54 protein-coding genes and 2 tRNA genes are annotated in these 57,671 nt (G+C 44.0%); 28 read left to right on the forward strand and 28 right to left on the reverse strand.

All coding sequences use genetic code 11. The features are described 5' to 3' along the window. Positions 1–46: 46 nt before the first annotated feature. The 4 genes from AB4558_RS16200 to AB4558_RS16215 form a co-directional block, all read right to left on the reverse strand. Positions 47–122 (reverse strand) — tRNA-Gly (locus AB4558_RS16200). A 46-nt stretch (positions 123–168) separates the two neighbouring features. Continuing rightward, positions 169–242 (reverse strand) — tRNA-Cys (locus AB4558_RS16205). Positions 243–441: 199 nt separating this feature from the next. Next, entirely contained in the window at positions 442–1,887 is a 1,446-nt protein-coding gene (viaA, locus tag AB4558_RS16210; RefSeq protein ID WP_017064542.1) for an ATPase RavA stimulator ViaA, read from the reverse strand. Positions 1,888–1,898: 11 nt separating this feature from the next. Continuing rightward, positions 1,899–3,554, reverse strand: coding sequence for an ATPase RavA domain-containing protein (locus AB4558_RS16215; protein WP_017067123.1), 1,656 nt, complete (start codon positions 3,552–3,554; stop codon positions 1,899–1,901). A gap of 288 nt (positions 3,555–3,842) precedes the next feature. On the opposite strand from AB4558_RS16215, the gene AB4558_RS16220 reads away from it, so the two are divergent. The 5 genes from AB4558_RS16220 (at position 3,843) to AB4558_RS16240 (ending at position 8,216) form a co-directional block, all read left to right on the forward strand. Next, a complete protein-coding gene (locus AB4558_RS16220) occupies positions 3,843–4,358 on the forward strand; it encodes an NUDIX hydrolase (protein ID WP_017062564.1) in 516 nt (171 codons plus the stop codon). A gap of 39 nt (positions 4,359–4,397) precedes the next feature. Then, the gene (gene ltaE, locus AB4558_RS16225) at positions 4,398–5,402 is read left to right on the forward strand and encodes a low-specificity L-threonine aldolase (RefSeq protein ID WP_372072927.1); all 1,005 of its coding nucleotides are present in this window, start codon (positions 4,398–4,400) and stop codon (positions 5,400–5,402) included. An 88-nt stretch (positions 5,403–5,490) separates the two neighbouring features. Beyond that, complete coding sequence (locus AB4558_RS16230) at positions 5,491–5,805, forward strand: cytochrome c (RefSeq protein ID WP_017069125.1); 315 nt, start codon at positions 5,491–5,493, stop codon at positions 5,803–5,805. Between the two features lie 167 nt (positions 5,806–5,972). Continuing rightward, positions 5,973–6,908 carry a ribosome biogenesis GTPase YlqF gene (gene ylqF, locus AB4558_RS16235; RefSeq protein ID WP_029405588.1) on the forward strand — a complete coding sequence of 312 codons (936 nt, stop codon included), beginning with the start codon at positions 5,973–5,975 and terminating at the stop codon, positions 6,906–6,908. A gap of 282 nt (positions 6,909–7,190) precedes the next feature. Beyond that, positions 7,191–8,216: a GGDEF domain-containing protein gene (locus AB4558_RS16240; RefSeq protein WP_017070587.1), complete on the forward strand. Its 1,026-nt coding sequence runs from the start codon at positions 7,191–7,193 to the stop codon at positions 8,214–8,216. Between the two features lie 168 nt (positions 8,217–8,384). Here AB4558_RS16240 and AB4558_RS16245 read toward each other — a convergent pair whose 3' ends face one another. Next, complete coding sequence (locus tag AB4558_RS16245) at positions 8,385–8,930, reverse strand: N-acetyltransferase (protein WP_017062600.1); 546 nt, start codon at positions 8,928–8,930, stop codon at positions 8,385–8,387. A 166-nt stretch (positions 8,931–9,096) separates the two neighbouring features. Between AB4558_RS16245 and AB4558_RS16250 the strand changes: the two genes are divergently transcribed. Continuing rightward, entirely contained in the window at positions 9,097–10,239 is a 1,143-nt protein-coding gene (locus tag AB4558_RS16250; RefSeq protein ID WP_017062601.1) for a fatty acid desaturase, read from the forward strand. A 238-nt stretch (positions 10,240–10,477) separates the two neighbouring features. Continuing rightward, a complete protein-coding gene (locus AB4558_RS16255) occupies positions 10,478–10,768 on the forward strand; it encodes a putative quinol monooxygenase (protein WP_017062602.1) in 291 nt (96 codons plus the stop codon). 231 nt (positions 10,769–10,999) lie between these two features. Here the strand turns inward: AB4558_RS16255 and manA are convergent, their stop codons facing one another. The 4 genes from manA to mngA all read right to left on the reverse strand — a co-directional run bounded on the left by manA (position 11,000) and on the right by mngA (position 18,213). Then, complete coding sequence (manA, locus tag AB4558_RS16260) at positions 11,000–12,187, reverse strand: mannose-6-phosphate isomerase, class I (RefSeq protein WP_372158930.1); 1,188 nt, start codon at positions 12,185–12,187, stop codon at positions 11,000–11,002. A gap of 2 nt (positions 12,188–12,189) precedes the next feature. Beyond that, positions 12,190–13,356 carry a glycerate kinase gene (locus AB4558_RS16265; RefSeq protein WP_102320779.1) on the reverse strand — a complete coding sequence of 389 codons (1,167 nt, stop codon included), beginning with the start codon at positions 13,354–13,356 and terminating at the stop codon, positions 12,190–12,192. 45 nt (positions 13,357–13,401) lie between these two features. Next, positions 13,402–16,041, reverse strand: coding sequence for a mannosylglycerate hydrolase (mngB, locus tag AB4558_RS16270; RefSeq protein WP_372074911.1), 2,640 nt, complete (start codon positions 16,039–16,041; stop codon positions 13,402–13,404). A gap of 237 nt (positions 16,042–16,278) precedes the next feature. Beyond that, positions 16,279–18,213: a PTS 2-O-a-mannosyl-D-glycerate transporter subunit IIABC gene (mngA, locus tag AB4558_RS16275; protein WP_017064499.1), complete on the reverse strand. Its 1,935-nt coding sequence runs from the start codon at positions 18,211–18,213 to the stop codon at positions 16,279–16,281. A gap of 317 nt (positions 18,214–18,530) precedes the next feature. Between mngA and AB4558_RS16280 the strand changes: the two genes are divergently transcribed. The 4 genes from AB4558_RS16280 (at position 18,531) to dcuC (ending at position 21,700) form a co-directional block, all read left to right on the forward strand. Then, positions 18,531–19,247, forward strand: coding sequence for a GntR family transcriptional regulator (locus AB4558_RS16280; RefSeq protein ID WP_372158931.1), 717 nt, complete (start codon positions 18,531–18,533; stop codon positions 19,245–19,247). Positions 19,248–19,479: 232 nt separating this feature from the next. Beyond that, positions 19,480–19,680 (forward strand): hypothetical protein, encoded by a 201-nt coding sequence (locus AB4558_RS16285; protein WP_080582262.1) that lies wholly within the window; start codon positions 19,480–19,482, stop codon positions 19,678–19,680. 23 nt (positions 19,681–19,703) lie between these two features. Next, positions 19,704–19,955, forward strand: coding sequence for a hypothetical protein (locus AB4558_RS16290; RefSeq protein WP_133151380.1), 252 nt, complete (start codon positions 19,704–19,706; stop codon positions 19,953–19,955). A gap of 377 nt (positions 19,956–20,332) precedes the next feature. Further along, positions 20,333–21,700, forward strand: a complete 1,368-nt coding sequence (dcuC, locus tag AB4558_RS16295; protein WP_017062608.1) for an anaerobic C4-dicarboxylate transporter DcuC — start codon at positions 20,333–20,335, stop codon at positions 21,698–21,700. Positions 21,701–21,902: 202 nt separating this feature from the next. On the opposite strand, the gene AB4558_RS16300 is transcribed toward dcuC, so the two are convergent. Both AB4558_RS16300 and narQ read right to left on the reverse strand, forming a co-directional pair. Next, on the reverse strand, positions 21,903–22,535 hold the full coding sequence (locus tag AB4558_RS16300) for a response regulator (RefSeq protein WP_017062609.1): 633 nt from the start codon (positions 22,533–22,535) through the stop codon (positions 21,903–21,905). Beyond that, entirely contained in the window at positions 22,522–24,252 is a 1,731-nt protein-coding gene (gene narQ / locus AB4558_RS16305; RefSeq protein WP_372074910.1) for a nitrate/nitrite two-component system sensor histidine kinase NarQ, read from the reverse strand. The genes AB4558_RS16300 and narQ overlap by 14 nt, the downstream gene beginning before the upstream one ends. A gap of 253 nt (positions 24,253–24,505) precedes the next feature. Here narQ and napF point away from each other — a divergent pair, with 253 nt between their 5' ends. The 6 genes from napF to AB4558_RS16335 all read left to right on the forward strand — a co-directional run bounded on the left by napF (position 24,506) and on the right by AB4558_RS16335 (position 29,122). Next, positions 24,506–24,985: a ferredoxin-type protein NapF gene (gene napF / locus AB4558_RS16310; protein WP_017062611.1), complete on the forward strand. Its 480-nt coding sequence runs from the start codon at positions 24,506–24,508 to the stop codon at positions 24,983–24,985. 23 nt (positions 24,986–25,008) lie between these two features. Continuing rightward, positions 25,009–25,314: a chaperone NapD gene (locus AB4558_RS16315; RefSeq protein WP_017062612.1), complete on the forward strand. Its 306-nt coding sequence runs from the start codon at positions 25,009–25,011 to the stop codon at positions 25,312–25,314. Next, positions 25,311–27,800, forward strand: coding sequence for a periplasmic nitrate reductase subunit alpha (napA, locus tag AB4558_RS16320; RefSeq protein ID WP_372074909.1), 2,490 nt, complete (start codon positions 25,311–25,313; stop codon positions 27,798–27,800). Before AB4558_RS16315 ends, napA begins: the two co-directional genes overlap by 4 nt. Positions 27,801–27,909: 109 nt before the next feature. Then, positions 27,910–28,365, forward strand: a complete 456-nt coding sequence (locus AB4558_RS16325; RefSeq protein WP_008219291.1) for a nitrate reductase cytochrome c-type subunit — start codon at positions 27,910–27,912, stop codon at positions 28,363–28,365. A 29-nt stretch (positions 28,366–28,394) separates the two neighbouring features. Beyond that, positions 28,395–28,973: a NapC/NirT family cytochrome c gene (locus tag AB4558_RS16330; protein ID WP_017069144.1), complete on the forward strand. Its 579-nt coding sequence runs from the start codon at positions 28,395–28,397 to the stop codon at positions 28,971–28,973. Positions 28,974–28,984: 11 nt separating this feature from the next. Further along, positions 28,985–29,122 (forward strand): TIGR02808 family protein, encoded by a 138-nt coding sequence (locus AB4558_RS16335; RefSeq protein ID WP_010430103.1) that lies wholly within the window; start codon positions 28,985–28,987, stop codon positions 29,120–29,122. Positions 29,123–29,249: 127 nt separating this feature from the next. Here AB4558_RS16335 and phaC read toward each other — a convergent pair whose 3' ends face one another. From phaC to AB4558_RS16360, 5 genes are all read right to left on the reverse strand, one after another. After that, positions 29,250–31,076 carry a class I poly(R)-hydroxyalkanoic acid synthase gene (phaC, locus tag AB4558_RS16340; protein ID WP_017072236.1) on the reverse strand — a complete coding sequence of 609 codons (1,827 nt, stop codon included), beginning with the start codon at positions 31,074–31,076 and terminating at the stop codon, positions 29,250–29,252. 75 nt (positions 31,077–31,151) lie between these two features. Further along, positions 31,152–31,499 carry a phasin family protein gene (locus AB4558_RS16345; RefSeq protein WP_017062616.1) on the reverse strand — a complete coding sequence of 116 codons (348 nt, stop codon included), beginning with the start codon at positions 31,497–31,499 and terminating at the stop codon, positions 31,152–31,154. 130 nt (positions 31,500–31,629) lie between these two features. Beyond that, entirely contained in the window at positions 31,630–32,841 is a 1,212-nt protein-coding gene (locus AB4558_RS16350; RefSeq protein WP_372074801.1) for an acetyl-CoA C-acetyltransferase, read from the reverse strand. Positions 32,842–32,867: 26 nt separating this feature from the next. Then, positions 32,868–33,608, reverse strand: coding sequence for an SDR family oxidoreductase (locus tag AB4558_RS16355; RefSeq protein ID WP_017062618.1), 741 nt, complete (start codon positions 33,606–33,608; stop codon positions 32,868–32,870). A 529-nt stretch (positions 33,609–34,137) separates the two neighbouring features. Then, entirely contained in the window at positions 34,138–34,821 is a 684-nt protein-coding gene (locus tag AB4558_RS16360; RefSeq protein WP_136979884.1) for an SH3 domain-containing protein, read from the reverse strand. Positions 34,822–34,917: 96 nt separating this feature from the next. Here AB4558_RS16360 and AB4558_RS16365 point away from each other — a divergent pair, with 96 nt between their 5' ends. Then, positions 34,918–35,493, forward strand: a complete 576-nt coding sequence (locus tag AB4558_RS16365) for a hypothetical protein (RefSeq protein ID WP_136979883.1) — start codon at positions 34,918–34,920, stop codon at positions 35,491–35,493. Between the two features lie 269 nt (positions 35,494–35,762). Continuing rightward, on the forward strand, positions 35,763–36,005 hold the full coding sequence (locus tag AB4558_RS16370) for a hypothetical protein (protein WP_017062621.1): 243 nt from the start codon (positions 35,763–35,765) through the stop codon (positions 36,003–36,005). A gap of 169 nt (positions 36,006–36,174) precedes the next feature. Here the strand turns inward: AB4558_RS16370 and AB4558_RS16375 are convergent, their stop codons facing one another. Beyond that, a complete protein-coding gene (locus AB4558_RS16375; RefSeq protein WP_372158932.1) occupies positions 36,175–36,633 on the reverse strand; it encodes an Lrp/AsnC family transcriptional regulator in 459 nt (152 codons plus the stop codon). A gap of 149 nt (positions 36,634–36,782) precedes the next feature. Between AB4558_RS16375 and AB4558_RS16380 the strand changes: the two genes are divergently transcribed. Then, entirely contained in the window at positions 36,783–37,712 is a 930-nt protein-coding gene (locus tag AB4558_RS16380) for a DMT family transporter (protein ID WP_017064490.1), read from the forward strand. 158 nt (positions 37,713–37,870) lie between these two features. After that, positions 37,871–38,335, forward strand: a complete 465-nt coding sequence (locus AB4558_RS16385; protein ID WP_017064489.1) for a hypothetical protein — start codon at positions 37,871–37,873, stop codon at positions 38,333–38,335. A 49-nt stretch (positions 38,336–38,384) separates the two neighbouring features. Here the strand turns inward: AB4558_RS16385 and AB4558_RS16390 are convergent, their stop codons facing one another. The 6 genes from AB4558_RS16390 to AB4558_RS16415 all read right to left on the reverse strand — a co-directional run bounded on the left by AB4558_RS16390 (position 38,385) and on the right by AB4558_RS16415 (position 42,758). Further along, positions 38,385–39,758: a sensor histidine kinase gene (locus AB4558_RS16390; protein WP_372074796.1), complete on the reverse strand. Its 1,374-nt coding sequence runs from the start codon at positions 39,756–39,758 to the stop codon at positions 38,385–38,387. Between the two features lie 66 nt (positions 39,759–39,824). Continuing rightward, positions 39,825–40,556, reverse strand: coding sequence for a response regulator transcription factor (locus tag AB4558_RS16395; protein WP_017067448.1), 732 nt, complete (start codon positions 40,554–40,556; stop codon positions 39,825–39,827). A gap of 81 nt (positions 40,557–40,637) precedes the next feature. Beyond that, entirely contained in the window at positions 40,638–41,318 is a 681-nt protein-coding gene (locus AB4558_RS16400; RefSeq protein ID WP_102394553.1) for a spondin domain-containing protein, read from the reverse strand. 9 nt (positions 41,319–41,327) lie between these two features. Further along, a complete protein-coding gene (locus AB4558_RS16405) occupies positions 41,328–42,017 on the reverse strand; it encodes a spondin domain-containing protein (RefSeq protein WP_372074794.1) in 690 nt (229 codons plus the stop codon). Further along, complete coding sequence (locus tag AB4558_RS16410) at positions 42,010–42,150, reverse strand: hypothetical protein (RefSeq protein WP_017067451.1); 141 nt, start codon at positions 42,148–42,150, stop codon at positions 42,010–42,012. Before AB4558_RS16410 ends, AB4558_RS16405 begins: the two co-directional genes overlap by 8 nt. A gap of 266 nt (positions 42,151–42,416) precedes the next feature. Next, positions 42,417–42,758, reverse strand: coding sequence for a YggL family protein (locus tag AB4558_RS16415; RefSeq protein WP_017062629.1), 342 nt, complete (start codon positions 42,756–42,758; stop codon positions 42,417–42,419). 254 nt (positions 42,759–43,012) lie between these two features. On the opposite strand from AB4558_RS16415, the gene AB4558_RS16420 reads away from it, so the two are divergent. Beyond that, a complete protein-coding gene (locus tag AB4558_RS16420; RefSeq protein WP_372074792.1) occupies positions 43,013–45,040 on the forward strand; it encodes a PhoX family phosphatase in 2,028 nt (675 codons plus the stop codon). A 256-nt stretch (positions 45,041–45,296) separates the two neighbouring features. Here the strand turns inward: AB4558_RS16420 and AB4558_RS16425 are convergent, their stop codons facing one another. The 3 genes from AB4558_RS16425 to AB4558_RS16435 form a co-directional block, all read right to left on the reverse strand. Further along, positions 45,297–45,917: a LysE family translocator gene (locus tag AB4558_RS16425; RefSeq protein WP_017064486.1), complete on the reverse strand. Its 621-nt coding sequence runs from the start codon at positions 45,915–45,917 to the stop codon at positions 45,297–45,299. 164 nt (positions 45,918–46,081) lie between these two features. Then, complete coding sequence (locus AB4558_RS16430; RefSeq protein WP_017062632.1) at positions 46,082–47,368, reverse strand: DEAD/DEAH box helicase; 1,287 nt, start codon at positions 47,366–47,368, stop codon at positions 46,082–46,084. Between the two features lie 182 nt (positions 47,369–47,550). Further along, positions 47,551–48,534: a GTP-binding protein gene (locus AB4558_RS16435; protein ID WP_017069160.1), complete on the reverse strand. Its 984-nt coding sequence runs from the start codon at positions 48,532–48,534 to the stop codon at positions 47,551–47,553. Positions 48,535–49,076: 542 nt separating this feature from the next. Here AB4558_RS16435 and clcA point away from each other — a divergent pair. Continuing rightward, a complete protein-coding gene (gene clcA, locus AB4558_RS16440) occupies positions 49,077–50,483 on the forward strand; it encodes a H(+)/Cl(-) exchange transporter ClcA (protein WP_372074790.1) in 1,407 nt (468 codons plus the stop codon). A 239-nt stretch (positions 50,484–50,722) separates the two neighbouring features. Further along, positions 50,723–51,670 (forward strand): TDT family transporter, encoded by a 948-nt coding sequence (locus AB4558_RS16445; protein WP_050634251.1) that lies wholly within the window; start codon positions 50,723–50,725, stop codon positions 51,668–51,670. 159 nt (positions 51,671–51,829) lie between these two features. Here AB4558_RS16445 and hmpA read toward each other — a convergent pair whose 3' ends face one another. Next, the gene (hmpA, locus tag AB4558_RS16450) at positions 51,830–53,026 is read right to left on the reverse strand and encodes an NO-inducible flavohemoprotein (protein WP_372074788.1); all 1,197 of its coding nucleotides are present in this window, start codon (positions 53,024–53,026) and stop codon (positions 51,830–51,832) included. A gap of 368 nt (positions 53,027–53,394) precedes the next feature. Here hmpA and norR point away from each other — a divergent pair, with 368 nt between their 5' ends. Together norR and AB4558_RS16460 are read left to right on the forward strand one after the other, a co-directional pair. After that, positions 53,395–54,987 carry a nitric oxide reductase transcriptional regulator NorR gene (gene norR / locus AB4558_RS16455; protein WP_017062637.1) on the forward strand — a complete coding sequence of 531 codons (1,593 nt, stop codon included), beginning with the start codon at positions 53,395–53,397 and terminating at the stop codon, positions 54,985–54,987. Between the two features lie 89 nt (positions 54,988–55,076). Continuing rightward, the gene (locus tag AB4558_RS16460) at positions 55,077–55,436 is read left to right on the forward strand and encodes a glutaredoxin (protein ID WP_017062638.1); all 360 of its coding nucleotides are present in this window, start codon (positions 55,077–55,079) and stop codon (positions 55,434–55,436) included. 109 nt (positions 55,437–55,545) lie between these two features. Here AB4558_RS16460 and AB4558_RS16465 read toward each other — a convergent pair whose 3' ends face one another. Further along, on the reverse strand, positions 55,546–56,181 hold the full coding sequence (locus tag AB4558_RS16465; RefSeq protein WP_104216162.1) for an OmpA family protein: 636 nt from the start codon (positions 56,179–56,181) through the stop codon (positions 55,546–55,548). 258 nt (positions 56,182–56,439) lie between these two features. Between AB4558_RS16465 and AB4558_RS16470 the strand changes: the two genes are divergently transcribed. Continuing rightward, on the forward strand, positions 56,440–57,066 hold the full coding sequence (locus AB4558_RS16470) for a thioredoxin domain-containing protein (RefSeq protein WP_017062641.1): 627 nt from the start codon (positions 56,440–56,442) through the stop codon (positions 57,064–57,066). A 76-nt stretch (positions 57,067–57,142) separates the two neighbouring features. Next, entirely contained in the window at positions 57,143–57,616 is a 474-nt protein-coding gene (locus AB4558_RS16475; RefSeq protein WP_017062642.1) for an FKBP-type peptidyl-prolyl cis-trans isomerase, read from the forward strand. Positions 57,617–57,671 lie beyond the last annotated feature (55 nt).

A 57,671-nucleotide genomic window follows, 5' to 3' on the forward strand; every position in this document is an offset into this window, starting at 1 on the left:
AGTAAAACACCATCTTAATGTCGAAATGAATCAACATTACAAAATTTGGAGCGATACATCGGGTTCGAACCGATGACCTCAACCTTGGCAAGGTTGCGCTCTACCAACTGAGCTAGTATCGCATTTTCATTCTTAATATCTCTTAACTTATCAAGCTAAGAAAAAGAATGGAGGCGCCTCCCGGAGTCGAACCGAGGTCCACGGATTTGCAATCCGCTGCATAGCCACTCTGCCAAGGCGCCTTTTTAATTCAACACTTTAGGGACTTAAGTAAGCCGCACCGCTGTGTTCGGGTGCCTACTTTACGGATTGAGGGGAGATAGTCAAACAAAAAAGTGAATTTAAATTCCGTTTGCTGACATTTAAATCAAATTGCTGCATGTTCGATCTCTTTAATCAAAAAACACACAGCAAAATCGAGTTAAACAAGATGTTCTAGCGCTACCACTTCTTCATAAAACGACCGACAAGACTCGGATGATACGCCCAGCAGTGGTCAAACATAGTCATAAGTTGAGGGTTGCCATACTTAGAAAGACTAACCGCATGGAAACGGTTTTTGTGTTCTTTCAACTTTTCAACCTGAGCAATCATTTCGTCTGATTGTTTCGGCGCAATAAAGTCAGAAAGTACGATTAAATCGGCATTCTTGTATTTATCACCCGTCATCAAGTCAATCGACTTCATAAGAACAGGTTCCAAATCCGTACCACCGTGGAATGAGTAACTTAGGAAGTCGCTCGCTTCACGAAGGCCATCTTGCCTTGTTAACTCATAGGTAATCTGCTCAGAAGAAAAAAGAATCACATAACAGTCTCTCTCTTCTGCAAGAGCAATTTGCATTAAGGCATAAGCCATTGCTTTAGCAGACTGCTCAGGGAAACCACTCATAGAACCCGAAGCGTCCACACAGACGATAAACGGGCCCTTTTCAATATCGATGTTCTTGCTATCTGGTTTTTGCGCCTTCACTTTGCGTAACGTGCGTGATTTACCTTGCGAGCGATAGCTCAGTAAACGCTTGTCGGCCAAGTGCTTGTAAAAGATAACCTCAAGTTCAGGATAAGCTAAGAACATGGTTTCGTTTGGCAGCATCTTGTTAAGGTCATCACTTTCATGAATCCCGACAATATCATCGACCGCTTCATCGCTTTTCTCTTCAACCACCTGCAATTCTTCTACAGGGGCTTTGTGTAGCGAAGGATCATCTTCCTCACCAGCCATACGGCCTAGCTTTTCAGCGATCTCTTGCAAGCCCTTGTGCTTATTCAAGAACTCAGCATGACGTTTCATGATGGTAAGGTCTGTTTTGCTTAATTTGGCAGAAGCCATGTCCCACAAGCGCCCTACACTGCCTTCATCACCCGACTCAGTCACTTTATCCATGTTTTTCATGGTTTCCATGCGCTGATAAAGATCGGCTAAGACTTTTTCTTTGCTTGTTTCAAGTTCAGTTACTTGAGCTTGTTTAATCGCATCAGAAAGTGATTGGTACCATTGGTCGCAAAAGTAGTGTGGAAACATCGCGTTATAAACACCCTTGTTGTTCTCCATAAGGCGTCGAGCTTGTAGATAAAACGCTGAGTGCCACTCCAGCTTTTTGATAACGCTGTCAATCTCATCAAAGAACTGAGGTTCATCCCAGTAAATCACTTCTTGGTAAAGGGCGATTTCCTCTTGGAATCGATCAGTTTCACACACCTTAGTAACGCGTTTTTTAACTTTACCGCGCCATTTAACTAAGTGGTTTTTCACTGATGTTTTCACACCTTTGTTCTCTGCAGCCATCATGACTTGAGAACGAGCGATGAGATCATTCATCGCGGTATCAATGATTCCGGAATCAGCTACCATCAAAGCGAGGTTTAAGCCGTCTGCTCCTAACATATGCTCTCCTCTTACTCGAAGTACTGGCTCATAAACTTAATACGCTGAGCGATCTTGGCACTCTTCACTTTCGTGGTTTCAAGATCTTGCGTTACCGATTGCAAACTTGCTTCCATCGCTTTTGGTAAATCAGGGTCAATATAGTTATGAGGTAATGCATCATGGAATTCAGTACGAACGCGTTTTAACTTGAATTCAGCTTCAGTTAACTGTTCTAAGGCTTTCTCAGCGCCACTCAACCACTTGTTGTACAGTTCTTGGTCTAAACCGTCAGTAGTAACCACACTCACCAATACAGAGCGATTGGCGATGTCTTTAATCACTAATTGGTTTGATGCATCCAAGTCGAGTTTTAAACGGCATAGGTTTTTATTTTCGTTTACGTAACCGTAAATATCACCGTGACCTTCTTTAAGAACACGATCAAAATCGTCTTTGGCTACGTATACCCAACGGCTATCGCCTTTCTCAGATTCAGAAACCGACATGTTGCTTTGCAGCATAACCAGTTTCACTAGATTGTAAGCACTGCCCACGCTGTACATTTTCGCGTTCTTGATGTCATTCTGGTAAACATCTTTACGCAACAAGCCACTGGTTGACTCCATAGAAAGTGACACCGACAACGTTGATTCAACATCGTCTTGAATCTCTTCTAACTCTTCACGAGACATTTCAATTTGAGCTTTCGACTCTTGTTGATCAAACGCTCGGTTCAATGCAAAGTCTTTCACCACGCTACGAACCACATCACGTGATTCTGGGCTATGCCACAAACAATCTTGCAGAAGCATAATATCCAGCGGGTTCACGCTATCGCGACCACTGAAGAACGCACTCGCTTTCAATAGTTTAACGGCCTTCTTCCAGCGTCTGTCTGATACATACAATTCTGACTCTGAAGCAGAGCCTTGCTTCTTAACCGTCTCTTCAAGCATGGTTTTTAGTTCAAACAACTTATCAAACGAATTGTCTGTCAGTTCCAGCTTATCGAGCTCTTTCTGCCATTGATGGTATTCAATGTCCGTAATCGCCAAACCTTTTGGAATTACCGCTTCTTGAGAAGTACCCGTCGTCAGCATCGATTTGAAGTTTTGTTTGTTTTGAATACGGTTCACGAACACGCGTACCAACATACGGTCATAAAGTGCTTCCAAGCCGCTGTCTTCATCTGGAAGTTCGTTGGATGCCGATACTAGTAGACGCATCGGTACACGTTCAATATCACTGCCGTTTTTGAAAGTCTTTTCGTTAACGACAGTAAGTAGCGTGTTTAGGATTGCAGGGCCGGCTTTCCAGATCTCATCGAGGAAGACGACTTGTGCAGTTGGTAGGTAGCCTTCGGTTAGTCTTACGTAACGACCGTTGTCTTTTAATTCTTGGATACTTAGTGGGCCGAACACTTCCTCGGGAGTAGAGAAACGAGTCATCAAATATTCGAAATAGCTGCTGTTATCAAAAGCCTGAATGAGACGTTTCGCGATAAGGCTTTTTGCGATGCCCGGAGGGCCTAATAGAAACACGCTTTCACCAGCCAAAGCAGCCAGTAAACAAAGCTTAATGGTGTCTTCTCTTTCGTAGACACCATCAGACAGAGCATGCGCTAATTTATTGATTCTTTCAGAGAGTAGCGCCTTGTCAGCATGTGAAGAAATAGAAGGGTTCATGCGTTACTCCGAAAATCTTTGAATAGTTGAGAGTGTAGAATTGTTTTTATACATTTGTTAGCACTTTGTTACAAGTGCATTTTATTATTGAGTTGCATTTATATCAGATGGTTACGTCGGTAATTTTGGCGCAATCATAGATTCCAATTATGAGAGTGACATCACGAACGGCGTGAAACTAAATCTAATACGAAACCTAATTTTTCTTTTATTTTCGACACCATAGACGTTATGGTGGTGCACGTCTTCCGTTATACGAAAAATTGGCAAGGAATGTGGCCAGACTGCATGAGTAAAGTTATCCATAAATGGAAAAGTATTTCTCTCATAGAGGAGAACGTGACGCTCCCTACGAACGTCGTGGTAAAACATACAACAATCAATCACCCTGGCGCGGCAGTTATTCTTCCTATCACTTCGTCTGGAAAAATCATCCTCATTAACCAGTTCCGCCCTTCTCTAAAGAAATGGCTTTTGGAACTACCCGCAGGCACGATGGAAATAGATGAGACACCTCTTCAATGTGCCCAACGCGAACTGGAAGAAGAAACAGGTTACAGTGCAACTTCTTTTCAAAGCTTGGGGCAAGTCACCCCTTTGGCTGGCTTCTGTGATGAGATACAACATCTGTTTGTCGCAAAAGACTTAAGCCTCACTACCCGCTTTGAATGCGATGACGATGAAGTAATAGAAGTGATCGAACTGAGTTTAGAAGAACTGCACGATAAAATACGACACGATCAAATCACTGATACCAAAACTATCGCTTGTTTAAGTAAAGCCCAACTATGTGGCCATCTATAGCCAATTATATGGCTACCTAAAGTACTCTAGGAGAGAAACATGGACTTTCGTTCTGATACCGTAACTAAACCTTCGCAAGCTATGCGTGACGCAATGGCAAACGCAGAAGTGGGCGATGATGTTTATGGCGATGACCCAACCGTCAACGAACTAGAACAGTGGGCAGCAAATGAGACAGGCTTTGAAGCGGCAATGTTTACCTCTTCAGGTACACAAGCCAACCTTCTTGGCTTAATGGCGCATTGTGAGCGTGGTGATGAATATCTGTGTGGCCAGCAGGCGCACAACTACAAATACGAAGCTGGCGGCGCTGCGGTCCTTGGTTCTATCCAACCTCAACCAATCGAGAATAACCCAGACGGTACTTTAGACTTTAAAAAGCTTGCCGCTGCGATTAAGCCCGACGACAGCCACTTTGCTCGTACCAAGCTTCTTAGTTTAGAAAACACGATCAATGGTAAAGTCCTGCCAATGTCTTATCTAGCGGAAGCACGTGAGTTCGTAAACCAACACGGACTTCAAATGCACCTAGATGGCGCGCGCGTCTATAACGCAGCAGTCGCATTAGATGTACACATCAAAGAGATCGCGCAACACTTCGATTCTATGACGATTTGCTTATCGAAAGGTTTAGGCGCTCCTATCGGTTCATTACTTCTTGGCAACAAAGAATACATCGCAAAAGCACGTCGACTACGTAAAATGGTCGGTGGCGGTATGCGCCAAGCAGGTATTCTTGCCGCAGCGGGAAAAATGGCTTTAACAGAGAACGTTACTCAACTTAAAGCTGACCACGACAATGCAAAAAATCTAGCGATTGGTTTAAGCAAACTAGAAGGTTTTTCTGTTAACCCTGATTTCATTCAAACTAACATTGTATTTGCTAAGTTAGATGAGTCTGTGGATATCAACCGAATCGCACGCGAACTGGGCGAACAAGGCATTACGATGTCACCAGGGAATCCTGTTCGATTTGTTACTCATAGAGATATCAGTTCAGAACACATCGCTACTTTCCTAACTAAGTTGGAAAATGCGCTTTAAGCCATACTAAATGTTCACCCAGAACAAATAAGACTTGAGCTTCCCCTTAGGGGAAGCTTTATAATCATGTTTTTACCGGAGTAAAAACGTGCATTACCCAACCTTCGCTCTAATATTGCTAGCTCTTTCCTCTAACCTTCATGCCTCTGATTTTGGCGACGCTGAACTAGGTAAAGTTAAATCACCAAGCTGCGTTTTTTGTCATAACCCTACCAGTCAATCGACTAATAACTCCTATCCTAAGCTTTCTGGCCAAGATCCAACCTATCTCTTTAATACAATGAAAGCGTATCAAACCGGAGATAGGCAGGGCGATTACGCGGATATGATGCGAGCGCAACTAAGTAAGCTTAACGATCAAGATTTGAAAGACATAGCGGCTTTTTACGCTTTACAAGATTAGCGGCTCCCACCTTCAATAGGTCAATCATCAGCTAAATAAACATCACCAAGTCGCCTATACTTCAAGCAAACTCACTGAGCTCATTGAAGGTCGGGATAGATATACCTTTACACGTATCATCCAACCCTTACAATGTGCAGCAAATATATTTATCAAGGTTTATCTCTATGTCTATTCAATGGTTTCCGGGTCACATGCATAAAGCCCGCAAAGAAATCGAAGAAGTTATCCCACAAGTTGATGTGATCATCGAAGTACTGGACGCTCGTATCCCGTTCAGTAGTGAAAACCCAATGATCTCTTCACTGCGCGGCGATAAGCCTTGTGTAAAAGTGCTGAACAAGCGTGACCTTGCAGATCCTGAACTGACTCAACGTTGGATTGAGCACTTCGAGAAGGAGCAAGGCGTTAAAGCGATTGCGATTACGACTAGCGTAAAAGAAGAAGTTAACCACGTTATGGAGCTGGTACGTAAACTGGCACCGCACCGTGAACAGATGGGCAAGAATATTCGTACAATGATCATGGGCATCCCGAACGTGGGTAAATCGACCATTATCAACTGCTTGGCTGGACGTACGATCGCGGTTACTGGTAACCAACCTGCGGTAACTCGTCGTCAACAACGTATCAACCTGCAGAATGGCGTGATCCTTTCAGACACTCCAGGAATCCTTTGGCCTAAAGTAGAAAACCCACACAGTGGCTTCCGCTTGGCTGCAACAGGTGCTGTAAAAGATACAGCAATGGAATACGATGAAGTGGCATTCTACACAGTAGAATACCTAGCAAAGCAGTACCCTAACCTTTTGCAAGAGCGTTACCAAATTGAAGAGCTGCCAGAGTCTGACATCGAATTGATGGAAGCAATTGGTCGTAAGCGTGGTGCACTTCGTGCCGGTGGTCATATCGACATTCACAAATGTTCAGAAATCCTGCTTCACGAATTGCGTAATGGCACTTTAGGTAAGGTAACGCTTGAGTTGCCAGAAATGATCACACAAGAGCTGATCGAAGTTGAAGAAGCGGCTGCGCTGAAAGCGGAACAACAGATTAAGAAAAAAGAAGAGCGTCGTAAGCGTTACCTGAAGAACAAGCGTTAATCGCGATTAGTTTTTATAATCTGCTTTAATTTCTGTTTACCACTCTTACACCAGCCTCTAGATATTCACGCTCTATCGATAATAGAGCGTGAATATTGCCCGCTACCGTTTGTTGATCTAGCTAACATACTGACAAATCTATAGAAATGGTCGTTTACAATCCCAAAGACTGTGACATACTACGCAAATTATTGTGTATCAATCTCGGCTAATTTCTCAATGCGCTCTTATTCTGGGTTCAAGAATCAAAGATTTAAAACCTATTTCGATAATGAAATTTATTTGCCGTACATAAATTTCATCTACATCCCTATCTCAATATTCTGTGCTTTTATCGTCACCGACTACATCCACTTTGGTAGCGAGTGCATTACGCCTATCATTTTCCGAGTCATACTTTTTTTATTGATGATGGCCGCCGCCAGATACTGTATTACAAACAAACCCAACGTTTTGGAACTCGTAGAAAGTGCCTTCCTTGTAATTAGCTCACTTTTCTTGGTCTATGTCGGTCGACTAGCCATCGAGCTGAACAACTTCGATTACCAAGGTGGCATCATTTTAGTGATGATCTACATTGGTACGTTTTCAAGATTGTCAGCCAGATACAGTATATCTACGCTGTCGTTTATCTTTTTGGCTTATCTCATCGGCCTTGCGCCACTGCTTTATGAAGCGGAGCCAGAGCATGAAATAGAAACAATTTCCGTTTATATCTCGGCTTACATCCTAATCTCAGCGGCCTGTGTTAGACGTGACCTGGAAGTACACAAACGTTTCGCTCAATCCGAGCAACTCCGCAAACAAGCGATTCAGCTTCGCAAGCAATCTAATATGTTCGAGGCCCTTTCCTATCAAGACGCACTAACGGGCTGCTACAACCGCCTTTATCTTCATCAGGTGATAGAACCGAGCATAGACCGTCAGCGATCCATTACATCGCTCATGATAGATATTGATCATTTCAAATCGATTAACGACACCTACGGCCATCAAATGGGTGACATGGTGATTAAAGAACTGGCCGATGAGATTCAAAAACGACTACCGACTAGCAGTAACTGCTTTCGATACGGCGGTGAAGAGTTTTTGGTGCTGGTCCAAGGAGAAACCGAGGCTTCAATTGAATCGCTGGTTAATGCCCTTTTAGAATCCCCTACTCGCCTTAGATTAGAAGTAACAATTTCAATCGGTGTGAAACATGCCCCTCAAGCCCTTGGTTCTGTCGAGCAGCTTATCGACGACGCTGACCAAGCACTCTACATTTCGAAAAAAGGCGGTAGGAATAAGATCACATGGTGTGATTAATCGCCCAATATTTCACGCATCTTTGCGAATCATTAAAACGACCACTAATTCAATCAAAAAAGCCCCGAGCAACTTAATACTCGGGGCTTTTGTCTTTGTTCTTCTGCTTTAAAATAGCTTCGTTAAGAACCTGCTACTCAGCAAAAAACAGTATTCAACAAGAATCGACTAAGAATACACAACGCTCGCTGTTTTCTGTTCAAGTTCAACGGGAGAGCTCCAAGAAATCACTTTTTCATTCACTTGGCTGCCACATGGTGCGTTCCAAACTTGCTCTAGTTCTTCTTTGCCACCAATCGCCTGATAAAAAGCAATCGCTTGGTGGTTCTCAGACATCACCTCTAGGTAAAGCCCTGAGTCCGAATAGTATTGCTGCAACCACTTCGACAATTCAGACAACAGACGCTTGCCTACACCTCGTCCACGATAATTATTATCTACATGTAACGCATCGATGAACGTACCACGCTCAAAGTTGTGATTACCGAACGCGCAGACAAAACCAACCAGTAAACCGCCTTCCTCAAGCAATAAAACATGTTGGTTGAAAGGAGGATTAATCAAACGAGTCTGCCAAATAACAGATCTGTCCTCCAAAACATCATGTTCTAGGTAATCATCAGCAAGAATGCCACGGTAATATAGCTTCCAGCTATCCGCGTGTAATTGGGCAATCCGCTCATAATCTTTATATTCAGCTACCTTAATTTCCATTTATTAGCCCTTAGTACTTCCATTTATGACTTGCTACTACATTTCACACTACCTTTATACAATATTTAAGCAAAACATACTAATACACGTTTACACTTTCAATATTGACTTACACGTGTACGCTGATATTCTAGCGCACAGATGTAAGCCCAATGGAAATTTGCTAATGAATAGTGCCGACAAACAATCTACAAAAAAGCCGCCATTAATCTGGCTCAATATTTTTGTGTTCTCTTTTAGTATGCTGCTTGCTGTTGTAGCGGCTCCCGTTTATGGCTACTTTTTTGGCTATGGCATGGAGCACTGGATATGGCTAGCAATCTGCTTTACGTTCTGTAACCTTTCAATCACGACAGGTTATCACCGCTTATGGTCACATAAAGCGTTTGAAGCGCATTCAAGCCTAAGATTCCTGTTTGCATTAGGTGGTGCATTTGCCCTGCAGAACAGCGCGCTACACTGGTCTTCTGATCACCGTGTTCACCACAAGCATGTCGATAACAACGACAAAGACCCATACTCTGCAAAACGTGGATTTTGGTACTCACACATTGGCTGGATGATTCGTAATTACAGCACCTCAATGTACGAAAACTACGAAAACTGCCGTGACCTTAAAAAAGATAAGATTGTTATGTGGCAGCACAAGCACTATGTTCTGTTAGCATTACTAATGAATTTCGGTGTTCCTATCGCTTTAGGCGTGATTTACGGTGACGTGATTGGCATGTTGTTAATCGTAGGTGCAGTTCGTTTGGTACTTAACCACCACACAACATTCTTTATTAACTCTCTTGCTCACATCTGGGGTAGCCAACCTTTTACTGACAAAAACACAGCGCGTGATAACGGTGTGTTAGCAGTACTCACTTTCGGCGAAGGCTACCACAACTTCCACCACATCTTTGAGAACGACTACCGTAACGGCATCTACTGGTGGCAATACGATCCAACAAAATGGTTGATTAAGAGTGCTTCGTTGATGGGACTGGCAAGTAAGCTTAAGAAAACCCCTCAAGCTCGTATTGAGAAAGCTGAAGCGTCAATGTTACTTAAACGCACCCAGCAAAAAATCATGCATCGTGCCGACAAGCAACAAATCGCAGAGAAGCTTCAACAAGAGTTTGATGCTCTAGTATCAAACATGAACGAATATTACGAAGTTAAAAAACAGCTACTTGAAAGCAAGCGCGAAGACGTTGTGAAGAAGTACGAACACTCTGTTCTTAAGGTTCGTTATCAGCAAATCAAAATGAATTTCGAACAACAGAAGAAAAATTGGGCAATGACGGTTGAGCAATACGCTTAAGCTAAAACAGTACGCTTAACACCCCAGTAACAACACAGTTTGATTCTTATTCAAAAGCCCTCATATTGCTATGAGGGCTTTTTTAATAAGCATAACCTACTCGGCTCTGGCCCTATGCTCTCGAGTTTGAATTGTGGATGGTAAGAACCATAGTTATTGGATTTCAGAACTCTTTCTTCATTCTGAATTTATACTTATATTACTTAAACTTACCGAGTTTAAAGCGAAGGAATTGAAAATGAGCAAACTGACTATTATTGCAACGATCGTCTCTAAAGAAGACAAAACTGAGCTTGTAAAAGCTGAGATGATTAAATTGATCGATAAAACCCGTGTTGAAGACGGCTGTATTAACTACGATCTGCACCAAGATAACAGTAACCCTGCTCACTTCGTTTTTCATGAGAACTGGGAGTCTGAAGTTCATCTAGAGAAACACTTAGCGAGCCAACACATCGCTGACTACATGGCTGCGACTGAAGGTTGTATTGAAACCTTTGTGCTTAATAAAATGACGCACATTGCCTAACCAGTCACTCAGTACTAATTCAATAAAAAGCCCTGCTCTGATCGCAGGGTTTGTCTTTTCTACAAGCTTATATCTGCTCATTCTAATAATGAAAAAACCCGCCAGAGTAGCGGGTATGGTCAATAATCATGACTGTCAAAGACAGATAGGTAACAACCATCAATCCAATATTGAGTACCACTTTACAGTGGCACTCTGACATTTCTTTTGCTGATCGCTAGCACGGGGGCACTAGTTAAAAGCACGAGCCAAAATGCCATTCCCTTGATATTGGTAAACACTTGAATTACTACTTACAAAGACCGATTCTCCGGGCTTAAGAGAAACTGACCGCCCTTCTGAAGTGACGGTCGCCTCTCCTTCCACACAGAACAAGATCTCCGCGCTACGTAGATACTGTGACTTGCTCTCATCAGTCGCAGACAAGATATCAAAGCCAAAGTCATCCACTGGAATCGGATAACTCATCTTGCCCTCTTTCAATACAGGCTTAAGGCGGATATCTTCTGGCTTAATCGGCTCAAAGATTGTGTTGTCGATAAGCTCAGGGACATCGATATATTTGGGAGTGAGACCGGCACGCAGCACATTGTCTGAGTTTGCCATAATCTCTAAACCCGTACCTTGAACATAAGCATGTGGGGTTTCTGCGAACAGGAACATCGCTTCACCGGGCGCCAGCTCAACCGTGTTAAGCATTAATGGCGCAAATAAGCCAATATCACCTGGATAATGCTGTTTGAATTCGATGCTGTATTGAATAGCTTCACGCCCCATGACCGTTTTGGCTGGTCGCGCATGTGCAGCATAAAGCTCATTAAGCGCAGACGCTTTGCGGTCACCTTCAAGAGACATAATGGCGCTAAAGAACGACTTCAAAGAATCACTGTCGGCATTGGCTTTTAGTACATTAAGCTCAATCGCTAACGAAGGAATATCCGCTTCTTCGAACAAGGCAATAATGTCGTCGATTGGACGAAAGCCATTCATCGCTTTGTAGAAGGTCAACGCATAAACCAACTCAGGTTTATGGTTTGGATCTTTGTAGTTGCGATTAGACGCATTCAAAGGGATACCAAGTGCATTCTCACGCTCAAAACCTAATTCTGATTTTCGCTTGTTCGGGTGAACCTGAATCGATAACGGTGTTTCAGCGGCCAACACCTTAAACAAGAAAGGCAATTCACCGAAACGAGCCGCCGTGTATCCGCCTAAGACATCGATTTTGTTTTCATCAATCATGTGAGAAAGCGATTCACCGGTATCGCCTACCTTTGAACAACCATTTGGATGAGCACCCATCCAAATTTCTGCTTGAGGTTCCTGGTTTGGGTTCACAATACCAAACAATTGGTTAATGGAGTCTTTGCTTCCCCATGCGTAGTTTTGAATAACGTTGTCGAGTTTAAATAGAGACATAATTACTTCTCATTAAAAATCTGGCTACCAAGCTTGAGCGTGGCGGCGATATTACGGGCAGTGCGAGTCAGGTTTTGATTCGCTTCTGATAAAACTTGGTCTAAAGACTGAGGTGAACGTACGGTTCCAAATAAGCTAGACATTGAGCCGTAAAGTTTTTCAACGTCTTGCCCCAAAGAGCCCGCAATTCCAATGGTTGGAATACTCAACTTTTGAGCTCGCTGAGCGATGCCGAAAGGTGTTTTACCTTGCAGGGTTTGGTTGTCCATCTGCCCCTCTCCGGTCACGACCAGTGAAGCACCTTCAAGAACCTTATCTGCATCCAAGGCATCTAATACCATCTCAATACCCGCTTTAATTTGGATATTGAATGCAAGACTTAACCCCAGAGGTGTACCACCAGCAGCACCAAATCCAGCTGTGTCGCGATGATTAGTACCCGTATGTGCTTGAGCGATATCGGCAAAGTGCCCGATCGCAGTATCAAGTTGTTCAACTTGAGCTTTTGATGCGCCTTTTTGCGGACCAAACACAGTACTGGCTCCGCTTTCGCCACATAATGGATTATTCACATCACACGCGACCACGAACGTCACTTCTTTGCATCTAGGGTGCAGTCCTTCAAGATCGATGCTTGCTAACCGGCTTAATTCGGCGCCGCCACCAGATAGCTCGTTGCCTTGCTTGTCTAATAACTTGCCTCCCAACGCTTGTAAGATGCCAGCACCTGCATCATTGGTTGCGCTGCCGCCCAAACCAATAATGATTTGTTCAACACCTTGATCTAGTGCATCTTTGATCAATAGCCCAGTACCAAACGAAGATGCGGTTAACGGTGCTCTTTCTTCTACGGTTAATAGGTCTAAACCCGATGCTTGAGCAAATTCCACCAAGGCAGTTTTTACGTTGGCGCCATCAACAGTCTGTTCCAACGAAGCCCAATAAGCCGTACATTCACGCCCGATTGGATCCGTCGTGTGCAGCCGTTGCTTCTTACCATTGAGCGCCTCTAGCAACACGTCTACCGTGCCTTCTCCGCCATCGGCGAGTGGCATTTTCACAAACTCTGCGTAAGGGAAAACATCGGCAAATCCACGCTCAATGCAAGACGCAACTTGATGAGCGTCGAGTGATTCTTTAAATGAATCAGGGGCAATTACAATTTTCATTGTCGTTCACCATTCCCGCCCACCAAGGTGAGCGGGTTATCGAAATTAGAATTTGATTTGGAATGTTTTTGCTTGGCAAGGTGCTATCTGGCCGAACTCTTCAGATGCTACATCACCTTCGCGTACGCGCTCGTCCATGCTTGTCTCTTTCCAGCTTAAAACCGCTTGAGTAAAAGAGATTGAATCCGATACTGAACCCGATTCTGCCGGGTTGTAGACACGCATGATCAGTGCATCTTCGTCTTCCGCTTTCTTCAGCACACTCAACACCGCGCCTGATTGTTGCTTAGACAGAAGGCTAAAACTCATAGGTAGGTTCTGCTCACCCACGTTGAGCTTCATCGCGTTGTAAGGGATCTTGTTGTAGCATTCGATTTGAGTGACATTGTCACGTGCTTGCGCCATGATGTTCGCGTCAATATGGTTACCAGAGAAACCGCACAACGTGAATTCACACACTAACTTACCGCGCACTTGCGAATCTGGTGTCGGAATCTTGATGCCTGATGGACGGCCTGGGCGAAGCAATAGCTCTTCTTTACCCAACACGCCGATACCACGGAACAGTGTCAGTGCGAAGGTATCTCGGTTTTCGTCACCTTGAGATGCAATCACCTCAAATTCACGTAGACCATTCGACATAATCGCCATGCCCGCTTTGCCGTTTTCTAATGCAGCGAAGTTCATCAGTTGGTAAACCGGAACCGGTGCTTCTTTCCACTTCTCTTCTTCCCAAACCGCCATAGCAGGGTCATTGGTTGGTCGAGTAATACAACCGAACTGGTTGTCTGCAACCACAGTTTCAGAAACGAATGGCGTTGGTACTAAGACACGTACACGGTGGTCGTCGGCTTGGTTGTCTAGTTCCATACGTACTTCAATGCGGCGAGAACCTTGCTTCAATACCACTTGGCATTGCGCTTCAACGAATCCGTTTTGACCCGTGCGTTCTTCACGCTCTGCAAGGTTTGCAGGTACGTTCATTCGGAAAGCGATGTTCGCTACCGATTGGAAGCCTTGGTGGTCAATCGATGTTTCGACTGGGAACTCGTCTGAATACAGTAACCATTCTTGACGAGATGGAGAGTAATCGTACTCATCACCGTCATCAGAACCATCTTCCAAACGAAGTACTTGGTCGAATACTTGCTCTGTCTCTTTATCGAAAATAGTCAGAGTACCGTTGTCGTTTACATTGATTCGGTAGTACTCGTTCTCTAGTAAGTAGTCTTTTTGTTCTGCAACTTTTACTGCACCCTTCTCGTTACCTTGGATGTGTAACGTGGTGAAGCCCATCGCTGGCACAATGCGTTTGATTTGAATATCAAACTCCATGAACGGGTCGTAGTTACCGTAGTGAACGATTTGACGGTCTACTTTACCCGGGTCAATTTGGCGCTTGTCTTGGATGAAGTACTCAACTAGGTTTTCGTTTTCATCAAAGATAGAGAACTCTTGAGCACGGATAGTGATAGTGGTGTTAACCACTTCTTCACGCTCGTATGGAGAAAGGTTGAACATCGCCAGTTTGTCGCAACCTTCGCGATCTGGCATGTGGTCAACAATCTTACGCTTGTAGAAGTGAATCAGGTTGGTCGCCATGTCGTCAGCAAGGATGTAACGGTTTAAGATTTCAGCGTGTACCTTGTCTGAACAACAGCAACCAATAGAGTCATGAGCGTGGTTCTTCATGCTCTCTTTCCACATTTTCTCAATCAAACCGTGGTGGTATTCAAAACCTAATGTCCAAGCGATAGACGCTAGCGGTTCTAAGATGTTTACAATCTTGTTTTCGATTTCTGCGTGGATCAGTTTGATGTCCATACGCGTAGAAGAGATCGTACGGTGAACACGCATGTATTTACCGTCGTTGAACTCGCCTTTGATTGTGTCGAGTTGGTCGCGCGCCGCTTCTACTTTCTCGAACACTTCTTCGTAACGGCTCATTGAGAATTCACGATCTGGGTAGATTTCGCGAAGCTTGTCCATTACTTCAAAGATGTCTTTTTGAATCGGCATTTGGTCGTGGCCGTTCGGTAGCAAGATATCTTTAGTCACCGATGGCTTTTCTAGCACTGGGAAGTACTTATCTAAACGAGCACGCAAGCCTTCTTCGTCTTGTGGAAGGTATTTACCAATCGCGTAACCCAGCGGAAGCACTTGTGCCGTTACTTCACTGCCGTCATTAGACTGCCATAAGAATTCTGTTTTGTTGGTGCCATGACGCTCTGAACAACCACGCCAGAACATTGCACGCGTGATGTCGAAGCCGTTGTAGATCATTGGCAGCTGTGAGCTCATGCTGAATGAATCTGGTAGGTAACCAATCTTCATTGCATCGCCAAACTTCATGCAGTCACGAATGCCATACATCATGTTACGTACAATTGACTCACCAGAAACTTGCATTGTGTCGGTTTGAGAATACCAAGGGCCAATAATTAACTTGCCCGCTTCAACCAATGCTTTTACGCGCTCTGTGTTTTCTGGTTTGATTGCAAAGTAATCTTCTAGAACGGCGGTTTGACCATCTAGAACGTAATATTTGTATTCTGGATCGCTCTCCAGACGGTTCATGATTTCTTCCATGTTGTTCACAAGAAGAATACGAGACTCTTCTGTTGTGAAATACCATTCACGATCCCAGTGCATGTGAGGAGTAATGTGTACGCGTGATGTAGTCATAATCATTTACCTAAATGTGTCGCTTCGAGTAAAACTAAAGTTCGAACCCAAATACGACTAAATTAAAGTTTTTCAAGGGGTTAAAATTGGCTGCCACTAAATTTAGGGTGCAGAAAACCACGCCCAGAATCTGTGTGAATAAAACCGTTAGGAGCACAGGCATTTAGGACAGCCAAGTTGTTCGTTATTTTTTATACGGTGTTTTAATTGCGAGCTAGAAGCTAGCTCAAAATTCAGTTAGTTCTGTGTTGCAGTACTTGCTTCAAACTTACCCTTTTTTACAGCGTGACCACGCCACATCAGAAGAGTAACAGTTGAAATCACTGTGCCGACAATCGCAGCACCGAACCAGATTGCAGCAGCAGAGAATGCGCCCAAACCTGAATCGTGTAACAAGAAGATAGAGAAGATACCTGCACCCGGAGTCGATAGACCAATACCTGCCGCGCCAACCATCGCACCTGTAACCACTGATCCTAGTAAGAATGAGCCGATTACACGGATTGGATCTTCAATCGCCATTGGGATTGCACCTTCGGTAATACCCGCAAGGCCAAGTAGCCATGTCGATTTACCGGTTTCAATCTCAAAGTCTTTGAATAGGCGTGGAGCAATCATGGTTGAAGCCGTTACAGTGAACGCCGATACCATTTTTACTGAACCAAAGATTGCGTAAGGGCCATAAACACCGTTCGCCATTGCACCTAAACAGAATGCGTAAGCGGCTTTGTTTACCGGACCACCTAAGTCGAATGATACAAACAGACCAAGAATCGCACCCAATAACAGCGCATTGGTGCCTGACATACCGTTCAACCAATCCGTTAGACCTTGGTTTAGGAACGCTACAGGTTTACCGATAACAAATAGCATCAAGCTACCCGCTACCAAAGTACCAATCACAGGGTAAAGGTAGAAAGTAAGGAATCCGTTAAACGCAGGACCTAAGCGAACATGCTCTTTTACCCAACGCATCACATAACCAGCAATCAAACCACCAACAACACCGCCTAGGAAACCAGAGCCAATGATGTTTGCTGCAATACCTGCGGCAAAACCAGGGCCAAGTGCCGGTTTGTCGGCTAATGAGTATGCTGTGTAAGCTGCCAGTACTGGCACCATTAATGTACCTAATAGGCCGCCACCTAATTTACGATACATCCACAGCCAAGAATCTTTTGTTGCGTAAAGCTCTTGCAGGTCAAAAATTTGCGCGATAAGAACAGCAACCGCAAGAACAGTACCACCAGCAACGATAAGAGGAACTGCGTAAGAAATACCAGAAAGCAGCGCTTGTTTAAGCTCAGTTTTCAGTGGCAGTTTTTTCGGTTTGTCATCAGTAGCCACTGTGCGTTCTGCACCGTTACCTTTTTTCGACTCTTCAATCGCTTCATTTAGAATGCGTTCACCGTGTTTAATCGGTTCTGCAACTGGCGTTTCAACACGAGGGATTCCGTTAAAACGATCCACTTCTTTAATCGCGACTTCAGCAGCAAAAACACACGCCACAGCATTGTTTAATTGCTCAGCCGTCAAACGATCTTCAATGCCATTTGCGCCCTGCTTTTCAACATGAACCTTGTAGCCAAGCTTTTTGCCCGCTTTTTCAAGGTATTCTGCAGCCATATAGGTGTGAGCAATGCCTGCAGGGCAAGCAGTAACACATACAATTGTCGGCGCATTTGTATCTAAGTTGTCTTGTTTTTCTTCTTGCTGATTATCGCCATCAAGAAGCGCGAAGATTTCATCAGCGGTTGTTGCTTTTAATACTGCTTCACGAACATCGTCATCAACCAATGTGGTTGTCAGTTCGGTCAGCAGGTGCATGTGGGTAGAACCCGCTTCTGCATTTGGAATGGCAATTAGGAAGATAAGATTCACATCTTCGTCTTCATCTAGGCCTTTCCATTTCATGTCTTCTTTCAATGTTGCAACAGCGAAACCAGCTTCTTTAACCGCGTCAGTCTTGCCGTGCGGTACTGCTAGGCCTTCGCCAAGCGCTGTCGGGCCTTGCTCTTCACGAGCAAATACTGCATCAAGATACTCTTGTTTGTTGTGCAGTTTGCCTTGCTGATTCAGTTGGTCAGCAAGTGCGTAAATCGCTTCTTCTCGACTGCTAAACGTAGTTTGCAGATTTACGAGCGACTTATTCGTTAGAGTAGTAAGTTTCATAACCTTTGTCCCATAGTCACGGATTAGTACGACAGTCGTCCCTGTCGACGAGATGAATAATACAACTTCAAGACATTTAATCCGTGATCACGATCTCATCAATACACATTTGTATTTAATTTGTATTTAAACTGTATTGGTAAATCCTTTAAGAAAGCTTGTTATGTGTCGTTTAATTTGTATTATATGTACTACAAAACGCCAATACGATGCTCACACTAACCTTTAAAGCAAAGCTTATATAGAGCAAATATACGTATTTAAGGTACAGGTTGTTAATCAAAGTCTAGTTGTCCTAGCGCACAAATGAGGCAAAAATGGCAAGACTCCCTATGTATCGCCAAATCGCCGATGCAATAAGAGAAAAGATCAGTTCTGGAGAATATAAAGTTGGAGAAGCACTCCCAACGGAAGCGCAATTGCGTGAAGTATTCTCGGTAAGCCGCGTAACGGTTAGGCAAGCACTGAAACTACTGATCGAAAACGATGAGCTTGAAAGCGTTCAAGGCAGCGGCACTTACGTAAAAGAGAACAAGATCAATTACGACATCTACAAACAGTCGAGCTTTCAAGAAAAGTGGGCGCATTTGGATGTGGTTACACACAGTGAAGTTCTGGCCTTCGAAATGAAGCCGTGTTCTTTGGCGATGTCTGAACATTTAGATATCAAAGAAGGCGAATTGGTTTTCTACGTAAAACGTGTTCGTTTCATAGACAACAATCCAATCACGGTTGAAGAAACTTGGTTACCTGTTGCTCTATTCCCAGATCTCACCTATCAAGTGATGCAGACATCAAAATACGACTTTATTGAGAACACCAAAGGCATGGTGATTGATCGAAGTGAGCAGGAATTGGTACCGATTCTTCCGCCTGAAGACGTTGCTAAACAGTTAGGTATTGACCCAGCTCAGCCTATCATTGAAAAACGTACTCGCGGTTACCTCGCCAATAACACTGTATTTGAATACAGCCGCAACTACTTCACGTCTAACGATTACCGATTCACTTTGGTCGCAAAACGCCAGAGATAATGCTCATCAGCGAGTTTCGATAATAGCAAAATGACCAACACAGAGAGCGCCTTGTTCTCTGTGTTTCTATGCTGTTAACTCAATCATAAAACCAACTTTCCTACCCAAATATTCCTAAACCAATATCAAGTAACCTCACGAAAGATCATTCACATTCATTTAAATACTGTTCTGGCGCTTTGACCATAAACTAAGCGCCAAATTACAAGAACAACAGTCGACAGGAATGTAGATGAATACCAAACAACTTGAGGACGCTGTAAGTGAAGTGAGCTTATTCAATCAGCACCTCCACTTAATCCAATCCGTGCATACCATTCCGACCCCAAAAATGAATTGGGAGTCGATTGCGATGGAACCTGCGCCGACAATGCCAACGGTTCGATTCGATCACTGTCTACTCATCAGACTAACACTTAGTTCGTCGTGTTAAATCACTTTATATACAAAACCATTATGTCGAAACACACTATCTCACGAACATCGCACCCATTAGCAAATACAATTTCATACACACGATTCCTACCAAAGCTACCTTTAGTTCTAATCGCTTTCTCTATGCCCCTATTCGCAGAAGAAGTTGAAGAAGTGGTACTCGAGGACGAAGTCGTATTAAATGAAGGTTCTGAGTTAAACGAAGAAGCTGAAGAATCGCCTTATTATAACTTGTGTTTTAGCGCTTACTTATGGGAAGTAAGTAGGCGTTAAACATAAGTAATCTTTAAATGTAAGTAAGCTTAAAAGCTAAGATTCTCACCTCTTTACTCCGATAAATACCCACTTCGTTACACGTTTCCTTCCAAAGTACAAAAAATACTCGCGATTTATAAAATAACACCACCATATGCAAATAGAACAACCAAAGGTGATCCAAGTTATATTCTAACAAGCCACAAAATTTGTTTATTAACATCTAAACAACAGTAGTTATTCACGATTTACAACCACAATTAACATCGAAAAAAATGTTTGTCTTAGATCATATCAACCTCAACTATGCCTCGTGCCACAGTGCAGTTTTCTGTACATTCATTGTCATATTCTGAAACACTTTCTTATATTTTTTAAACTTTGTGGAGATTTCTATGTTAGAGCTCTTGATCGGATTAGTGATTACTATTGCTGTTGGTTACTTTATTGTAAAAGGCTATAAAGCGGCGGGTGTATTACTAACTGCTGGCCTTGCCCTACTTCTTATCACCGGCCTTATTGGTCACACAGTCTTACCAGCTAAGGTAGCTTCAACAGGTAACATGGTTACCGACTCACTAGAATTTGTTAAATACATGCTTCAGTACCGCGGGGGCGGCCTAGGCATGCAAATCATGCTTCTTTGTGGTTTTGCTTCTTACATGACGCACATTGGTGCTAACAACGTGGTAGTGAAACAGTTCTCTAAACCGCTTGCTGCGATCAAATCTCCCTATGTACTTCTTGTTGCGGCTTACATCGTAGCGTGTCTGATGTCTCTAGCAGTAAGTTCTGCAACGGGTCTTGGTGTGCTATTGATGGCAACCCTATTCCCAATGATGACGGCAATGGGTATTTCTCGCCCAGCGGCAGTTGCAGTTTGTGCGTCACCTGCAGCCATCATTCTTTCACCAACGTCTGGTGATGTGGTTATCGCGGCAGAAAAATCAGGCATGTCTCTTGATGTGTTTGCTGTTCAAACGGTACTGCCTGTTTCTATCTGTGCGATCATCGTGATGGCGGGTGCGGCTTTCTTCTGGAACAAATACCTAGATAAGAAAGAAAACACACCAATGGAAAAAGTAGACGTTTCTGAAATCGAAACAACGGCGCCGGCTTTCTACGCTGCACTTCCATTCCTACCTATCATCGGCGTTTTCCTATTCAACGGTCGTACGATTCCAGGGCTTTCACTTGATATCTACACTATTGTGGTAGGTTCTATCTTCGTAGGCGCAGTTATCGATTACGTTGTTAAGAAGTTTGACGGCGAGAAAACACTAGAAGATCTAGACTCTTGCTACCAAGGCATGGCTGACGCGTTCAAAGGCGTGGTAATGCTGTTGGTTGCGGCGGGCGTATTTGCTCAAGGTCTAATGTCTATCGGTGCAATTGATAACCTAATCGGTCTTGCCGAATCTGCAGGCGCAGGCGGTATCGCATTGATGCTTATCCTCACAGGTCTAACGGTTGCTGCGGCAATTGCGACAGGTTCAGGTAATGCACCTTTCTATGCATTCGTAGAACTGGCTCCATCATTAGCGGCGAAAATGGGCTTGAACCCAGCGTTCCTAATCATCCCAATGCTTCAAGCATCGAACCTAGGTCGTACAATTTCACCAGTATCTGGCGTAATCGTAGCGACTTCTGGTATGGGTAAAATCAGCCCATTTGAAGTCGTAAAACGTACGTCTGTACCCGTAATCTGTGGTCTTATTACGGTTATCTTCGGTACGCTTGTATTGGTTCCAATGTCGGCGTAAGCCTTAAGTTTCTAATCTCAAAGAACGAAGAACAAACGAACACCAATACTGAATATAAAATGCGTAAACAAAAAGGCGCTGAACTTAATAAGTTCAGCGCCTTTTTTAATGTCACTTTCTCAACATCGTTAAAACTATCGAGACATGTACAAAATGTATAAACAGTCAGGCTTGAAATAGTGTTATCTCAAAGGAACAAGCCCTACTTCATTTCACCATAGCGTTCTAGATACAGAACCGTTGCAGCGGTACGGGAAGGCACTTGCAGCTTTTTCAACAAGCTTTTCATATGTACCTTAACTGTCGATTCAGAAATAAACAGGTGATCGGCGATCTGCTTATTACGGTAACCTTTCGCGACTTCTTGAAGGATCTGCATTTCACGTTCAGTCAGTTGTTCGAAGATATCATTGCGGCTTCCAGCATCATTTAGGTAACGAGCAACCACACTGCTGTAAGCCTTGTCACCGCTGTGTGCTTGCTTAAGCAGTTCAATTAACTCATCGGGTTCAGTGTCTTTCAACAAGTAGCCATCAGCGCCTGCTTTTACAATCGCTTCAATGTCTGCAGGGCTATCAGAAACCGTTAGAATAACAATGTTTGCGCTAGAACCGTCAGTGCGAAGTGCTTTCAAGGTATCTAAACCAGACATGCCCTTCATATTGAGATCCAAAAGGATCAAATCAGGTTCTTCTTCATGAGCAAGAGCAACCGCTTCAGTGCCGTTACTTGCTTCTGCAATCACTTCGAATTCGTCTTCAAAGCTCAGTAATTGGCTTATACCTCTGCGCATCAATGGATGATCATCAACCAGCATTACTTTACAAATCGTCAACTTTAACTTCCTTCAAACTTTTATATTTCAATATGACTGTACAGCCTTCACCTTGCGCCGCTTCAATCGTCAAGTCGCCATTCAGTCTTGCCGCACGCTCCTGCATAATGCTCATCCCGTAGTGGTTCACCTTGGAACTACTTGAGTCAAAGCCATCTCCATTATCTTTTATCACGACGAATACTTCACCGTCCTCATCGATACAGCATACATCTATCAAGTCGGCATTGGCGTGTTTTATTGCATTTATTGTTGCTTCACGAATCAATTGAAGCAAGTGAACCTGACTATGCGCATCAAGCTCGATCGATGAGAGATTATTAGTGAGGTTAATCTTCGCATCGGTTCTCTCGCTTAGCGCCTCAAGCATGGTACTTAAGGCGTCTCCAAAGTTGCCCTCTTTAATGGTCAACCTAAATGTGGTGAGTAGCTCTCTTAACTGGGTATAAGCGTCGGCTAAGCCGTTTCCGATCTCAGACGCGATTTGTTCAGATTGCTCTCGGTGCTGTTGCTCTGGCAGTTTGCCAATCACACGCTTTAATAGTGTAACTTGAATTTTCAAGTACGACAGTGATTGAGCCAATGAATCGTGGAGTTCACGTGCAATCGTGGCACGCTCTTCCATGATAATAAGCTGTTCAGCTTTCTTTTGAGCACGATTGTAGTAGATCGCTCTCGATAGCAGTTGAATGAAGCTTTCGATCAGAGCTTTAGTTGAGTGCCCGTGGTGATATGAACAGTATAAATAGCCGAGAATAAGTTCGTTATCGTCGAGTTTCATCTCAAACTTTTCGTAGTCTAAATTCGAATCGTAACCTTCATCCATAATCAATGAACGGCCTGAGTTATCGACAATCTCGAGCCTCAGTGATCCAATCCCTTCCAAGCTCACGAGATGCTGCAAGATAGCTCGGAAGTTTTCAGGAGCAATACGCGTCACCGTGAGCTCTTGTGACGAGTTATAAAGTGCCTGCAGCGACTGGTTCGCATTTTGCAGCTCAATCGTCTTTGCATCCACCACATCTTCAAGGTTTCGATAAAGCACGCCTAAATCTTTGGCCATCGAGTTGAAGGTTTTGGTCAAAATGCCCATTTCGTTGTTACTGGTCACCTTGAGTTCTACCTCGAAGTCGCTGTTTTTGATTCTTTGGCTCGCACCGACAAGAGCATGTAGCGGTTTAACAACCTGTTTACGTACAAAGTGAACAACAAAAAGAGATATGACCAGAATCCCACCAAGGCCGATACCACCAGCCCACGCTAACTTTATTAACTTGTCTTCAGAGAACTCTTGCAGCTTATAAACGAAGCCATCGATTTCAGCCACGAAGTTTTCAACCAACACGAGATAGTGATCGCGCTCTTCGCTATTCAAGACCTGTTTTAGCTCATGCCAACGGCCGATAATTAAATAGTAATCTTCTGTGATGTCTGCCGGAACATTCCAACTGACCAAATTAGTCATGGATGGCGAGTAAAGAGAACTTTCGAATTCACGAATATGAGATTCATAATCGACAGATTCTATTTGAATATCATGGGCTAAACGGTAGCTTTGCATTCGCATTGAACCGGCCACGTTAACCGCTTCCGCATCATTCAAACTTGAAGCCAAAGTAAAGATGGCAAAGCCAGTCGTAGCAACCGACAACAGCAGTATAGAGAGCAAAGATTTTGCTATCGTACTTGTTACAGATGAAACCGGTTTTATAAGCAAAAGTGCCTTCCTATTGATAAATGACTTGCCAGCGATATCGTATTGTCACACATCAAAAATCATAGCTCCATTCAATATGTGATCACTCGCTCCGTAATTTATTGATCTAAGACAATATATGCCCCCAATTAGCCCTTAGGGGGTATTTATACAATTGTTTCTAAAACTACACTACTTGTGAGGACTCATTACAAGATATTAATAGAATAATGACCTACAATTACAACATCTTAGTAACATCTATAGGTATCTAGTGGTAGATCTATCAAAACGCCGTCTTTTTTCAAGACGAAAAGTTGACTCAAGCCAGATTCGTTTGCCTTGGATTGACAGCCTAGAAAGCTTTACAGATGACTGTACTCGCTGCGGTAAATGCATCGAGAGTTGTGAGACTAAGATAATCATTGTAGGCGATGGTGGTTTTCCCACTGTAGATTTCTCTATTGATGAGTGTACGTTCTGCTATCAATGTGCAGATGTTTGTCCCGAACCCATTTTTAAGCCAAAGCAAGGAGAGCCTTGGCAAGCAAAAGCACAAATCTCTGATAAGTGTTTAGCGCAACAAAATGTTGAATGCCGAAGCTGTGGTGACATGTGTGAACCTATGGCCATTCAATTTGAACTTAGAGCAGGCAGTGTTGCTCTACCAAAAATCGAGTTAGATGAGTGTAGCGGTTGTGGGGCCTGCGTAGCAATTTGCCCTACTTCGGCTATTCTTGTGAGTAATGCATAAAACAAAAATAACGAGAGCAATTTATGGCACTAAATGAAGTGCATATATCAAGTTTAGTCGTGCATGTGAGCCCTGAGCATCTAAATGAGATCAAAGCGGAGATCGATCAATTCGATAACGCTGAAATCTACGGAGATAGCCCTGAAGGCAAAATCATCGTGGTCCTAGAAACTGAAAACCAAGGTTTTGTAACGGACACCATCGAAGCAATAAACAACATTAAGAACGTTTTGGGGACAGCTTTGGTTTATCACCAAATCGAAACTGGACTCGACGAAACGGATTTAGAAACTGGAAGTAACAATTCTCAACTTGAGGGTGAAGTATGAAAATGACAAGACGTGCGTTTGTGAAAGCAAACGCAGCTGCATCAGCGGCAGCCGTTGCAGGTGTAACTCTACCGGCAACAGCAACCAACCTGATTGCTAGCTCTGATCAAACAAAAATCACGTGGGATAAAGCGCCTTGTCGTTTTTGTGGTACGGGCTGTTCAGTACTAGTAGGTACTCAAAACGGTAAAGTGGTTGCGACTCAAGGCGATCCAGAAGCTCCTGTAAACAAAGGCCTTAACTGTATCAAAGGCTACTTCCTTTCAAAAATCATGTACGGCAAAGACCGTCTAGAACAACCTCTTCTTCGTATGAAAGATGGTGAGTTCCATAAAGATGGTGATTTCGCACCCGTATCTTGGGACAAAGCGTTCGACGTGATGGCTGAGAAATGGAAAGCTTCACTGAAGAAGAACGGTCCAACAGGTGTTGGTATGTTCGGTTCAGGCCAATGGACAGTAATGGAAGGCTACGCAGCCGTTAAGATGATGAAAGCGGGTTTCCGTTCAAACAACATAGATCCAAACGCTCGTCACTGTATGGCTTCTGCTGTAGTAGGCTTCATGCGCACTTTCGGTATTGATGAGCCAATGGGTTGTTACGATGACTTTGAACACGCAGACGCATTCGTACTGTGGGGTTCAAACATGGCAGAAATGCACCCAGTACTATGGACTCGTATTACAGACCGTCGTCTAAGCCACCCACACGTTAAAGTAAACGTACTGTCTACTTACTACCACCGTTCTTTCGAGCTTGCAGACACGGGTTACATCTTCGAACCTCAATCAGATCTAGCAATTGCTAACTTCATTGCTAACTACATCATTCAAAACGATGCCGTTAACTGGGACTTCGTGAACAAGCACACGAACTTCAAGCAAGCAACGACAGACATCGGTTACGGTCTGCGTGACGATGATCCACTACAGAAAGCAGCCGCAAACCCTAACTCAGGCGAAATGACTGCTATCTCTTTCGAAGACTACAAAGCGTCTGTTGCTGAATACACAGTTGAGAAAGCGTCTGAAATGTCAGGTGTACCTCAAGAAGACCTTATCAAGCTGGCTAAGCAATATGCCGATCCAAACATCAAAGTAATGTCACTTTGGACTATGGGTATGAACCAACATACTCGTGGCGTATGGATGAACAGCCTTGTATACAACATCCACCTTCTTACAGGTAAGATTTCTACTCCAGGTAACAGCCCATTCTCACTAACTGGCCAACCGTCAGCGTGTGGTACAGCGCGTGAAGTTGGTACATTCGCTCACCGTTTACCTGCCGATATGGTGGTTGCTAACCCTAAACACCGTAAAATTGCAGAAGATATCTGGAAACTTCCAGAAGGCACCATTCCACCGGTACCCGGCGCTCACGCTGTTCTTCAAGACCGTATGTTGAAAGACGGTAAAATCAACGCTTACTGGGTAATGTGTAACAACAACATGCAAGCGGGTCCAAACATCAACACTGAACGTCTGCCAGGTTACCGTAACCCAGATAACTTCATTGTATGTTCTGACCCGTACCCAACGGCAACAGCTCAAGCGGCTGACCTCATCCTTCCAACAGCAATGTGGATTGAGAAAGAAGGCGCTTACGGTAACGCAGAGCGTCGTACACAAGCATGGTACCAACAAGTGAAAACTGTAGGTGAAGCTAAGTCTGACCTATGGCAAATCATGGAATTCTCTAAGCGCTTCACTATTGAAGAAGTTTGGGGTGAAGAACTGGTTGCGAAAATGCCTGAGTACCGTGGCAAAACCATGTACGACGTGCTTTACAAAAACGGCAACGTTGATGCATTCCCACTGTCTGAAGCTCAAGAGCTTAACGACGATGCACAAGCTCAAGGTTTCTACGTTCAAAAAGGTCTATTCGAAGAATACGCAGCCTTTGGTCGCGGCCACGGTCACGATTTAGCACCATACGATCGCTACCACCAAGTTCGTGGTCTACGTTGGCCTGTTGTTGACGGTAAAGAGACACTATGGCGCTATAAAGAAGGTTCAGATCCATATGCTAAGAAAGGTTCTGATTGGGACTTCTACGGCAAACCAGATGGTAAAGCACTGATCATCAATGCACCATACGAAGCGCCACCTGAAGTACCAAACGATGAATACGATATGTGGCTATGTACCGGTCGTGTTCTTGAGCACTGGCACACAGGTACTATGACTCGTCGTGTACCAGAACTTTACAAAGCAGTACCGGATGCACTTTGCTACATGCACCCTGCTGACGCTAAAGCTCGTGGCCTACGTCGTGGTGATGAAGTTCTTATCGAAAACAAACGTGGTGAAGTTCGTGTGCGTGTTGAAACTCGCGGCCGTAACCGTCCACCACAGGGCTTGGTATTCGTACCATTCTTTGATGCAAGAATTCTGATCAACAAGTTGATCTTGGATGCAACGGATCCTCTGTCTAAACAGACAGACTACAAGAAGTGTCCAGTTAAGATCACTAAAGTTGCTTAAGCCCTAGGCTTAGAGAAACGATCTTAAGTATTTAATATTGCGACTACTTTTTCATCCTTTTGAAGAAGTAGTCCTCTCAAAGAATTAGCCTTTAGGCGGAGAAATTAACATGAAAAAACTGATTACTGCCCTACTATCAGCCGGTCTTTTGCTAGCTGGCGTAGCTCAAGCTGAGCTGGATAACCCTGGCGGCATTGGTGGCGTAGAGTCTTTACGTGGTGTAAGTGAGCTTGAAGCAACACGAGCAGCTGACGACTTCAAAAAGTACCCTCGCGACCAAGTGCTTGAGAGCGATTACGTATACCAGCCACCATTGGTACCTCACAATATCCGTAGCTACGAAGTCTCTCTGAACGCAAACAAATGTCTGTCTTGCCACAGCTGGAAAAATGCGAAAGAGATGGGTGCGACAAAAATTAGTGTTACTCACTACATGAACCGTGAAGATGCAGTACTTGCTGACGTTTCACCTCGTCGTTACTTCTGTCTGCAGTGTCACGTTCCTCAAGCTAATGCGAAACCATTAGTAGAGAACGAGTTCAAACCTGTTGACTCACTACGCTAATCTTAGCCGTATTGTAGAGAGGCTATTATATGAAATTATTAAAAGCGTTTTGGAAAAGACTTGCGACACCAAGCAAAGCAGCCGTAGGCGTTGTTTTGTTCTTGGGTTTCTCGGGTGGTCTTTTGTTCTGGGGTGCATTCAACACGGGTATGGAGGCAACCAACACGGAAGAATTCTGTTCTGGCTGTCACGCACCTATCGTTGCTGAAATCCAAGAGACAATTCACTACTCTAACCGTTCTGGTGTTCGTGCAATCTGTTCAGACTGTCACGTACCGCATGAGTGGACTGATAAAATCGTTCGTAAAGTTCAAGCATCAAAAGAGCTATACGCTCACTTTATTGCTAAGACAATTGATACGCCTGAGAAATTCAAAGAGCGTCGTCATCACTTAGCTGAGCGCGAATGGGCTCGTTTGAAGAAGAACGATTCACTTGAGTGTCGTAACTGTCACCAGTTTGATTACATGGACTTCTCAGAGCAGAGCCCCCGTAGTGCGAAACAACACTCGACTGCGCTAGCTTCTGGTGAAAAAACGTGTGTAGACTGTCACAAAGGTATTGCACACAAACTACCAGACATGCACGGCGTTGAAGGCTGGCAATAAGGAGCGATTGAATGAGTACTTTAGAAAGCGTAATTTGGCACATCCTAGGTTACAGCGCTATGCCAGTTATCATTCTTGGTGGCTTTGCAGGTGTTGCAGCCGTATCTCTTTGGATTTTATCTATGGGTAAAGACAAAGAAATCGATTAACAATCGAGATTCCATCAACTTCTACCAGATAATTCTGATATGAGTTGATACGAAAAAGCCACTGATTTCAGTGGCTTTTTTATTATCTGACGTTGTGTATCTTTATAATTGAATGTGACTTAACGCCCTAAGCTTCGTTTTCTGGCGCTTCTTTCTCTGCGGTCTCTTTATCAACCTGCTCTTGATCGACAATCGGCAGCACCTGTTTTACATAGTTGCCTGGCGCTTTGCCAATCACAGGATTAAGCTCTGAGCCTTGATTGAAAGGTTCGATTTTTTCGTCAGTTTCAAAACCTTGTAGCCACTGATTCCAGTGTGTCCACCAAGACCCCTCATTATGAGTCGCATTAGTTAGCCACTCATCCGCCGAGTCGTCTAGGTTGTCATTCAGCCAGAACCCGTACTTCTTCTTATCTGGATGGTTAACAATACCCGCGATATGACCAGATTCACCAAGCACGAACGTCTTGTTGCCACCGGTATTCAAGGCACCACGGTAAGTCCCCTGCCAAAGCGCGATATGATCTTCTTTCGCTGAAATGAAGTAGCTTGGTATTTTTATCTTATTGAGATCAATCCAGACACCGCCTACTTTCACGCCTTTGTCTTGAACAAGTTTATTCTCAAGGTAAAGCTCACGCAGCAAGAAATTATGGCATTTAGCAGCAACGTTAGTGCTGTCACTGTTCCAGTACAACAGATCAAACTCCATTGGGCTGCTGCCTTTTAGGTAGTTATCAATGTAGTAGTTCCAGTACAGGCTGTTTTCACGAAGCAAACTGAATGTCACGCTTAATGAACGACCATCCATGAATCCTTTAGCATCGTTCTGTTTCTCAATGGCGTTAATGATCGTTTCATTGATATATGCGCCAACCTCTCCCGGCTGAGAGAAGTCTAATAGAGTCGTAAAAAAGGTCGCAGTTTTAATGCGTTTCTTCATTCTTTTAGCAGCATAGTAAGCGACCGTTGAAGCGAGAACAGTACCACCAATGCAGTAACCTGCAGCATTGATTTGCTCTTTACCCGTGATATCTTCAATTGCCGTCACGGCTTTCGCTACGCCTTCCGTGACATAGTCACCGAACTCTAAGTCTTTTTGCGCTTCACCTGGGTTGCGCCAAGACATCATGAAGACGCTGTGCCCTTGCTCAAGCAACCAACGAACCATTGAGTTCTTTTCACGAAGGTCGAGAATGTAGTACTTATTGATGAATGGAGGAACGATCAACAAAGGCGTGGCGTTCACCTGAGGTGTTTTTGGGTAGTATTGAATAAGCTCGAACAGATCATTTTGAAAAACGACATCACCTTCCGTGTTCGCAACATCAACACCTAATCGGAAGGCATTATTGTTGGTCATACGGATCTTGAGGATATCCGCGCTCGCTTCAACATCAGCTTGTAGCTGCTCTAGCCCATCTAGCAAGTTCTCACCATTGCGCTCAAGCGTTAGCTTCATCAACTCTGGGTTAGTCGCAATGAAGTTACTAGGAGAAAGAGCATTGATAGCCTGACGTGAAAAGAACGCCACACGTTCCTTGGTTTTCTCGTCTATGCCTTCGATTGAATTAATGGTGTCTATATAGCTTTTGCTGAATAACAAATAAGACTGCTTGATAAAGCTGTAAAACGGGTCATTTTTCCACGCTTCATCAATAAAGCGTTTATCACTGCGCTCTTCAGTAATGACGCTTTCGGTATTACCCATCAGTGCGGCATTTTGCCAAATCTTAAGTTGCTGTTCCCACCACTGGGATTGTAACTGAAGGAGAACGGCGGGTTGGTTAGCGGCTTGCTCGAAGATTTTTGACGCATCATCAAAATTCAACTCTTGCATCGCTTGATTTAGGGGAGATTGCGCGGCTTCCTTGTTTTGTTCAAAGTTTTCCCACCATTGCTGGTTTGTTTGTTGAAGTTTAACAAGGTAGTCCGAAAAGAAGTGTTGAAACATAACATGACTCCAATAATCGGAAAATCGCCACCGAGCCTCACAGTAAACACTGTGCTGACTCGATGGCGATTTTATTTATGCAGGTGTAACTGTTTTCAAGTTTTCAGTTGTTAGTGTTTCAACATCTTCTTTGAACTCTTTTGCAGCAGCTTGCATTTTTGAGCTATCACTCATCATCTGTTGAGACAATTGAGTTAGCGCTGCTAGTTGCTGGCTGTTGAACGCCGTTAGGCTAGTCACGTCTTTGATTTCAGTCACTGCTTTCATTTGCGCAAGACCCATGTTCGTGTAAGTCTGCATTGCATTCATTTGCAGTTCTGTCATCGTTTGGACGTTCTTTGCAACCAACTTGTTGAACTTTAAGTACGGTTCAAATTGCTTTTCAGTTTGGTCAGTAATTGTTTTGAAAATATCCGTGTACATAAGTAACTCCTGATGAATACATAGTTTAATAAATTTGTGTCACTATCGTTTCAGCCAACGCTCATCGATTAACTCGCGATGCTTTGAAAAGCTGATCCGATATTTAAGCTTGCTACCGATATATCAGGCTCTAACCTTCAATACCTTTTAGCAAAACAGCGGTTCCCATTCCCCCACCCACACAGAGTGAAGCAACGCCATAAGTCGTTTTCTGTTCAAGCATTTCATGGATGAGTGCAACAATAATTCGATTGCCTGAAGCACCTAAAGGATGGCCAAGCGCGATTGCACCACCATTCACATTGACCTTTGGCTTGAACTCATCAAGCGGTAAGTCATGCTGCTCTGACAATTGGTACATTACGCCAAGAGCTTGTGCTGCAAACGCTTCATTCAATTCAAACAAATCTACTTCTTCTAGAGTGAGATTCGCTTTATCAAGCGTTTTAGAAACGGCTTCTACTGGGCCTAAACCCATGATTTTTGGGTCCAAACCTGACTGTGCGTAGCTGATCAGTTCCACTAAAGGTGTTAGACCATATTTCGCTACCGCCGACTCAGACGCTAAGATAATTGCACTCGCTCCATCATTGATGCCCGAAGCGTTACCTGCCGTAACAGACCCTTCACGGTCAAAAGCTGGACGAAGCTTTTGCAGACCTTCGAATGTCGCGTCTGACTTCGGATACTCATCGGTATCAAAAGTGACGGTTTGTCTGCGCTGCTTAACTTCTACAGGCACGATTTGCTCGTTAAACTTACCCGCTTCAATCGCAGCAACTGCTTTCTGTTGGCTTTCTAAAGCATAGTTATCTTGAGCTAGGCGCGAAATATTCAACGTGTTCGCGATATTTTCAGCGGTCATGCCCATGTGGTAGTGATTAAACGCATCGGTTAAGCCATCACCAACCAGTAAGTCTTTCATTGAGATGTCACCCATTTTGTGACCATTGCGAACGCTCGCTGGTACCACAAAAGGAATTTGTGACATCACTTCAACGCCAGCAGCAATAACCACTTCAGTATCTTGTGCTTTGATGTGCGCCGCTGCGTCCATCACTGATTTCATTCCGCTGCCGCAAATCATGTTCACGCCGTATGCTGGTGTTTCCTCAGGAAGCCCTGCATAGATGGAAGCCTGACGAGCAACCCCCATGCCTTGACCTGCCGAAATCACGTTGCCGACGATTACTTCATCAATCGCATCTAACGAAAGATCGACAGACTCAAGTGCACCTTTGATCGCAACGCCAGCCAGTTCACCCGCAGATACGTTTTTTAGCGACCCGGTAAATGCACCAATAGGAGTGCGCTTAGCCGCAACAATAAATACTTTTTCCATCATTCCAACCCCTTCAGTTTCGCCAATTACTGCATGTACAAGCCGCCATTCACAGACAATGTTTCGCCTGTAATGTACGCGCCAGATTCACTCGCTAAAAAGCCCACTGCGTCTGCAATTTCAACAGGTGTTGCTAAGCGTTTCATCGGAATTTGGTTCTTGATTGAATCCAGTACTTCAGGCTTCATTTGCTCAACCATAGGAGTTGCTGTGTAGCCAGGGGCAATCACGTTCACGGTTACGCCGCTACGAGCGCCTTCTGCAGCCAAAGCTTTAGAAAAACCAATCATTCCAGCTTTCGCTGCTGAGTAGTTAGTCTGTCCAAATTGACCTTTAAGACCATTGACGGAAGAGATGTTGATGACACGGCAGTTACCCTTTTCACACATAGGAGCGAACAAAGGTTGAGTCACGTTGAACAAACTGTTTAAGTTCGTTTCAATCACATCTTTCCACGCTTCGGCATCCATCTTTTTAAAGACGCTATCACGTGTAATACCTGCGTTATTGACCAGCACATCCACCGTGCCTTCTTCTTCTAACAACTTGCTTAAGCTCAGCGCACATTCCGCAGTATTGGTAACATCTAATTCAAACAATCTCACTTGATCTTCGGTGAATTGTTTTTCGTTAAACCAATCCAAGGCACATTGGTAATTTCCAGTAAAATAAGTCGCGATAACACGATAGCCGTCTGCAACTAATTTAGAGGAAATTGCTGAGCCGATACCGCCTTTTGACCCTGTAATTAAAGCAAGCTTTTTCATTAATGGTTCCATCCCTTACAAGCAATTAAATAACAATGATGTTAATAAGATAATGTCTTAGTTGATAATTAAACTTTACGTTTTGCTTTAATTAAACCCTACAACTCAAAATCAAAAATTATTATTACAAATATAAAATATTTTCGTATTATGATTAAAAACTAGACTTGCATCCCAAAACCAATGAAATGTTACGATTATGTAAATCAACGCAAGACTCTGATATTAATAAGGTTTGTTTAATTTTACTTTTATCACCAAGCAGATAAGCCTTTGTAAATACGAGATAAATCTATATCTCTCAGCTTGTTTCAAGAATAATGCAATGTGGGAATTTGAAATGATTGATCACGAGAATAATAACAAAACTCTTATTAGCCATTAATAAATGGTTCCTAATTATTCTATATAACCTTCGATATAATTAACGTTCTAAATGGGAAAGATGAACATTATGGATAGACAAAAAAGCCCACTCAACCTATGAGTGGGCTTTAGTAAATAGCATTATTAAATAGAGCGTGGGATCTTACTTCGTAAATATTTCATTTGTATTTACATCAAGATAAATTTTGTTTTCAAGGGACAACCCACCACAATAAATAAAATAGACATCTCGATTGCTGTACTTAACAGATTTCACCCATCCGCCTAATTCTTCAAAATCACTTGGGGCACACTCCCCCTCAGAGATCAGTTTAGCCACCGAATTACGGAATTTTTCTTGATGGATCTTGAGATCATCAGACTTAACCAAATAGGAATCCAATATCTCTTTGCTTTCTTTTTCCGAAATAATGACTTCATCATTCGATAAGCCTGACATAGAGACCCATTCCGCCGTCTGTGGGCCGCCATCTTTAAGGACAATATAGTCTGAGATACGAGCCCATTCTCCCTGTTTCTCGAGTACCTCCACCTTTTCCCCTTTGTAGAGGTAATCCGTTATCAAGCCATCAATTTCAGGTTGCTCGACCACTTCAAGCTTTCTCTCCAAAACGTAAAATTCCGTCTGCTCGGGTTCAGGCTGAAGATCCATGATGGGTACAAGCTCAGATTCAGATTGCTCGGTAGCTTCTAACGCCGGCTCTTCCGTTTTCTCTTGTGGGATTGGGTCTTTATTCATGACCAAGAAGTAGTATGCCGCTCCTCCCCCTCCGCCCAATATCAACAACACAAGTAAAGCGATCAGCGCTTTTTTCATCAAATCCACCAGCTCTTCCGTTATAGGTATGTCTCAAGTGTACATCAACTCATGCTGCTGCTCATCTATACTCTCAATAGAGCGCACGGTAAGTAGAGGAAAGTCATGAGTTTTTGGGGGAAAGTTATCATTGTAAGCGCAACTTTTAGTGCCAATGTCGCTCTAGCGAATCATTGTGACCGTGAAAACTGGCAAACACTGTTGGATCGTCAGCTCTCTTTTGAAGGTCGCTATAATCAGTACACCAAAGAGTTCAACCAAGTTCTTTCAACCTATGAGTCACAGACATTGTTATCTAAACACTTTAATGAAAAGCAGATCATTGAGCTTTGGGCAAAGTATGAAGAAAGGTTTAATGTGCAGCTCAATAGTCATATGAATACCGCGTATGACGTCTCCGAGGTTTTGCTACAACAGGCGTATGTTGTGTCTAGTGAACTTGAAGGCGCTGACTCTCTAGCGTATTCATGGCAAGCCGTCGCCAAACACTGCACCAAAGCAAGACTCCCGCGCCAGGCAGAAAGCGCAAAGGTGCACGTACAAAGCTCACAATCACTCTCCCGAGATCTCCATACACTCAGTGAAAAATTCCGTCAGCTGTCTTCAAAATACCGCAGAGAAGCGACGATGATTGATGAAGCGCGCCACATAAACCAACCAGCAAACGATGCATCAAACTGAAATCACCATTAGATTCTCTCACTCGTTCGACTGGACTTTTCCGATAAATATGCTCAATCCCATTCATAATATTCTAAGAACTCGTTAATCAAAGCTTTATCAATAGGTTGTAAAAGTAATGTGCTATCTATCAACAATGAAGTTCAATTTCCGACCAATGCAAGCGAGTATGTGAGATATTCATCACAAAATAGATTTACAAACGCCAGAAAATTGTTATCATGAATCTTCATATAACTTAATAACAAGAAATATTTTGGCTAGGTAATATGCAAAAGACTATGGCTTTCAACTGCTTGAGTAACACGGAATGGACTGCAGAGATAAGAGGTAAACTTTTATCTGTAGCTAAACACATGGAAGAGTTCGGTTCAGTAAGTGAGCTAGAGCTATGTAAGATATTTGGAGAGACAATTTGGAATGACGGCGTGGATTATCATTCACATGCTTTTTCATTCAGAATTAATGCACAAACTGGGGATTGTTCAATCTCTAACTTTAAGTATCACTAAGTTTTGCACCTATCATATACGGAGTACCTTTCACGAGGTGCTCCGTTTTTTATTGCCTGAAGCCTGACACTTAATGGATGATTTTTGATATTGACCGCGCTTCTACTTCAGGAGTAAACCATTTCGTTTTCAGCTCATTCTGCCTTCGTGTTACTGCTCAGAGTTTGGCTTAATCGGTATAAATTGGCAGTGGTGCATTGCCTTTTACTTGTCTTATCGCAAGGTGGGTATGAATATCTTTCACGTTAGAGAGCCTTTGAAGTTTTCTTGTAAATGCCTCGTAGGCCATCAAGTTCGGGCTAACCACTTCTAGCAAATAGTCATAAGCCCCAGATACAACGTGGCAACTGATCACCTCTTCCATCTCTACAACAGCCGCCTCAAACTTATCTATCGACACTTCTTGGTGGTTGTTTAGGCTCACCTCAACAATCACGCTCATTGCGATGCCGACTTGTTCTCGTGACAAGCTCACACGATAACCGTCAATAATGCCCTTTTCTTCTAGCCTTTTGACTCGTCTTGCACAAGGCGAAGGTGATAAACCCACTTCATCAGCAAGTTCAGCCGTGGTTAACCTGCCATCTTTTTGTAGCAGTTCGAGAAGATGCCTATCAATTCTATCCATAGTAAATGCCAAACATTAGTTAAATCCGTTAATTATTTGGTGAATATTAGCAGAAATCATCAAAGATTGTTCAAGTTTAGCCAAAACTTGCCAACCTGTGGCACACCAACTGTTCCATAATGAGTCATCACCCACTCTCCTTCTATATTATGAATCTTGGCTACTTATCTATTACTGTCACCCTACTCATTTGGGCGAGCTTTTTTCTTTCTCTTAAAGGCGGCGCAAATTCAGATTTAACACCTGCCGATATCGCTCTCACAAGATTTCTCATACCGGCTTTGGTGTTATTGCCTTTGATGTGGAAAGCACGCAGCGCAATTGCCGTCGTCCCTAAACGGTATCTAACGGGTATGTTCGTAGGTAGCGGATTACCTTATCTGCTTGTTGCCGGAACGGCCATGCAGTTTGTTCCGGTATCTCATGGCAGTGCTCTTGTTCCGGGCACGCTTCCTCTGTTCGTTACAGGAATTGCGGTACTCTTTTTTAAGCAGCCACTCAGCCGACATCGTGTTGTTGGTTTAGGTTTGGTTTTGCTCGGCATACTGTTGTTTTTAGGGAGTAGCTTAAGCAGCTTCAACTTCGAATACACCAAAGGTCATTTGTTGTTTTTATGCGGAAGCTTAATGTGGGCGATGTTCACCATCTCAGCCCGTGTCGCTAATCTTAATGCGTTAGTCAGTGCCGGTTTTATTTCTCTCTGTTCTACTTTGCTTTTACTCGTCCTAATCCTGACTGGAACCCTCCCAAGCCACCTAATGGACACACCAATCGCTAATTGGCCCTTCACGGAGCTTGCCGTTCATTCAACAGTGCAAGGCGTTGGGGCGGGTTTAATCGCTGCGTTCACTTACCTTTATGCGGTTAATACCTTAGGGGCTGAACGCTCTGCCGCTTTTGGCAGTGCAACACCCGCAGTGGCGACCTTGTTGGCGATCCCACTATTCAACGAGATTCCTGATGCGATGACTTGGCTCGCCCTTGGTTCTATTTGCATCGGCAGTTTGGTCGCGAGCAACATATTCATGAGAAACGACCAGTCGATGCAGTACCAACCGCCAAGCCATAGCAAGGCCTGATACTGCGTTCAAACCTAAATACAGTTCCCCTAAGCATCGATTTTAGGGCTTGTAGTACACAGATAAGCCTGCCAACGCAGGCTTATCTAAAATCTGCTTTTTCTAAACTCGCTTCTCCATTAAACTGTCCGACCTTTTTGCAGATCCAAGAGAACACCATGCAACGCGACTACACCTTAAATTGCTTAATCACCATGCCTCGCCATGAACTAGAAGAATTTAGTTTAAGAATGATTCATCGCCTTGTACCTGAAGATGCAATGACGGAATTGTTTACGTTCGAGCAAGAAGAAGTCACCAGCGAAGAACGCATGCAATCAGCGAAATTTGACGCAATGCTTCGAATGACCGCTATCGCGCTTGGTGAAGTAAACCTAGCCTTCTCAGAGTCGGATAACTCGCAACAGAACATCGAGCGAATGACTCGCCTACTGCTTTGGCACTTCTACTCAATTTCTTTCAACCTTGAAGAAGCAATCGCAATCGAAGTGCACTGTGAGAAAGTAGAAAAGATCTTAAAGAACGCACCTAAAGATGCGTTTGGCTGGGTTAAAGAATTAACTGAGCTGCTTCACTTCTACGCGAAAGTGAACGAAGGTAACGAAGACAGAAAAGACGCTTAACGTTACTTCTACGTAAGTACACATCAAGCTAAATCGAAGGCAGATAGAGCTATACCGAAGGCAAGTAAAAGCTTTGCTGAAAGGAGTTCTCTGCCTTTGTTGTTTCTAGCACACTGTGATGCAACATCAGTATCGACTGCGCGATCTTGGTTCCTATTCCCAAAGAACCATTCGGCGCTTCCAGTTCAACCTCATTATGAATCACCACCTTCACCCGTTTGGAATCCGCTTCAAAACCAACATCTAACGACACCACAGTGCCACTTGGGCTATGCCTCAATGCATTATCTAACAGATTCAAAATCAACCTCTCAAGCAGATCACTGTCACCCACAGCCTTGATTCCAATAGGCATATTAATGTTCAACTCAACATTTTTATGGCGATATTTGCTTTGTATCGTTTCTAAGCATTCGCTCATCAGCCCATTGAAATCGATTGAAGCGTATTGATATGTGGGTACCGGGTTATCTTTCTTGGCGCTATCTAACAGCGAATGGAGCTGTTCAGATAACTTGTTGCCATTGCGATATGCCACATCTATGAGTGGATCCGAATGTGGGTTTTGAATCCTCCACGTTTCTAGATACCCCAATACACTCGACAATGGCGTTTTCAAATCATGACTGAGCTGTAATAAGCTTTGTCTTCGATGTGACGACTGATATTCAAGTTGCAAAAATTGCTGTTGAATGTGCTTCGCCATCAACTGATACGAGCGTGCAATCGGCACCAATTCTGGTACTTGATGAATGAAGTTCGGGTCCAATCGAAAATCTTGCTCTGCTTGTTGTTGCAGCTTGTTGGTTACTGCTTCTATTGGGTTTAACAGGCTACGTTTGACCAACAGGTAAGCCCCAATCGCAAAACCTAAGATAGAGATCAGCATAAGTCCTGCTAGCGCCATATAAGGTGTGTCGACTTGCGAATTAGCAATCACGGTATGGCGATTACTGCCAATCAACACATACAGATACCCAACTGTTGAACCCAACTCTTCAATCGCAGCAACGGAAAACACCTTACGAGAATCAGGATTGATAGGGTTTTCGCCAAGAATCGGATAAGGCTCGTCATTTAAAAATTGTCTAATGGGTGCTAAGTCTATCTGGCTTGCCAACACAGTGCCTTCTGGCGCAGCGTGCGTCGTGATATTTCCTTGGCTGTCGAGAAAATAAATGTCGAAATCGGGACCAATCAACATCAAGGTATGAAATATGGATTTAAGGGCTTTGGGGTTGTAGTCAGTCCCTATCATCAGAGGGTTATCATCGCGCATATGAACCGCGAGCTCTTTGTGTAAGCTCTGCTTAGTTCTTTGTTCTATGGTCTCTTTTTGCCAATTATAGGTATAAGCAATCACCACACTCACGAGCAGAAACCACAAACTGGTGAACAACACTAAACGCGATTTGAAACTCATGTTCTCTCCTCGATGGCTCTTAGGTCTTACTGGCCTTTTAGTAAACTTCGGACGCGACACATAGGCCTAAGCTTTCGACTCAAACTTATAACCAACACCCCAAACGGTTTTAATGAAATCATCATCACTATTCGGCATCGCAAGCTTGGTTCTTAGACGGTTGACTGTGCTACACACGGTATGGTGATAGCCAGAGTGATGAGTATTCCAAACATGATCGAGCAGCTCGTCTTTGCTATACACACGCCCCGGGCGGGTTGCTAAGAAATGAAGTAAGGTAAACTCGGTAGCTGTCAGCGGTACGTCTTGGTTATTGAGTGACACCTGATGGCGTTCAGGTTGAATAGTGAGCACACCAAAATTCATAATCGATTCTGCTGTCACAACCTCTTGAGTCGCTGATTCGACATGGCTTAAACGGCGAAGCACGTTCCTCACTCTTGCTTGAAACTCGAGAACGCTGAAAGGTTTCGTTATGTAGTCATCAACACCGGCTTCTAAGCCTGACACCTTATCTAACTCAGCGTCTCTTGCGGTTAGCATGAGTACTGGCGTCCAATCCTCTTGCTGACGCAACATTCGACAGAAATCGAGTCCGTCACCGTCTGGTAAGCCACGATCCAGTACGATCAAATCGAAATGACCCTCTTTATAGAGCGCCTGAGCCTTTTCAATCACATTAGCTCTGATTACGTTATGCCCTTGGAACTTAAGATGCATCTGCACCAGTTCAGCCAAGTCATCATCGTCTTCAACCAACAATATGTTTGCCATCAAATTTACCGCAGCACTATTCATGATCCCTGCTCTATTCTGAGTCTGCCCACCTTTCAATTGACCGGAACAGAGCAGGAATTCTTTCATCGTACTTTGACCCTGTTACTCAGTTCGAGTAATGGTGATTCTTGCTCCGGGGTTAAGGAAACGATGATTTGCACTTAAAGTAGAAGTCGTAAGGCCATCATCTTGGCTGATTACGCCAGAGTGAAAACTCACTATATCGGTGTCGTCTCGTGTGGTATTAAAACCTTCACCACCGCCTGCTGGTCCCGGAATGGTTGCAGCAAGCTCATCGTTCAGCTCTGTTCCCGAATCCCAAACATTCATGTTCATGGTAAAGGTATCACCCACCGCTAATGACTTGAGCGATAATCCGGATTCGCCGACAAACGCATCATTGGTGTTCACCAACATGGAAGCAACTGAGATATACCCTTCTTGATTTGGGTCGACACGAATCGACACCGTGTCTTGCTCACCTGAAAGAATCAGTCCATTGCCTGAGATGCCTTGATAAACATTGGCGTCACTGTCACTGAGCGCAAGCAATTGTGCATTACTACCCCCTTCCGCCAAGTATTCCAGATCGACAGAGGCACTTTGCCCAACTTCAAACAGATCAAAATTCGTATTGTGAGTCAACACCGCGAGTGGTGACATTGGTTGATTGGGGGTGAGGTTAGTAACACTCACATCATAGCGATAGTAATCGTCGTCATCGTCCGGACAACCCGCTAACACAGCTACTGATGCAGCGATAAATAGAATTCTAGCTTTCATACATCCCCCTTACTTCACAACAATGGTGATAGTTGCAACAGGGTTTAACCATCGATGGCTACTGCTATCGAGGTCACTGATGCCGCCCGCCGCATCACCATCACCATCACCAATGTTACCTGGATGAATATGAACCTTAGCGTTTGATACTGCCGTTTCTACACCTGTGCCACCAGCGCCAAAGGTAATGAATGGAGGGTTCGGCATACTGCCCGCCAGCTCATCATTGGCTTCTGTGCCTGCGTCATAACCATTTAGAGTCGCTTTGTAGGTGCCCGCTTGAGTTGGGATCTTCCAGCTATCTAGACCAACAAAGCCGTCGTTTGTCGGCAGCAACATTGCACCCAATGATAGGTACTCTAAATTACCAGTACTGATATCAAACGTAGTTGCGACGCCTGGATTGAGGATGCCGGCCGCTGGGTTCTCAACCACCACGCCTCCCGCGTTGGCAATGACACCAGATAAACCTGAAATATCGCCACCTTCGGCCATGGACTCTAGTTCCGAAGAAGCCGTTTCACCCGTTCTAAACATGAACAAGCTTGAGTCATGAGCCGCCGCTAAGATAGGCGTAAAGTAGATCCCTTTCGTTGCATTAGTGACAGTGACTTCAAGCTCAGCAGCCTGAACTTGAGCCGCTCCGAAGGCCAACATAGCCGAGCTGATCACTAAGCTGATTTGAGTACGTTTATTCATTTTGATTCCATCCTTTATCGAGTCCTATCGTTGCCAACAAAACGAATAACAGCGATATACCGTTACCTTTGCCAGAACGAACTGTGGTGTTGTTGACTCTAAGAATGACGATCAAATCTATCAGCAACTTCATTGAATTCTCATAAAACTCTCACAAGTTTATCCAAACTTATTACTGCAAATAAAAATAGCGATAAAGTACTAATATTTAGCCGAAAAATATCAATTTATCATTTACGTCAGAAGGGATAGAAAAGAAGATAAAGAATAGAAATGGAACGAATAAAACGCAAAAAGGCCGAATCGATTTAACGATTCGGCCTTTATTCTAGCGTACTGTTGTTACTCTTTCCTAAGCCGTATTTGGCCTTTCAATCGAGCTAACAACACAACATCAAATTAGAACGCGTAGTTTGCGTCAATCAGTTCGCTAACTTCCACTTTGCTTACTTCAGCACGAGCTTCAAGCCATTGAGCAACTTGCAGTTGTTCTGCTTCTGTTACTGAACGGTAGCGCTCAATTGAGCATAAGAAACCTTCAAACAGCTCAAGGCCGCCGCCACCAAAGCACAGACCGATGCTGTCGATGAAATCAATGAACTCATCAATGAACACATCGTATTGATCAAAATCAGTAATCGATGTCTTGCAGCTTACTTCAAAACCCAGAATCGCGAATTCACCTAGGTATAGCTTTTTGCGTAGGCGACGATTTTTGTTTTCGATTTTATCTAATTTCATAACTGCCTCTCTTTTCGTTTGATAAAGCATTTATACACAGTTCCACATCAATCCCCAAGAGTTTTGTATTACACAAGGGTGTTAATGGCAAAAATCGTGCTACAGAAACAAAACCTTAATCAAATCTATAAAAATCTGTCACTTAACTGCTTCACGATTAGTCACACATTGACCCAACTTATTAACCAATTAGTTAGTAGGTGGGTAAGTCATGAATAACGAATAATAAAATCAGCCAATAGGAAGCAGTAAAGATGAGCAAGGAAACATTTGATAGCACTCGTTTTAATAAGAGCAAAAACAAACCCTTCGAAGAAGTTTTAGATGCGAACCTTTCAAGAAGAAATGTTCTCAAAGGCGGTTTAGGCATCAGTGCAATGACGGCGTTTGGTGCTTTTGGTTTAGCAGGCCACAGCACAGCGCACGCGGCGACAGCATCATCTAGCGCACCGCAAAAAAGCACTGCTACACTTGCATTCGAATCGGTTAAAGGCTCACTGACAGACAGTGTCGTTGTGCCAAAAGGCTATACAGCACAAGTATTGGTTCCTTGGGGTACTCCACTTAACAAGCAAGGCAATGCTTGGTTAAAAGATGGAACCAACAACGCACAAGATCAAGCAAACTCACTGGGCATGCACCACGACGGCATGCACTTCTTCCCGCTTAATGGCAACAGCAACGACGGTTTGTTGGTGATTAATCACGAATACATCGACCAAAAAGCACTGCACGCTAATGGTCCTACATACGATGAAGGCAACCGCCCTAGCCTTGATGAAGTACGTAAAGAGATCAACGCACACGGCGTCAGTGTGGTTCGTGTAAAACTTGAAGACAACCAATGGGTGATGGTCGATAACGATCCTCTGAACCGCCGCTACACAGGCGCGACCGTAATGGATCTGTCTGGTCCTGTTGCACACAGTGAATTTACCAAAACCAAGTTCTCACAAGACGGCAGCCAAGCTCGTGGCACGTTGAACAACTGTGGTAATGGCTACACGCCATGGGGCACTTACCTAACGTGTGAAGAAAACTGGCCAGGTTATTTCGTTAATAAAGGCGAGACAACGTCAGCGCAAGAACGTATTGGTATCGCTACCGACAAAACACGTTATGGTTGGGACACGCTTTCTGGTGACAAACAAGAACGCTTAGACGAATTTGCTCGCTTTGACGTAACACCAACAGGTGAGTCAGCAATGGACGATTACCGTAACGAAGCACACGGTCACGGCTACATAGTTGAAATCGACCCATACACAGCAAACTCTCGCGCTAAAAAACGTTCTGCACTGGGTTGTTTCCGTCACGAAGGCTGTACGTTTGGTAAGTTGACCGAAGGCGAGCCGATTGTATTCTACTCTGGTCACGATTCTCGCTTTGAATACCTATACAAATTCGTTTCTGAAGAGAAATGGGACCCGCGTGACGCAGAGCCTAGCAATCGCCTAAGTGCAGGTGATAAGTACATGGACAAAGGCACACTGTATGTGGCTAAGTTCAACGATGATGGTTCAGGTACTTGGCTACCACTAACGTTGGGCAGCAAGACTACAAACGGCGGTAAGCTAGGTGATTCATTTGACTCTCAAGCAGCGCTTATCATCAATACAGCAGGCGCTGCCGACCTTGTTGGTGCAACGCCAATGGATCGCCCTGAATGGTGCTCTGTTGACCCAATGACAGGTACGGCTTACCTAACGCTGACTAATAACAACAAGCGTAAAGAAGCGAACTCTGCAAACCCTCGCGTAGACAACAAGTTCGGTCATGTTATCCGTTGGGATGAAGGCAAAACGGCAGGCGAGTTCGATTGGGATATCTTCGTATTTGGTTCACCAGCAGTGGAAGACAAGTCTATTAACCGCTCTGGTCTAACAGACATGAACCAGTTCGCGAGTCCTGACGGCTTAGCGTTTGATGCTCGTGGTATTTTATGGATTCAGACAGATAATGGCGCAGACGAAGTCACTGGCTACACCAATGACCAAATGCTGGCAGTGGTTCCATCTCAATTAACGGATGACCAAGGCAACAGCGCGGTAATTGATGCAAACAATCAAGCGCAGCTAAAGCGTTTCTTTGTGGGACCAAACGGATGTGAAGTAACAGGCTTTACCATCAGCCCAGATTTCAAGTCACTGTTTGTGAACATTCAACACCCGGCAAACTGGCCATCGTCTGAAGATGCAACCGCACAAACTCAAGGCAAAGTCCGCCCAAGAGCATCTACGGTTGTGATTCGTCGAGAAGACGGCGGTGAAATCGCGGTTTAAATATACAACGCAGGCTAAGATCAGAAACATTTCTGTTATCTAGTCTCTGTTCGCTAGCTAAGTAAAATCAAAAAGAGCGATAAGGCCAAATGCCCTATCGCTCTTTTTATATTCTATGCATTCTTCGGTTTAAGTAAGAATCCGAATTTTCAAAACTCACCGTAATCCTAAGTCGTCATCATCCCACGTACGCGTCACCCTCGAGAAGGAGGAACGACTGAGTCGGGGATCTCTGCTCGTTGTAGGCTAACCAGAATTAGCTCACGAACAACCAAACACCAACGCCCATCATCAACGTACCTGCAATGCGGTTCATCAACTTAACATTGTCGGCTTTGCCCAGCATATGCTTTAAGCTCTTTCCGCCTGTCGCGTATAAGGTCATGCAAACAAACTCAGAAACCAGAATGATTGACACGAGAATGAACAACTGCGGTGCTAAGTCTTTATTGCTGTTAATAAAAGGAGGCAGCAAAGAAATCATAAACGCCCAGCCTTTTGGGTTCGCAATTGCAGTGACAAAACCTTGAACCACCAAGTCCCAATCATTGCTGACTTTTGTTGTTTGGTTGTCAGTACTGATCGCCAGTTTGCCTCTCGAACGCCACATCTGAACGCCTAAATAAAACAGGTAACCCGCACCAACAAATTTAAAGCCCGTAAATAGCCATGGGTAATTCAACATGATCGAAGCGATACCCAATACCGCGGCAATAGAAACCACAGCGACACCAGCCAGTTCACCGATCATCATCCATAATGTACGCTTGTATCCAACACTCATTCCAAGTGTCAACGCCAAAGTCATACACATACCGGGCGTGATTGACACGAAGAAAAACGTGGGAATAAAAGCCCAAAGTAGTGCGCTATCCATATTATTACCTTATCGACTTGTTTTTATTTATTAGTTCTTGTTTCTTGATCGGGCTTGAAATGAAGCGAGGTTGAAACGAAGCAGTAATGACAATAAACAATATTGCGATCAATACAAACAAAAAGAGCCACATAACAGTGGCTCTTTTCAATCACCAACCGTAATTACTTACGACGGTTTTTAATTCGCTTCATCATAGTCAAACGACGTTCAGCGCTTGCTTGATCTTGTGGCTCTTCGTTCGCGTTGTTCTTACGACCCTGACGGTTTTTGTAAGCCGATTTAGTGTTCAGCTTCTCGATGTAAGCATCACGTTTCTTCGGTTCATAACCCGGTTGTTCAACACGACGAATGCGCTGTTGAATCAGTTTTTCAACTTGAACGACAGTCAGCTCTTCTTCGCGGTTAACGAAAGAGACAGCGTGACCTTGCTTACCTGCACGACCTGTACGGCCAATACGGTGAACATAGTCTTCTGCTAGGAAAGGCATGTCGTAGTTAATTACGTGTGGTAAGTCTTCGATATCAAGACCACGAGCCGCAACGTCGGTTGCTACCATTACACGCGCTTTACCTTCTTTAAAATCGTCTAGAGCACGACGACGAGCACTTTGCGCTTTATCACCGTGACACAGTACTGCTTTAATGCCGTCTAGCTTAAGCTCTTTAACTACATCGTTCGCTGTTTCTTTGTAGTTAACAAAAACAAGCACTTGGCGCCAGTTTTTACGACCAATCAGCTCAGAAAGCAGTTCTGTTTTACGCTCTTGATCCACTGGGTAAACCACGTGGCCGACAGTAGCAGCCGTTGAGTTTTCGCGCTCAACACTAATACGTTTTGGTTTACGCAGAATATCAACAGACAGTTGGTTTAACTGAGTAGAAGTCGTTGCAGAGAACATCATGATTTGCGGTGATGTTTCTACATCCAACATGATCTTACGAACGGCATTGATAAAGCCCATATCAAGGATACGGTCAGCTTCATCAAATACTAGAAATTCTAGGTTAGCAATAGACACGTTACCCGCTTCTAAGTGCTCTTCTAAACGGCCAGGTGTTGCAACCAAAATATCCACACCCAGTTCTAGTTGACGAACTTGTGAAGACATCTTGTTACCACCGTAAACCGCAGAAACACTTAGATCTGTGTATTTAACGTAGTCTTTAATGTTTTGAGCGATCTGCGCAGCAAGCTCACGAGTTGGAGCAAGAATAAGGCCGCGAGCCGTTCCTCTAGACGCCTTTTTACCGCTGTTCAAAAGGTGTTGGATAACAGGCAATGAAAATGCCGCTGTTTTACCCGTACCGGTTTGAGCAGTAGCAAAAATATCATGGCCTTTACGAGCCATTGGAATCGCTTTTTGTTGAATTGGAGTGAGTTTTTCATAACCACACTCAGTCAACGCTTTGACTAATTCAGGAGCAAAACCTTGAGAGGAAAATGACATTGTTACGGGTTCCTTAAGCAGACAGCCTACATTCTTATTTCAGCCGAGCACTATAAAGTAATTAGAGTGATTTATCTCACATTTATCGTGATATAACGCAAACTTTCTCATTTAATCTGGTGTTTATCCCGCCTTCAACGAGGTAAACACCAAGATCCTTGGTTCAAACAGCAAAAACAGGGCTATTTGATGCCACACAGCTTGAGTAGAATCTGCTCGAGATCGCCCCATGGCATGAGTTGCGAGTCGATCACTTCCAGTCGAGATTCAAAGCCATCAAGCGTAATTTCGTTCACAGACACGACTTGATTCGCCACATTGAATGCGTAGCAACCTTGGTCGGTGTTCACGACAGCTTTTACACGCTCGGCCGTTAGATCTGACAACATAGAGAATAGCGCATCGAAGTCGAACTTATGCTCTGCGCCAAACAACCAACCACAACTGAAATAGCCCTGTCCTTTATTCTCTTTACGGATGAAAGCTTCACCAGGAGGAAGTTGGAATTGAGGCTCTTGTTCAGCGTGATCGTGATGATGCGCTTCAATATGAGATGAAGCACTGCCGTATACTCTTTCAATGTCTAACACTTCCAATGGCACTTCACCATCGTGAATTAGCTTATGGAAGACTTTTGCTGGCGTTTGATCCGTCACCCAATCATTGAACACATCGATGTCTTCAGAATGAACAAGGTCAACCTTAGTACCAAGAATCACATCTGCACTATTTAGTTGATCATTAAAATTCTGATTCGAGGTGTACTTTTCATTAGACAGATTTCGTGGGTCAACCAAACCAAGCGTCGCTTTTAAATCGACATATGGTGTGTACTGATCGGAAGTCAGTGTCGCTATAACCTGTTTAGGGTGACCAAGCCCTGTCGGCTCAATCAATAAACGGTCTGGCTTTTGGCGAAGTAAGGCATTAATACCCACTGACATAGGCACGCCCGCAGTACAGCACATGCATCCACCCGGCACTTCTTTAATCAAAGCGCCTTGATCTGTCATCAATGCACCGTCAATACCGATTTCCCCGAATTCATTAACCAGAACAGCCCAGTTTTCATTCTCAGGTTTATTTTTTAGCAGGTTCAAGATGGCTGTCGTTTTACCAACACCCAAGAAACCCGTAATGATGTTTGTAGGAACTTTTTTGGTCATATCAGTTCTCCTTTTTAAGGGAGTATATACACAATCACGGAGAAATTGACCCCAATCGCTTGTTTATACGGAGAATGATTTAAGCCAGAAGTTGTATGAGTGTCACTAGAAAAGGGGGGAACGAAGAAAAATGAATGCTCCAGACGAACTAAAGGCGTACTTACTCAGTACGCCTCACCCTCGTTACTCAATCGTGAGTTCGCGAATCAGGAAGCCTTAAATATCGACCTGAACATTTAACGAGGAACTAAAACTTTGTTTCTGAATCCATCCAAATTGTGTGTAAAACCTCACGTCTCCTTGCGGTTTGTTATGTTGCTTTACGATTTAACTATGGTTCATTTTTGGGGATATTCAAGCCACCACCAGAGAATCGATCAAAATTGTGACAGCGATTCCACAATTGCCCATAGATTCCATTTATGTAACACGTACATTCCATAAATGAAATTCAACTTTTCATCTTTGCTGCTATAGGATATGCAGAGGACGCGTATAATTTATGACTACCCCGCCTTAACCCATTCAGGAGCCTTATCTCAATGACCAGAAGAGAGAAAATTAAGCAATCCTTATTAGCCAAAATGCCAAGGGATGCTATTAATCAATTTCTCTCAAGAGATAAGACACCCGCTTCCGTTCTCTTTCTTTCTTGTATTGTAGGTGTACTTGCTGGCGTAGTGGGTACCTATTTCGAAGTCGCGGTTCATTTCATCACAGAAACTCGTACCGATTGGCTTAAAGATGAAATCGGTAGCTATTTACCCCTTTGGCTAGCCGCTTTCCTTATTAGTGCTGCATTTGCCTTTATTGGTTACTTCCTCGTTCACCGCTTCGCTCCAGAGGCTGCAGGCTCAGGCATCCCTGAAATTGAAGGTGCGATGGACGGTATGCGCCCTGTTCGATGGTGGAGAGTATTGCCAGTAAAATTTTTTGGCGGTATGGGCGCATTAGGCTCTGGTATGGTTTTAGGTCGAGAAGGACCAACCGTTCAAATGGGCGGCAGTATTGGCCGTATGGTGACTGACATCTTCAGAGTCAAAGATGACGACACTCGCCACTCACTATTAGCTTCGGGTGCCGCAGGTGGTTTGGCCGCCGCATTCAATGCACCACTGGCTGGCATCATGTTTGTAGTCGAGGAGATGAGACCACAGTTTCGCTACTCTCTCATATCAATTAAAGCCGTCATCATCTCAGCGGTTTCAGCTAACATCGTTTTTCGATCAATCAACGGACAATCTGCCGTTATCACTATGCCTCAATACCAACCGCCTGAACTGGATGCTCTGTGGTTATTCTTGTTGTTAGGTGTGTTGTTCGGCCTGTTTGGTGTGATTTTCAATAAGCTGATTACACTTTCGCAAGACCTGTTTGTGGCAATACACAAGAATGACCGTAAACGCTACTTAATAACAGGTTCCCTGCTGGGCGGTTGCTTTGGCTTATTGCTGCTCTATATACCGGAGTTGACTGGCGGTGGTATTGGTATCATCCCGAATATCACTAATGGCAACTACAGCGCAAACGTGCTGCTGTTAATCTTCTTAGGGCGCGTGCTCACCACGCTACTTTGTTTCGGCTCTGGTGCACCGGGTGGCATCTTTGCACCAATGCTTGCTCTAGGAACGCTCTTTGGTTACGCGTTTGGACTTATCGCGGCGGCATTCTTTCCTGAACTGAATATTGAACCGGGTATGTTTGCAATTGCTGGCATGGGAGCATTATTTGCCGCCACCGTGCGAGCGCCTATCACGGGTATTCTGTTGGTTATTGAAATGACCAATAACTACTATCTGATCCTACCGTTGATCATCACCTGCTTGGGCGCAGTAATCATTGCTCAAATGTTAGGTGGGCAGCCAATTTACAGTCAGCTGCTTAACCGTACGCTGAAAAACGAGAAGCTAAGACAACAAGACCTCCCTCAGCAAGAGGAAGTATGTTAATTACAAATGACTCATGAAACAAAAGCACACATTCAACGTGCTTAATCTCCCGATTCCGTATCAAAATCAAAAAAGCAAACGTTAAACTTGGTATCATCCACTCAAAATTAGTTGAGTGCCCTCAAAATCTATTGATGAAAGGCCTACACACTCTAACTAAAGCAAATATTCTAAAAGTCTTTAATTAACTAAGTCGGAGTAAGTCGTTGAACTGGAGAAGATTAACCCAAGTAAAAAATGTGCCGCCATCTCAGGCGTCTTTAGCACTTGGCGTTATTGGGTTAGGACAAGCTTGGGCGTTATATATCCCGGGCATTGGTGAGATAATTCGTCCCTACCTCGCTGCATTCGGCGCGCTATTATTGCTGCCTGTTTTACTGCGCTATTTAACGAGCTTTAATACCTTCCTTAATGACATTCGCCACCCGTTAAGTGGAAGCTTGATGGCACCAATGAGCATGGCTTTATTGATTCTGTGCGACTATTTAGCCGAGATATCGCCAGCTATCGCCTATCCAGTTTGGTTCTGCGCGCTATTGCTGCACTTTACCATGATGGTGTTGTTCTTTAGTTTTCAGATCATCAACTTCAAAATGTCGAACATTGTACCGAGTTGGTTTCTGTATCCGGTCGGTTTGATCAGCAGCTCCTTAGCAGGCACACAGTTCGGGCACACTGTATTTTCAGAAACACTTGCGGTCACTTGTATTGGTATCTATTTCCTTATGTTGCCAGTGGTGTTGTACCGCTTGGTGTTCGAAGGCAATCTTCCTCGCCGAGCAAGACCAACACTCGCTATCATGGCAGCTCCGGTTAACTTATCTTTAGCCGCTTACTTGGTTAACTTCGACAACCCAGACCCAATTCTAACAGGTGCATTGTCGGGCATTGCCATCACCATGACTCTGTTAATTTACTTGTGTTACATCCGCCTAATGCGTTTGAAGTTCCAACCTTCAATTGCTGCCGTCACCTTCCCATCCGTTATCAGCGCTATTGCCATGCATCGTCTAACCACATTTTTCGGCGCGGAATACCCACAATGGTACTGGCTGCACAAGTTCGGATTCTTTGAGCTAACCATCGCCACCATCCTAGTAATTTGGGTCGCAGGTGGTTACGTGAAAATGTACTGGCCTGAATTTTTTGATTCCGACTACATGTCTAAGAAGGTGAAACGTTCTTAGATAGAAGCGAAAAGATCTTAGCTGAACCATCGTGTTTTGCAGTAGTCGATGATGTCAGACAAAACCAACCAAACCCAAAAAGGCCTCACACTGTGAGGCCTTTGAATAGGCAAGGTTTTAAATAGATCAGGCGAGTGTTAACACAACTACCTTGAGCTCTTAGAAGTTAGCGTGAGGGCCGAATACTTCGTAGTGAACGCGTGAACGATCAACTTTGAGTGCGTCTAGTTGTTCCACGATGTTCTTCATGAAACCAACAGGACCACATATGTAGAAATCGCTCTCTTCAAAGCCTTTAGTATCAGAGATAGACGCTAGATCCATTTGGCCTTGATGCGTGTTTTCACATGCAGATTCGTCTTTGTTCATGTACCACGTTTTCGCTTCCCAACCTTTGTCGGCAACAATATCTTTAACACGAGTCGTGAAAGAGTGTTGGCCTACGTTCTCACAAGCGTGAAGGTAAAGTACTGGCTCGTTTTTATCTACCGTGTTTAGGAACTCAAGCATAGACTGCATTGGCGTTACACCAACACCTGCAGAGATAAGTGTTACTGGCTTGTTGCGCTCTTGATACATGAAGTCACCCGCTGGTGCGTATAGGCTAACCTCATCACCAACAGCAACCGTATCGTGTAGGTGGTTAGATACAACGCCTTGTGTCTCTTGGCCTTGTCCTTCACGTTTAACAGAAATACGGTATTGCTTGCCGTTTGGCTTATCAGACAGTGAGTATTGACGAATCTCGCTGTATTGAGAGCCTTCTGGTTTCACTTCGATACCGATGTATTGACCTGGTGTGTAATCCAGAACTTCACCGCCGTCTTTTGGCTGAAGGATAAAGCTTGTTACTAGCGCTGACTCTTCGATTTTGTCTGCAATCACAAACGCACGCGCTGCTTCCCAACCACCAACAGCTTGCTTACGCTGTAGGTAAAGTTCAGCTTCACGATCGATGAATACTTGCGCCAAGAATAGGTAAGCGGCTGTCCATGCTTCTTCCACTTCTGGAGTAAAGGCGTCAGCAGCTAGTTCACGTAATGTCTCAATCAGGTGCAAACCAACAATTTGGTAGTGCTCTGGTTGAATGTTAAAGCTTGTGTGTTTCTGAGCAATACGTTCAACGGCAGTTGTTAACGCTGCTAGATTTTCAATGTTCTTTGCATATGCCGCGATAGCTTCAAACAGTGCTACTCCTTGGCGACCTGTTCTTTGGTGAGTCATATTGAAGATATCTTTCAACTCAGGGTTATGCGTGAACATACGTTGATAAAAATGCTGAGTTAAAGCTGGGCCTGCGCTCTCAAGTAGAGGAATAGTAGATTTGATGATTTCGATATGTGCATTGTTAAGCATGAATTTACTCCGAACACTGAGCCTTATGACCTATATGTCATTTTGACTACTAAAAATTAAGAATGACTTATCGATTTTCTGAAACCTTAGTTATTTTTAGAAACTGAGTTATTTTGACTCGTTTTCATTTCAAAAAATCGCGAAACCTGATTAATGCCACCTGATTGATTGGGATCAAGAATAGTCTATTTAATCAGCGCTATAATTGGGCTTCTCTGTATCTTCTGCACAATCAGTGCCAACTTTATCAATCCCCGTCATTACTGGTTTTCTTCTCAAAACTCATCTTATAAAAATGTCAAAAAGACCTTTTTTTTAAGTCAATAAGACTCTATTATGTAGATAAACACACACAGTTAGAGTTTTTTATGCAAGATATCTCCGCATCTACCCTCATGGAAATGACCATTGGCCTCGCAAGTGGTGTCAACGATCAAGATCGTTTCAATCGCCTGATCGATGCCATTCGCAAAACCATAACGTGTGATTGTGTCGCGCTTTTAAGCCTTCAAGGCGACACGCTAGTACCTATCGCAATGCAAGGGCTCAGCCGAGATACATTCGGTCGTCGCTTTATCATTTCAGAACACCCACGATTTGAAGAGATCTGCGCGTCTCGCTCTCCTGTTCGTTTCGATGCTGACAGCTCCCTACCCGATCCTTTCGATGGTTTGCTTATTGACCATGATGGCGATTTACCAATGCATGCTTGTATGGGCTTGCCTTTGCTATTTGGCGATAAGCTCTTAGGTATTCTGACTCTAGACAGCTTGAAACCTGATGTCTTCGCGAATATTCCGGCGCGTAACCTTGAAGTACTGGCAGCTATTGCAGCCTCAACCATGCAGATGGCACTGACCTTCTCGCAACTTGAGCATCAAGCAAAACAGTCAAAGCAATTACTCGAAGAATTGAACGTAGAAGCGTGGGAACGTGACGGCGGTGAGTTGATTGGTAACAGTGACACCATGGTCGCGCTTAAGAACGACATCGCTGTTGTAGCTCCATCTGAGTTTAATATCTTGATTCATGGTGACACCGGGGTTGGTAAAGAGCTTGTGGCTCGCACCCTGCACCACCAATCTCAACGTAAACGTAACCCACTCGTCTACGTAAACTGTGCTGCAATTTCTGAAAACTTAGTAGAGAGTGAACTGTTTGGTCACGTTCGTGGCGCGTTCACTGGCGCAGACAAAAACCGCTTAGGTAAATTTGCTTTAGCCGATGGTGGCACACTGTTCCTTGATGAGATTGGTGAATTGCCTTTGGCCGCTCAAAGTAAGCTCCTACGTGCGCTGCAAAACAACGAAATCCAACCGGTTGGCCAAGACAACATTCAAACCATTGATGTGCGAGTATTGGCAGCGACAAACCGAGATCTAAAACAAGAAGTTGAAGACGGTCGATTCAGAGCCGATTTGTACCACCGATTGAGTGTGTATCCTATCGCGGTGCCAGCACTGAAAGATCGTGGTGACGACATCAGCCTATTAGCGGGTTTCTTCTTAGAACAAGCGCGTCGTAAGCTTGGTATCAACCAAGTTAAGTTCCGCTCCGACGTTCTTTCTTTCCTAAACCGTTATGGTTGGCCGGGTAACGTGCGTGAACTTGAGCATGTGATCAGTCGTTCCGCATTGAAAGCGTTAGCGCGCAGCACCAATAAAAACCTGGTGACAATCACCAAGGAAGATTGTGGTCCTCTAGACCAAGATCAGCCAATTGCGACGACTCAGGTGAAAAACACACCATTATCGACACCAACGATCGACCTTTCTGCAGGGCTACGTGGTGCAACGGACGATTTTCAACGCAGTATCATTACTGAGGTGTTGGAAGATGCCAACTTTAACTGGGCACAAGCAGGGCGAGTTCTGAAAACAGACCGAGCAAATCTGACTCGACTGTCTAAGCGTTTAGGGCTAAATGTGGCTAAGTCTCATACGATCGAACGGACAAAATAGATATTAGTGGTTTGTTGCGAGCATCTGACAAAACTTGTGTATATAATGCTGCAAATTGTAACGCTAATTTTAAATATGTAGAGAGAGTTATGAAGTTTATCCGTTGGTTCTTAGGTCGTGTCATCTTGTTATTGAATTTTGTTTTCAGCCCACGTGGTGTGAAGCGTTCTCAAGAAGAACAAAGCAAAGTAAATGAGCAAGCAAAAACGCACACGTTATACCAATTCGAAGCGTGCCCATTTTGTGTGAAAGTGCGCCGCGCGATGAAACGTCAGTCGGTTCAATTTGAACTTCGTGATGCAAAAAACAACGAGCAACACCGTGCTGAGCTTGAAGCTGGCGGCGGTCGTGTGAAAGTGCCTTGTCTACGTATCGAAAAAGACGGTAAAACTGAGTGGATGTACGAATCTTCCGATATCGTAACTTACTTAGAAAAGCAGTTTGCATAAGCAATAAAGCGACAAAATCTAGATACAAAAAATCCCTCTAATGTGAGGGATTTTTTATGTCTGTTATTTGGCGTTAATCGCTTCAAATTGGGAGCGAAAGTTCAAACCACTACTTCGCTACAATCAGCATCAATTCCACACGGCGGTTACACGCCTTGCCTTGCGCAGAAGCGTTGGTGCAAGCTGGTACGTATTCGCCAAATCCACGAGTATAAATGGAGCGACTCGACACATAGTTACTCTCTAATCGAGCCTTCACTTCTTTTGCTCGCTGCTCTGAAAGCGGATCATTGATTCGATCTGTGCCCGTATTATCGGTGTGCCCTTCAATCACCACATCAATATCTTGGCGTTGAGCAAGGTAGCTGCCTAGCGTATCTAACCATTGATTATAAGCTGGCTCGGGGAATGCTGAACCTGTTTTAAAGTTCACGTGCTGCTCAAGCTTTACCATCACATGGTTACCCGGCAACACTTCAAAATCGATGCGGTTTTGTCTTAAAAAGACTTCCAGTGGGTCGTTAGTCGAAACGCCACGTCCGTAGTTGGTCGTGATGGTTCTGTGTTGATGAGTGCTACTCTGGATAGAGTACCCACGATTGCTTGCTACATGAGTCGTTTGAACCACACCCCATTCAGGATGCATCAAGTCGTAATCGGTTTGTGGTGCAGTCTCTAGCATGTCACCGCCAAGTAAGTCAGTTGGTGACGTGGCTTCACACCCAGCCAAAGCTATGCTTAACATTATCGCTAAATATCTCATTACTTCACCAACCACTCATGCAGATAAACCATTCACTAATGTCTATATCGGCACCGAGGGAAAAACTTTAGACGAAAAGAAAGCAGAACCCAAAAAAGTGCTGTTGATCACAGTTAACCGTCTACTAGCTTGTCTTCAGCCGCTAGTTCGAACTGTTTGCATTTATTTACCTTATAATTGTTTTCCAATTCGTACTAAATAGTTAGAATCTCACGACTTCTCAACGCTAGAGCAAACATTATGTTTAAACCATTTACTAAATTCATCACAGCACTCGCTGCCGTACTCATTATCGCGGGTTGTAGTGAAACAGACGAGCCACAAAAAGGCGTTCAATACGAAGCGCTTCCTACTGCTCTAACAGAATTTAACTTGTCTCCGATCACTGAAATCTTCTCTCTTAACTGTGGTCACTGCCGTCAAATGGAAAGTGCCATTCCAGAGATTGAATCTCTAACAGACCAAACTATTGGCAAGATGCACGTGACGTTCAACGAAAGCGCTCAAATCAGCGCAATGATCTACTACACAGCAGTGATGCAGCTTGATGCGACGCCTGACCACGCATTCATGGACGACCTATTTGGTGCCGTTCAAATGGGTGCAGATGCAACACCTGAGCAGCGTCAACAAGCACTAGAGACAGCGTTTACTTCTCGTGGTTTGGTTAGCCCATACCAGCTGAATAAAGAACAGCAAGTCGCTCTTTTCGACTACGTTAAGCAAGCAGAAGAGATCTCAGTAAAAGGTCAGATCAACTCAGTACCAACCTTTATCATCAACGGTAAATACCAAGTACTAACAGCAGGTCACCAAGACGTTGCTGGCATTGCAAAAACGATCAACTACCTTTTGACTCAACCATAATCACGGCTTTAGTCAACTGATTAACACATTTTGTATTAACTACGAAATTCAGCACTCAATATAAATAGGTTTTACTATGTCTAAATTTGTCATCCCGGTCATTGTCTTTCTTTTGGCGGGTTTCATGATTTACCGTACTTGGACGAATCATAAGTCTGGCGGAGAAAACTTCGAACAAGGCCAACAATTTCTAATTGAAAACGGCACTAAAGAAGGCGTGATTACGACTGAAAGCGGTCTTCAATACCTTGTTCTTGAAGAAGGTACAGGCACAGAGCACCCAACTAAGAACAGCAAAGTAACGGTTCACTACCACGGTACGCTAATCGACGGCACTGTTTTCGACAGCTCTGTTGAGCGCGGCGAGCCAATCTCATTTGCTCTTAAGCAAGTAATTAAAGGCTGGCAAGAAGGTTTGACTTACATGGTTGAAGGCCAAAAAGTTCGTCTATTTATTCCAAGCACTCTAGCTTACGGTAAAGGCGGTTCAGGCCCTATCCCACCATCATCGACTCTGATTTTTGATGTAGAACTCATCTCTATCAAATAATCGAAGTTACTGATTTAAGCCCCAACATACGCGCTATGTCGGGGCTTTTTTATAT

Source organism: Vibrio sp. 10N.222.51.C5, from assembly GCF_041474575.1.
Classification (GTDB): domain Bacteria; phylum Pseudomonadota; class Gammaproteobacteria; order Enterobacterales; family Vibrionaceae; genus Vibrio; species Vibrio crassostreae_C.

Bases quoted from the DNA above. Each gene is read 5' to 3' on its own strand.
- AB4558_RS16470 (WP_017062641.1), top strand. From the start codon at position 56,440: ATGTTTAAACCATTTACTAAATTCATCACAGCACTCGCTGCCGTACTC.
- AB4558_RS16255 (WP_017062602.1), top strand. From the start codon at position 10,478: ATGAGCAAACTGACTATTATTGCAACGATCGTCTCTAAAGAAGACAAA.
- AB4558_RS16330 (WP_017069144.1), top strand. From the start codon at position 28,395: ATGAAATTATTAAAAGCGTTTTGGAAAAGACTTGCGACACCAAGCAAA.
- AB4558_RS16405 (WP_372074794.1), bottom strand. From the start codon at position 42,017: ATGAATAAACGTACTCAAATCAGCTTAGTGATCAGCTCGGCTATGTTG.
- AB4558_RS16435 (WP_017069160.1), bottom strand. From the start codon at position 48,534: ATGACCAAAAAAGTTCCTACAAACATCATTACGGGTTTCTTGGGTGTT.
- AB4558_RS16370 (WP_017062621.1), top strand. From the start codon at position 35,763: ATGCAAAAGACTATGGCTTTCAACTGCTTGAGTAACACGGAATGGACT.
- viaA (WP_017064542.1), bottom strand. From the start codon at position 1,887: ATGTTAGGAGCAGACGGCTTAAACCTCGCTTTGATGGTAGCTGATTCC.
- AB4558_RS16475 (WP_017062642.1), top strand. From the start codon at position 57,143: ATGTCTAAATTTGTCATCCCGGTCATTGTCTTTCTTTTGGCGGGTTTC.
- dcuC (WP_017062608.1), top strand. From the start codon at position 20,333: ATGTTAGAGCTCTTGATCGGATTAGTGATTACTATTGCTGTTGGTTAC.
- AB4558_RS16355 (WP_017062618.1), bottom strand. From the start codon at position 33,608: ATGAAAAAGCTTGCTTTAATTACAGGGTCAAAAGGCGGTATCGGCTCA.
- AB4558_RS16410 (WP_017067451.1), bottom strand. From the start codon at position 42,150: ATGAAGTTGCTGATAGATTTGATCGTCATTCTTAGAGTCAACAACACC.
- phaC (WP_017072236.1), bottom strand. From the start codon at position 31,076: ATGTTTCAACACTTCTTTTCGGACTACCTTGTTAAACTTCAACAAACA.
- AB4558_RS16315 (WP_017062612.1), top strand. From the start codon at position 25,009: ATGGCACTAAATGAAGTGCATATATCAAGTTTAGTCGTGCATGTGAGC.
- napA (WP_372074909.1), top strand. From the start codon at position 25,311: ATGAAAATGACAAGACGTGCGTTTGTGAAAGCAAACGCAGCTGCATCA.
- norR (WP_017062637.1), top strand. From the start codon at position 53,395: ATGCAAGATATCTCCGCATCTACCCTCATGGAAATGACCATTGGCCTC.
- AB4558_RS16415 (WP_017062629.1), bottom strand. From the start codon at position 42,758: ATGAAATTAGATAAAATCGAAAACAAAAATCGTCGCCTACGCAAAAAG.
- clcA (WP_372074790.1), top strand. From the start codon at position 49,077: ATGACCAGAAGAGAGAAAATTAAGCAATCCTTATTAGCCAAAATGCCA.
- ltaE (WP_372072927.1), top strand. From the start codon at position 4,398: ATGGACTTTCGTTCTGATACCGTAACTAAACCTTCGCAAGCTATGCGT.
- AB4558_RS16265 (WP_102320779.1), bottom strand. From the start codon at position 13,356: ATGAAAATTGTAATTGCCCCTGATTCATTTAAAGAATCACTCGACGCT.
- AB4558_RS16430 (WP_017062632.1), bottom strand. From the start codon at position 47,368: ATGTCATTTTCCTCTCAAGGTTTTGCTCCTGAATTAGTCAAAGCGTTG.
- ylqF (WP_029405588.1), top strand. From the start codon at position 5,973: ATGTCTATTCAATGGTTTCCGGGTCACATGCATAAAGCCCGCAAAGAA.
- AB4558_RS16285 (WP_080582262.1), top strand. From the start codon at position 19,480: ATGAATACCAAACAACTTGAGGACGCTGTAAGTGAAGTGAGCTTATTC.
- AB4558_RS16420 (WP_372074792.1), top strand. From the start codon at position 43,013: ATGAGCAAGGAAACATTTGATAGCACTCGTTTTAATAAGAGCAAAAAC.
- AB4558_RS16290 (WP_133151380.1), top strand. From the start codon at position 19,704: ATGTCGAAACACACTATCTCACGAACATCGCACCCATTAGCAAATACA.
- AB4558_RS16375 (WP_372158932.1), bottom strand. From the start codon at position 36,633: ATGGATAGAATTGATAGGCATCTTCTCGAACTGCTACAAAAAGATGGC.
- AB4558_RS16245 (WP_017062600.1), bottom strand. From the start codon at position 8,930: ATGGAAATTAAGGTAGCTGAATATAAAGATTATGAGCGGATTGCCCAA.
- AB4558_RS16325 (WP_008219291.1), top strand. From the start codon at position 27,910: ATGAAAAAACTGATTACTGCCCTACTATCAGCCGGTCTTTTGCTAGCT.
- mngB (WP_372074911.1), bottom strand. From the start codon at position 16,041: ATGACTACATCACGCGTACACATTACTCCTCACATGCACTGGGATCGT.
- AB4558_RS16250 (WP_017062601.1), top strand. From the start codon at position 9,097: ATGAATAGTGCCGACAAACAATCTACAAAAAAGCCGCCATTAATCTGG.
- AB4558_RS16390 (WP_372074796.1), bottom strand. From the start codon at position 39,758: ATGAGTTTCAAATCGCGTTTAGTGTTGTTCACCAGTTTGTGGTTTCTG.
- AB4558_RS16395 (WP_017067448.1), bottom strand. From the start codon at position 40,556: ATGAATAGTGCTGCGGTAAATTTGATGGCAAACATATTGTTGGTTGAA.
- AB4558_RS16350 (WP_372074801.1), bottom strand. From the start codon at position 32,841: ATGGAAAAAGTATTTATTGTTGCGGCTAAGCGCACTCCTATTGGTGCA.
- AB4558_RS16220 (WP_017062564.1), top strand. From the start codon at position 3,843: ATGAGTAAAGTTATCCATAAATGGAAAAGTATTTCTCTCATAGAGGAG.
- AB4558_RS16425 (WP_017064486.1), bottom strand. From the start codon at position 45,917: ATGGATAGCGCACTACTTTGGGCTTTTATTCCCACGTTTTTCTTCGTG.
- AB4558_RS16465 (WP_104216162.1), bottom strand. From the start codon at position 56,181: ATGTTAAGCATAGCTTTGGCTGGGTGTGAAGCCACGTCACCAACTGAC.
- AB4558_RS16380 (WP_017064490.1), top strand. From the start codon at position 36,783: ATGAATCTTGGCTACTTATCTATTACTGTCACCCTACTCATTTGGGCG.
- hmpA (WP_372074788.1), bottom strand. From the start codon at position 53,026: ATGCTTAACAATGCACATATCGAAATCATCAAATCTACTATTCCTCTA.
- AB4558_RS16345 (WP_017062616.1), bottom strand. From the start codon at position 31,499: ATGTACACGGATATTTTCAAAACAATTACTGACCAAACTGAAAAGCAA.
- AB4558_RS16400 (WP_102394553.1), bottom strand. From the start codon at position 41,318: ATGAAAGCTAGAATTCTATTTATCGCTGCATCAGTAGCTGTGTTAGCG.
- AB4558_RS16335 (WP_010430103.1), top strand. From the start codon at position 28,985: ATGAGTACTTTAGAAAGCGTAATTTGGCACATCCTAGGTTACAGCGCT.
- AB4558_RS16280 (WP_372158931.1), top strand. From the start codon at position 18,531: ATGGCAAGACTCCCTATGTATCGCCAAATCGCCGATGCAATAAGAGAA.
- AB4558_RS16215 (WP_017067123.1), bottom strand. From the start codon at position 3,554: ATGAACCCTTCTATTTCTTCACATGCTGACAAGGCGCTACTCTCTGAA.
- AB4558_RS16365 (WP_136979883.1), top strand. From the start codon at position 34,918: ATGAGTTTTTGGGGGAAAGTTATCATTGTAAGCGCAACTTTTAGTGCC.
- mngA (WP_017064499.1), bottom strand. From the start codon at position 18,213: ATGAAACTTACTACTCTAACGAATAAGTCGCTCGTAAATCTGCAAACT.
- AB4558_RS16385 (WP_017064489.1), top strand. From the start codon at position 37,871: ATGCAACGCGACTACACCTTAAATTGCTTAATCACCATGCCTCGCCAT.
- manA (WP_372158930.1), bottom strand. From the start codon at position 12,187: ATGTCTCTATTTAAACTCGACAACGTTATTCAAAACTACGCATGGGGA.
- AB4558_RS16460 (WP_017062638.1), top strand. From the start codon at position 55,077: ATGAAGTTTATCCGTTGGTTCTTAGGTCGTGTCATCTTGTTATTGAAT.